60 protein-coding genes (2 of these 60 cut by a window edge) are annotated in these 55839 nt (G+C 61.3%); 36 read left to right on the top strand and 24 right to left on the bottom strand.

Going from position 1 to position 55839, the window contains the following annotated elements; genetic code table 11:
• Together trpB and HTT03_RS07045 are read right to left on the bottom strand one after the other, a co-directional pair.
• Positions 1–206 carry the 5' portion of a tryptophan synthase subunit beta gene (trpB, locus tag HTT03_RS07050; protein WP_174859174.1) on the bottom strand. Its footprint begins 1027 nt before the window's first position, so the window shows 206 of its 1233 coding nt (coding positions 1–206); its start codon is at positions 204–206; its stop codon lies beyond the left edge, outside the window.
• A 96-nt stretch (positions 207–302) separates the two neighbouring features.
• Complete coding sequence (locus HTT03_RS07045) at positions 303–2237, bottom strand: AsmA family protein (RefSeq protein ID WP_174859173.1); 1935 nt, start codon at positions 2235–2237, stop codon at positions 303–305.
• Positions 2238–2298: 61 nt separating this feature from the next.
• On the opposite strand from HTT03_RS07045, the gene rimO reads away from it, so the two are divergent.
• From rimO to trhA, 3 genes are all read left to right on the top strand, one after another.
• Positions 2299–3672, top strand: a complete 1374-nt coding sequence (gene rimO, locus HTT03_RS07040; RefSeq protein WP_174859172.1) for a 30S ribosomal protein S12 methylthiotransferase RimO — start codon at positions 2299–2301, stop codon at positions 3670–3672.
• A gap of 337 nt (positions 3673–4009) precedes the next feature.
• Positions 4010–4393 (top strand): hypothetical protein, encoded by a 384-nt coding sequence (locus tag HTT03_RS07035; protein ID WP_174859171.1) that lies wholly within the window; start codon positions 4010–4012, stop codon positions 4391–4393.
• Between the two features lie 71 nt (positions 4394–4464).
• On the top strand, positions 4465–5085 hold the full coding sequence (gene trhA / locus HTT03_RS07030; protein WP_174859170.1) for a PAQR family membrane homeostasis protein TrhA: 621 nt from the start codon (positions 4465–4467) through the stop codon (positions 5083–5085).
• Here trhA and HTT03_RS07025 read toward each other — a convergent pair.
• Both HTT03_RS07025 and HTT03_RS07020 read right to left on the bottom strand, forming a co-directional pair.
• Positions 5082–5438 (bottom strand): YigZ family protein, encoded by a 357-nt coding sequence (locus tag HTT03_RS07025; protein WP_174859169.1) that lies wholly within the window; start codon positions 5436–5438, stop codon positions 5082–5084. The genes trhA and HTT03_RS07025 overlap by 4 nt on opposite strands.
• A gap of 4 nt (positions 5439–5442) precedes the next feature.
• Positions 5443–6162 (bottom strand): M48 family metalloprotease, encoded by a 720-nt coding sequence (locus HTT03_RS07020; protein ID WP_174859168.1) that lies wholly within the window; start codon positions 6160–6162, stop codon positions 5443–5445.
• Positions 6163–6307: 145 nt separating this feature from the next.
• On the opposite strand from HTT03_RS07020, the gene HTT03_RS07015 reads away from it, so the two are divergent.
• From HTT03_RS07015 to HTT03_RS07005, 3 genes are all read left to right on the top strand, one after another.
• Positions 6308–6538 carry a hypothetical protein gene (locus tag HTT03_RS07015; RefSeq protein ID WP_174859167.1) on the top strand — a complete coding sequence of 77 codons (231 nt, stop codon included), beginning with the start codon at positions 6308–6310 and terminating at the stop codon, positions 6536–6538.
• 11 nt (positions 6539–6549) lie between these two features.
• Positions 6550–7428, top strand: coding sequence for a branched-chain amino acid aminotransferase (locus HTT03_RS07010; protein ID WP_174859166.1), 879 nt, complete (start codon positions 6550–6552; stop codon positions 7426–7428).
• Positions 7429–7524: 96 nt separating this feature from the next.
• A complete protein-coding gene (locus HTT03_RS07005) occupies positions 7525–7983 on the top strand; it encodes a universal stress protein (RefSeq protein ID WP_174859165.1) in 459 nt (152 codons plus the stop codon).
• A 6-nt stretch (positions 7984–7989) separates the two neighbouring features.
• Here HTT03_RS07005 and HTT03_RS07000 read toward each other — a convergent pair whose 3' ends face one another.
• On the bottom strand, positions 7990–10044 hold the full coding sequence (locus HTT03_RS07000; protein WP_174859164.1) for a Hint domain-containing protein: 2055 nt from the start codon (positions 10042–10044) through the stop codon (positions 7990–7992).
• A gap of 207 nt (positions 10045–10251) precedes the next feature.
• Between HTT03_RS07000 and HTT03_RS06995 the strand changes: the two genes are divergently transcribed.
• From HTT03_RS06995 to HTT03_RS06950, 10 genes are all read left to right on the top strand, one after another.
• Positions 10252–10812, top strand: a complete 561-nt coding sequence (locus tag HTT03_RS06995; protein WP_174859163.1) for a NifU family protein — start codon at positions 10252–10254, stop codon at positions 10810–10812.
• Positions 10805–11428 carry a tRNA (adenosine(37)-N6)-threonylcarbamoyltransferase complex dimerization subunit type 1 TsaB gene (gene tsaB, locus HTT03_RS06990; RefSeq protein WP_174859162.1) on the top strand — a complete coding sequence of 208 codons (624 nt, stop codon included), beginning with the start codon at positions 10805–10807 and terminating at the stop codon, positions 11426–11428. The genes HTT03_RS06995 and tsaB overlap by 8 nt, the downstream gene beginning before the upstream one ends.
• Positions 11425–11853, top strand: a complete 429-nt coding sequence (locus tag HTT03_RS06985) for a GNAT family N-acetyltransferase (protein ID WP_174859161.1) — start codon at positions 11425–11427, stop codon at positions 11851–11853. Before tsaB ends, HTT03_RS06985 begins: the two co-directional genes overlap by 4 nt.
• 134 nt (positions 11854–11987) lie before the next feature.
• A complete protein-coding gene (locus HTT03_RS06980; RefSeq protein WP_174859160.1) occupies positions 11988–12989 on the top strand; it encodes a BMP family lipoprotein in 1002 nt (333 codons plus the stop codon).
• Between the two features lie 75 nt (positions 12990–13064).
• Positions 13065–13361: a hypothetical protein gene (locus tag HTT03_RS06975; RefSeq protein WP_174859159.1), complete on the top strand. Its 297-nt coding sequence runs from the start codon at positions 13065–13067 to the stop codon at positions 13359–13361.
• 1 nt (position 13362) lies between these two features.
• Positions 13363–14964 (top strand): ABC transporter ATP-binding protein, encoded by a 1602-nt coding sequence (locus tag HTT03_RS06970; protein ID WP_174859158.1) that lies wholly within the window; start codon positions 13363–13365, stop codon positions 14962–14964.
• 1 nt (position 14965) lies between these two features.
• Positions 14966–16126, top strand: a complete 1161-nt coding sequence (locus HTT03_RS06965) for an ABC transporter permease (protein ID WP_174859157.1) — start codon at positions 14966–14968, stop codon at positions 16124–16126.
• 35 nt (positions 16127–16161) lie between these two features.
• Positions 16162–17130 carry an ABC transporter permease gene (locus HTT03_RS06960; RefSeq protein ID WP_174859156.1) on the top strand — a complete coding sequence of 323 codons (969 nt, stop codon included), beginning with the start codon at positions 16162–16164 and terminating at the stop codon, positions 17128–17130.
• Between the two features lie 113 nt (positions 17131–17243).
• Positions 17244–18155 (top strand): sulfite exporter TauE/SafE family protein, encoded by a 912-nt coding sequence (locus tag HTT03_RS06955; protein WP_174859155.1) that lies wholly within the window; start codon positions 17244–17246, stop codon positions 18153–18155.
• Complete coding sequence (locus HTT03_RS06950) at positions 18155–18919, top strand: TIGR02186 family protein (protein WP_174859154.1); 765 nt, start codon at positions 18155–18157, stop codon at positions 18917–18919. Before HTT03_RS06955 ends, HTT03_RS06950 begins: the two co-directional genes overlap by 1 nt.
• Here the strand turns inward: HTT03_RS06950 and HTT03_RS06945 are convergent.
• The 6 genes from HTT03_RS06945 to HTT03_RS06920 form a co-directional block, all read right to left on the bottom strand.
• Positions 18916–19611 (bottom strand): SDR family oxidoreductase, encoded by a 696-nt coding sequence (locus tag HTT03_RS06945; protein ID WP_174859153.1) that lies wholly within the window; start codon positions 19609–19611, stop codon positions 18916–18918. The two genes, HTT03_RS06950 and HTT03_RS06945, sit on opposite strands and share 4 nt — an antisense overlap.
• Complete coding sequence (locus tag HTT03_RS06940) at positions 19608–21143, bottom strand: ATP-dependent DNA helicase (RefSeq protein ID WP_174859152.1); 1536 nt, start codon at positions 21141–21143, stop codon at positions 19608–19610. Before HTT03_RS06940 ends, HTT03_RS06945 begins: the two co-directional genes overlap by 4 nt.
• A gap of 123 nt (positions 21144–21266) precedes the next feature.
• Entirely contained in the window at positions 21267–21986 is a 720-nt protein-coding gene (locus tag HTT03_RS06935; protein ID WP_174859151.1) for a helix-turn-helix transcriptional regulator, read from the bottom strand.
• A complete protein-coding gene (locus tag HTT03_RS06930) occupies positions 21934–22137 on the bottom strand; it encodes a hypothetical protein (protein WP_174859150.1) in 204 nt (67 codons plus the stop codon). The genes HTT03_RS06935 and HTT03_RS06930 overlap by 53 nt, the downstream gene beginning before the upstream one ends.
• Positions 22138–22337: 200 nt before the next feature.
• The gene (gene ccrA, locus HTT03_RS06925) at positions 22338–23618 is read right to left on the bottom strand and encodes a crotonyl-CoA carboxylase/reductase (RefSeq protein ID WP_174859149.1); all 1281 of its coding nucleotides are present in this window, start codon (positions 23616–23618) and stop codon (positions 22338–22340) included.
• 124 nt (positions 23619–23742) lie between these two features.
• Positions 23743–25140, bottom strand: a complete 1398-nt coding sequence (locus tag HTT03_RS06920; RefSeq protein WP_174859148.1) for a 1-acyl-sn-glycerol-3-phosphate acyltransferase — start codon at positions 25138–25140, stop codon at positions 23743–23745.
• Between the two features lie 152 nt (positions 25141–25292).
• On the opposite strand from HTT03_RS06920, the gene HTT03_RS06915 reads away from it, so the two are divergent.
• From HTT03_RS06915 to HTT03_RS18885, 4 genes are all read left to right on the top strand, one after another.
• Complete coding sequence (locus HTT03_RS06915) at positions 25293–27278, top strand: methylmalonyl-CoA mutase family protein (RefSeq protein ID WP_343035727.1); 1986 nt, start codon at positions 25293–25295, stop codon at positions 27276–27278.
• 82 nt (positions 27279–27360) lie between these two features.
• Positions 27361–27705, top strand: a complete 345-nt coding sequence (locus HTT03_RS06910; RefSeq protein WP_174859146.1) for an H-NS histone family protein — start codon at positions 27361–27363, stop codon at positions 27703–27705.
• 221 nt (positions 27706–27926) lie between these two features.
• Positions 27927–28631, top strand: a complete 705-nt coding sequence (gene deoD / locus HTT03_RS06905) for a purine-nucleoside phosphorylase (RefSeq protein ID WP_174859145.1) — start codon at positions 27927–27929, stop codon at positions 28629–28631.
• A 221-nt stretch (positions 28632–28852) separates the two neighbouring features.
• On the top strand, positions 28853–29179 hold the full coding sequence (locus HTT03_RS18885) for an SH3 domain-containing protein (RefSeq protein WP_174859144.1): 327 nt from the start codon (positions 28853–28855) through the stop codon (positions 29177–29179).
• Positions 29180–29243: 64 nt separating this feature from the next.
• Here the strand turns inward: HTT03_RS18885 and HTT03_RS06895 are convergent, their stop codons facing one another.
• The 9 genes from HTT03_RS06895 to HTT03_RS06855 all read right to left on the bottom strand — a co-directional run bounded on the left by HTT03_RS06895 (position 29244) and on the right by HTT03_RS06855 (position 36216).
• Positions 29244–29459: a hypothetical protein gene (locus HTT03_RS06895; protein WP_174859143.1), complete on the bottom strand. Its 216-nt coding sequence runs from the start codon at positions 29457–29459 to the stop codon at positions 29244–29246.
• A gap of 42 nt (positions 29460–29501) precedes the next feature.
• Positions 29502–30281, bottom strand: coding sequence for a succinate dehydrogenase iron-sulfur subunit (locus HTT03_RS06890; RefSeq protein ID WP_174859142.1), 780 nt, complete (start codon positions 30279–30281; stop codon positions 29502–29504).
• Between the two features lie 10 nt (positions 30282–30291).
• On the bottom strand, positions 30292–30627 hold the full coding sequence (locus HTT03_RS06885) for a hypothetical protein (RefSeq protein WP_174859141.1): 336 nt from the start codon (positions 30625–30627) through the stop codon (positions 30292–30294).
• A complete protein-coding gene (gene sdhA / locus HTT03_RS06880; protein ID WP_174859140.1) occupies positions 30627–32432 on the bottom strand; it encodes a succinate dehydrogenase flavoprotein subunit in 1806 nt (601 codons plus the stop codon). Before sdhA ends, HTT03_RS06885 begins: the two co-directional genes overlap by 1 nt.
• 29 nt (positions 32433–32461) lie before the next feature.
• The gene (gene sdhD, locus HTT03_RS06875; RefSeq protein WP_174859139.1) at positions 32462–32833 is read right to left on the bottom strand and encodes a succinate dehydrogenase, hydrophobic membrane anchor protein; all 372 of its coding nucleotides are present in this window, start codon (positions 32831–32833) and stop codon (positions 32462–32464) included.
• 11 nt (positions 32834–32844) lie between these two features.
• On the bottom strand, positions 32845–33228 hold the full coding sequence (sdhC, locus tag HTT03_RS06870; RefSeq protein ID WP_174859138.1) for a succinate dehydrogenase, cytochrome b556 subunit: 384 nt from the start codon (positions 33226–33228) through the stop codon (positions 32845–32847).
• A 241-nt stretch (positions 33229–33469) separates the two neighbouring features.
• Positions 33470–34432, bottom strand: coding sequence for a malate dehydrogenase (mdh, locus tag HTT03_RS06865; protein WP_174859137.1), 963 nt, complete (start codon positions 34430–34432; stop codon positions 33470–33472).
• 154 nt (positions 34433–34586) lie between these two features.
• The gene (locus HTT03_RS06860) at positions 34587–35681 is read right to left on the bottom strand and encodes a PRC-barrel domain-containing protein (protein WP_174859136.1); all 1095 of its coding nucleotides are present in this window, start codon (positions 35679–35681) and stop codon (positions 34587–34589) included.
• A 202-nt stretch (positions 35682–35883) separates the two neighbouring features.
• Positions 35884–36216 carry a hypothetical protein gene (locus tag HTT03_RS06855; protein WP_174859135.1) on the bottom strand — a complete coding sequence of 111 codons (333 nt, stop codon included), beginning with the start codon at positions 36214–36216 and terminating at the stop codon, positions 35884–35886.
• A gap of 284 nt (positions 36217–36500) precedes the next feature.
• Between HTT03_RS06855 and HTT03_RS06850 the strand changes: the two genes are divergently transcribed.
• The 15 genes from HTT03_RS06850 to lpdA all read left to right on the top strand — a co-directional run bounded on the left by HTT03_RS06850 (position 36501) and on the right by lpdA (position 50513).
• On the top strand, positions 36501–37367 hold the full coding sequence (locus tag HTT03_RS06850) for an HpcH/HpaI aldolase/citrate lyase family protein (RefSeq protein WP_174859134.1): 867 nt from the start codon (positions 36501–36503) through the stop codon (positions 37365–37367).
• Complete coding sequence (locus HTT03_RS06845) at positions 37364–37921, top strand: NnrU family protein (protein ID WP_174859133.1); 558 nt, start codon at positions 37364–37366, stop codon at positions 37919–37921. Before HTT03_RS06850 ends, HTT03_RS06845 begins: the two co-directional genes overlap by 4 nt.
• 13 nt (positions 37922–37934) lie before the next feature.
• Positions 37935–38138, top strand: a complete 204-nt coding sequence (locus tag HTT03_RS06840; RefSeq protein WP_174859132.1) for a DUF1737 domain-containing protein — start codon at positions 37935–37937, stop codon at positions 38136–38138.
• Positions 38138–39169: a MaoC family dehydratase gene (locus HTT03_RS06835; RefSeq protein ID WP_174859131.1), complete on the top strand. Its 1032-nt coding sequence runs from the start codon at positions 38138–38140 to the stop codon at positions 39167–39169. The genes HTT03_RS06840 and HTT03_RS06835 overlap by 1 nt, the downstream gene beginning before the upstream one ends.
• A 224-nt stretch (positions 39170–39393) precedes the next feature.
• Positions 39394–40587 (top strand): ADP-forming succinate--CoA ligase subunit beta, encoded by a 1194-nt coding sequence (gene sucC / locus HTT03_RS06830; RefSeq protein WP_174859130.1) that lies wholly within the window; start codon positions 39394–39396, stop codon positions 40585–40587.
• A 114-nt stretch (positions 40588–40701) separates the two neighbouring features.
• The gene (locus HTT03_RS06825) at positions 40702–40995 is read left to right on the top strand and encodes a hypothetical protein (RefSeq protein ID WP_174859129.1); all 294 of its coding nucleotides are present in this window, start codon (positions 40702–40704) and stop codon (positions 40993–40995) included.
• Positions 40996–41062: 67 nt separating this feature from the next.
• A complete protein-coding gene (locus HTT03_RS06820) occupies positions 41063–41749 on the top strand; it encodes a hypothetical protein (protein ID WP_174859128.1) in 687 nt (228 codons plus the stop codon).
• Between the two features lie 51 nt (positions 41750–41800).
• Positions 41801–42688, top strand: a complete 888-nt coding sequence (gene sucD / locus HTT03_RS06815; RefSeq protein ID WP_093743293.1) for a succinate--CoA ligase subunit alpha — start codon at positions 41801–41803, stop codon at positions 42686–42688.
• Positions 42689–42799: 111 nt separating this feature from the next.
• On the top strand, positions 42800–43285 hold the full coding sequence (locus HTT03_RS06810) for a DUF805 domain-containing protein (RefSeq protein ID WP_174859127.1): 486 nt from the start codon (positions 42800–42802) through the stop codon (positions 43283–43285).
• A gap of 60 nt (positions 43286–43345) precedes the next feature.
• On the top strand, positions 43346–46306 hold the full coding sequence (locus HTT03_RS06805) for a 2-oxoglutarate dehydrogenase E1 component (RefSeq protein ID WP_174859126.1): 2961 nt from the start codon (positions 43346–43348) through the stop codon (positions 46304–46306).
• A 3-nt stretch (positions 46307–46309) separates the two neighbouring features.
• Entirely contained in the window at positions 46310–47899 is a 1590-nt protein-coding gene (gene odhB / locus HTT03_RS06800; protein ID WP_174859125.1) for a 2-oxoglutarate dehydrogenase complex dihydrolipoyllysine-residue succinyltransferase, read from the top strand.
• An 80-nt stretch (positions 47900–47979) separates the two neighbouring features.
• Positions 47980–48363, top strand: coding sequence for an MAPEG family protein (locus HTT03_RS06795; RefSeq protein WP_174859124.1), 384 nt, complete (start codon positions 47980–47982; stop codon positions 48361–48363).
• Between the two features lie 11 nt (positions 48364–48374).
• A complete protein-coding gene (locus tag HTT03_RS06790) occupies positions 48375–48638 on the top strand; it encodes a hypothetical protein (protein WP_174859123.1) in 264 nt (87 codons plus the stop codon).
• The gene (locus tag HTT03_RS06785; RefSeq protein ID WP_174859122.1) at positions 48635–49030 is read left to right on the top strand and encodes an MAPEG family protein; all 396 of its coding nucleotides are present in this window, start codon (positions 48635–48637) and stop codon (positions 49028–49030) included. The genes HTT03_RS06790 and HTT03_RS06785 overlap by 4 nt, the downstream gene beginning before the upstream one ends.
• Before the next feature lie 94 nt (positions 49031–49124).
• The gene (gene lpdA / locus HTT03_RS06780; RefSeq protein WP_174859121.1) at positions 49125–50513 is read left to right on the top strand and encodes a dihydrolipoyl dehydrogenase; all 1389 of its coding nucleotides are present in this window, start codon (positions 49125–49127) and stop codon (positions 50511–50513) included.
• Between the two features lie 396 nt (positions 50514–50909).
• On the opposite strand, the gene HTT03_RS06775 is transcribed toward lpdA, so the two are convergent.
• Genes HTT03_RS06775 through HTT03_RS06765 form a run of 3 tightly spaced genes read right to left on the bottom strand, consistent with a single transcriptional unit; the run spans position 50910 to position 53238 of the window.
• On the bottom strand, positions 50910–51659 hold the full coding sequence (locus tag HTT03_RS06775; protein ID WP_174859120.1) for a lysophospholipid acyltransferase family protein: 750 nt from the start codon (positions 51657–51659) through the stop codon (positions 50910–50912).
• A complete protein-coding gene (locus HTT03_RS06770; protein ID WP_174859119.1) occupies positions 51656–52564 on the bottom strand; it encodes an FtsX-like permease family protein in 909 nt (302 codons plus the stop codon). Before HTT03_RS06770 ends, HTT03_RS06775 begins: the two co-directional genes overlap by 4 nt.
• A complete protein-coding gene (locus HTT03_RS06765) occupies positions 52561–53238 on the bottom strand; it encodes an ATP-binding cassette domain-containing protein (protein ID WP_174859118.1) in 678 nt (225 codons plus the stop codon). Before HTT03_RS06765 ends, HTT03_RS06770 begins: the two co-directional genes overlap by 4 nt.
• Before the next feature lie 177 nt (positions 53239–53415).
• On the opposite strand from HTT03_RS06765, the gene HTT03_RS06760 reads away from it, so the two are divergent.
• Positions 53416–54372 carry a zinc-ribbon domain-containing protein gene (locus HTT03_RS06760; protein WP_174859117.1) on the top strand — a complete coding sequence of 319 codons (957 nt, stop codon included), beginning with the start codon at positions 53416–53418 and terminating at the stop codon, positions 54370–54372.
• 6 nt (positions 54373–54378) lie between these two features.
• On the opposite strand, the gene HTT03_RS06755 is transcribed toward HTT03_RS06760, so the two are convergent.
• Positions 54379–55839 carry the 3' portion of a DUF4175 domain-containing protein gene (locus tag HTT03_RS06755; RefSeq protein WP_174859116.1) on the bottom strand. The gene runs 1086 nt beyond the window's last position, so the window shows 1461 of its 2547 coding nt (coding positions 1087–2547); its start codon lies off the right edge, out of view; the stop codon is at positions 54379–54381.

The raw sequence follows: 55839 nt of genomic DNA, 5'->3' as shown, positions 1-55839 counted from the left end.
AGCGGACTGGGGCGGCCCACGTAATGGGTCCAGAGGTCGTGCATCTCGGCCCAGAAACTGTCGTCGGTCTTGGCCTTCTCATATTGTTCTTCCAACTCAAGAATGAGCGGCATCAGCGTTTCCGAGACAAAGCGCCCGCCGAAATCACCGAAACGGCCCTGCTCGTCGGGGCCGGTCATGAAGCTGTTGAAAAGATCGTTGGCCATTGCGCCTCTCCTAGAATGTCGCGTCAGCCTTAGCGCAGCCTGCCCGTCTGCGCCACCAAGAGTTTCAGCCACGGGCAGACGGGCGGCGCATCGCCCTTAATCAAACAATTTGAACAACTCGCGCTTCAAGGCGTTCTCCAACTCGTCTTTCACAAGGTCTTCAAGATCGCGGGTGTCGTCAGGCGCGATATCCAACTCTTCTTGCACCTTGCGCCGCACCACATCCTCGGCGCGTTGCTTTTCCTCGCGGAAGTTCAGGTCAATCGCGGCTCTCAGATCGGCTTTGATCTCAGGATCAGCCCAAGGCCCCCTGATCCGTACCGGCACCGCCAGCCCCCCGCGCGACGCATTGACCCGCAGCGCCTTAGGGGTGACGGTGTAATCAATGGTCCGCGCTCCAAGATCGACCTGCCCCTCCCCGGTCGCGTTAAAGTTGGGAAGGAGCATCAGCAGATCGTCATTGTGCAACACACCACCTGCGATGTCGAAACTGGCCTGAACGGAATCAAACACAGTGCTGCCCCCCTTGGCATCGACCGACCCCAGCAGCGCGTCCAGATCGATCCCCGCAATCGTGCCGCGCCCCATGGACAAAGTCCCGTCGCCGCTTAAGGACTGCATGATTGCCGCCACCGATTGCCCGCTACCCAAAAACGACAGTTGCGCATCGCCTTCGCCGGTGAAACGCGTCACCTCGGCTGCGTCCTCCAACAGATTGCGCATCTGCACGCCCTGTGCGTTCAACTTGCCCCCTACTGACAGACCGTTGCGGTTGTTCATCACGAACTCCCCTGCGATCTTGCCGCCATAGGCTGCCATGTCCTGCAGATCGAACACCATTCGTGCGCGATCGTTGCGCAGCACCATGCGGGTGGGGCCCGCTTTGAGTTGGCTAAGATTGATTTCTTCTGCGCTGAGCGCAATGTCACCATCGAAGGCCGCCAACCAATCAGCGTCGATTTCTTGGCGCGACCAGCCCGCAACTGTGGCTTTCGACCCTGCCCCGGTCTCCGCTGCGTCCTCCGCATCGGACAGACCCGACAAGTCCAAGGCACCGGCGCGTAGATTGCCTCTGATCCGGGGCGTGCCGTTCAATGCCAAGTCCGCTTGGCCTGTCAGGCGATTGCCACCCAAATCCGCCGCGATATTGCGCAGCGCCAACTGTCTGTCGGGCGAAAGCGTCAGCCCGCTGCGCAGATCGACCGAGCGGCCCAACCCGCGCGGGAACTCCACCGCTCCTGCGCCGAGAGCGGCGAGAAAAGCACCCGTATCCGCGCTTTCAATCTGCACATCTCCCGCCAAGGCCCCTTTCAGCGAGCCGCGCCCGACGAAAGAAGCCGACCCGTCGCGTGCCTTTAACGCCGCACGCAGAGGCTGCACCTCTCCGTTCAGAAACGCGGCAAACCCTTCGATCCGCGCGGTCAGGTTCACTGGCGGGCCAGAAGGTGCCATGCTGGCGACGATATCCGCCGCGCCAGCTTGCTCCGGCCAATCGAGCGTCAGATCGACACCTTCATAGGTCACCAGATCGGCGCCTTCGGCATCATAGATCAGCGTGGCATTCTCAACCGTGAGCTTTTGAATGCTCAGCGGCCGCTTGCGCTGCGATGGTGCTGCCTCCGTCTCAATCCGGGCGCCGCTGACACTGTCTGTGAACTGCCAACTCGCGCGGCCATCGCGGCGCTGCTCCAGCCGGATCATTGGGCTTCGCGCTGCAATATGGGTGATGCGAATCTCGCCGCGCAGCAGGGCTCCTGCATCCACACCAATCGCCGCATTGGCCGCCGTCAGCATCGCGCCCTTGTCCGTCCAATCGGCGTTGCCAACTTCGATTCCGCCAGCGGTCACGCCCAACACCGGCCAAAAGGTCACATCAACATCTCCGGTGATTGTGACGTCACGCCCGGTCATCCGGCTCAGTTGATCACTGGCGATCCGCGCGATCGGCTCTCCGGGCATCAACAGCAAGGCCCCCACAATGATCACCGCAATAAGCAACAGCGCGCCGATGCCGCGTATAATCCATCTCATGGCTCTTTCCTCCTGCCCGGCGGCTCTTTCCCCGCTCACGTGCTTGCCTTATAGCCACCCCATGAGCACAAACCCACCTAATCTGCGCCCTGACCTCGCCCCATCGGCCAAGATCAGCGACCCCGCCCGCCCCGGCCAGCCCACCATCGGCATGGTCAGCCTCGGCTGCCCCAAAGCGCTGGTGGATTCTGAACGCATCCTTACGCGCCTGCGGGCCGAAGGCTACGGCGTCTCGCCTGACTACGCGGGCGCAGATGCGGTGATCGTGAACACCTGCGGCTTCCTCGACAGCGCCAAGGCCGAAAGCCTCGATGCCATCGGCGAAGCATTGACGGAAAACGGCAAGGTGATCGTCACCGGCTGCCTTGGGGCCGAGCCGGACTATATCCGCGAACACCACCCCAAGATCCTCGCCGTGACCGGCCCGCATCAATATGAACAGGTGCTCGACGCGGTGCATGGCGCGGTGCCGCCCAGCCCCGATCCCTTTATCGACCTTCTGCCCGCGCAGCAGGTCTCGCTCACCCCGCGCCACTACAGCTACCTCAAGATTTCCGAGGGCTGTAACCACAAGTGCAAATTCTGCATCATCCCCGACATGCGCGGACGGCTGCAAAGCCGCCCGGCCCACGCAGTGATGCGCGAAGCCGAGCGGCTGGTCGATAAGGGCGTCAAAGAACTCTTGGTCATCAGTCAAGACACTTCTGCCTACGGGGTCGACATCAAACACGCCGAAGACCGTGGCCACCGCGCCCATATCACCGATCTGGCGCGTGACCTCGGCTCCCTTGGCGCATGGGTGCGGCTGCACTACGTCTACCCCTACCCACATGTGCGCAAACTGATCCCGCTGATGGCCGAAGGTCTGGTGCTGCCCTACCTCGACATCCCGTTCCAGCACGCGCACCCCGATGTGTTGAAACGCATGGCTCGCCCGGCAGCGGCCTCTAAAACCCTCGACGAAATCGCCGCATGGCGCGACACCTGCCCCGACATCACCCTGCGCTCGACCTTCATCGTCGGCTACCCGGGCGAGACCGAGGCAGAGTTCCAAACCCTGCTCGACTGGCTGGACGAGGCGCAACTCGACCGCGTCGGCTGCTTTCAATATGAAAACGTCGAAGGCGCGCGCTCCAACATGCTGCCCGACCATGTGCCAGCAGAGGTCAAACAAGACCGCTGGGACCGCTTTATGGAAAAGGCACAGGCGATTTCCGAAGCCAAGCTCGCCGCGAAGGTCGGCAAGCGCATGGATGTGATTGTCGACGAAATCGATGCAGAGGCCGCCACCTGCCGCACCAAAGCCGACGCGCCAGAGATCGACGGGAATCTTTTCATCGACGAGGATTTCCAAAACCTTAAAGTCGGTGACATCGTCACGGTCGAAGTCGAAGAAGCAGGCGAATACGACCTCTGGGGACGTCAGATCGCCTGACACGCCGCTCTTTTTGAACGAAGCATATTATGGAAAACCGGGGGCGATGTCCCCCGGCGACCCGCTCCAAATATCTCCTCCAAAGCAAAATCGCCTCGCAATAGCGGCGCCCAAGCTCACCCCCGTCCGGGCGTCAGAGCGCCCCGATGCGTGGAACAATGCCCCGCATCGCATGTTTATTCCTTACAAAGCGCAAAGGGCCAGTCACCGCAACATATAGCGAAACCAACATTTGAAGACACTATATAAACCCGCTGTAGGGAGCACCCGATCGGCAAAACTTGAAAATGTTCTTCGTATGTTCTATATATGGAAAACAGCAGCAAAGGAATGACAGATGTCTTTTCAGCCTCAGTTTCCCGGTATCTTTGACCCTGATAAGGGTGCACGCCCCGCGCGGGGCAGTGACAGCGCTCAACCCCGCCAAGCAGACCGCCGCATGCCCGCGACGGAAAAACAGATGAACTATGCCCGTATCCTTGCCCGAAAAACCGGGGCCGATCTGCCCAAGGGCATTGAGAACGACCGCACCGCCCTATCCGATTGGATCGATTCACATAAAGCGCCGGTGCATGACGGGCCATTCGCCGCCTACCCTTCAGCGAAACAGGTGGCCTTTGCCGAACGTATCGCACGGCTAAAACGCCGTGATGTGCCGGAGGAGTGTTTTCGCGACAAGACCCTAATGTCGCGTTGGATCGACGGCAACAAACCACGATAAAGCGCCATAGGTTTATCGGTTAACGTAGGGTCAGCCATGGAAGGGCGCGGCGCGACCGCTACTTTAGGTGCATGGCTTATCCGACCTCAAAAGCAGAAACTCTTGCAGATGGCACCGTACATGCGCTGAGCCTTTGCTTTGCCATTCCCGCCAGTATTTTACTGCTCATGCACGCGGCGGGTCAGGAAAAAGCGCTTTTGGCCATTGCGATCTATTCAGCCTGTATTCTCGTTTCTTTCACCGTATCAGCGATTTACCACCTGCTGCCCTTTGACCGCAGCCGCACCTTTCTTGCCCGCCTCGATCACGCCGCGATCTATTTCAAAATCGCTGGCACCTACACCCCGCTGGTGATGGTGATCGGCTCGGGCTTTGCCTATGGCATTTTGGGCATTGTCTGGGCGCTGGCGGTCATTGGCGCTGTGGCCAAACTGTGGTTTTGGCGGACCGATGCGCGCGGGTCGCTGGCGCTTTATCTTGGCATGGGCTGGTTGTCAGTGCTGTTGATCTATCCGATGTGGCACAACCTTCCCGGCGCCGCGTTGGCTTTGGTGGCTGCCGGGGGCTTAACCTATTCGGCGGGAACGATGATCTATGCCCACCCCGGCATGCGCTATCAAAACGCGATCTGGCATGTGTTTGTTTTGGTTGCGACCGCCTGTTTCTTTGCGGCCATCGCGCTTAGCGTTTAAGTGCCAAGCGCATCAAGATAGGCGCGCACACAGGTCTGCACGTGCCGAAAGCGGTCACCGCCGAGATGTTTGCCGCCGTACCAGCGTGTGACCACGATAAGATGATCTTCCAACCCTTCGCGCTCTAACATGCGCAAGATCACCATTCCTGCGCCAGCTTCGCCATCGTCGCCCTTGAGCGGGCCGCCGTCTGACAGCAGCACCGCCCAGGTGTTATGCGTGGCCTTGGCATAGGCCTTGTCCCGTTTGAGCGCCTTTAGCGCGGCATCGACCTCTGCCCGGCTGCGCGCCGGGCAGCCAGAGACCGCGTATTTCGAGCCGCGGTCGTTTAATATCTGGCCCAGCCTATGCAAGCCGTCAAAGCCCTGCCGCCGTACGCCGCACCGTATCCAGTCGGGCCGCGTTTGGCGGATGCGTGCCAAGGAAACGGTCGCCGGGATCGGGGATGCGGGCAAAGAACTCGGCGCCGCGCAGGGGGTTATACCCGGCCCGTGCGGTGATGATCGTACCCAAGGCATCTGCCTCAAGCTCAAAATCTTTCGAGTAACGCCGCGCGCCCACTTCAGCGCCCAACTCCTGCGCCGTGCGCACCGCATTGGCGTCCCCGCCGCTCAGCGTCGCGATCCCCGCAAAGATCACCGCGCCCGCCATAGCGTTCTGTTGCTGGCGTCCAATATGGCCCGCGATGTGATGCGCAGCTTCGTGACCCAGCACAAAGGCCAGTTCATCCTCGTTGCGCGCATCCGCGATCAGCGCCAGCGTAAAGCCGACAATCGGGCGGCCCTGTTTGTCGAGCGTCTGAAAGGCGTTGGCAGGCTGGCCGGGGCGGTCATCAACAACGATGTTATAGTCGCAATTCACCCCAGTTGTGCGCGCGCGGCATTCGCGCTCCGCAATCGGTTCCACCCGGCGCACAACCTGAACAAAACTACGCGCCGCGCTATCCGCAGAAAGACGGGGTTGGCTGGTCTGGGTTGGGCTGGCAGGGGGCAAAGGGCCGTTCTGCACCGGCACGACTTCGCAGGCTGCCAGCAGGACGAGGGCGCCAAATGCGCCGAGAGCATTTTTTAATTTCACAACTGATCCTTCGGTGGGATTACGGTCAGGCGTCGTTCGGGCTTCGCAGGTCTTTGTGTATCACGACGCCCCGCTGCTGCCACCCCCGTTCCTGCAGCTTTGAAGGCGGCCTTGCGCTTATCCGCACAAAGCCTAATGTGCGCTCATGTTTACCATCGAGCACGAATTTGACGCCACCGTCATCACCCTGATCGACGAATCCGACGCCCCCCTGCGCGAGGACGTCACCGTCTCTGCCTTTGCCGGGCAGATCACGATTGAACAGTGGGATTCGCGCACAGACCGTGTGGTCAAGATCACCCTGTCGCCCGCGCAGCTCAGCGATCTTACGGCGGCGCTGAATCTGCCCGAAGGCATCTACCGAAGCAACTCTTAAGGACCCGCGACATGGCCACCGGCACCGATATTAAAACCTATTTCAACGGCACGTGGCACGATGGCGATCTGCCGACGATCAAAGCCGCCGACCATGGCGCATGGCTCGGCACGACCGTCTTTGACGGGGCGCGGCTTTTTGATGGGCTGGTCCCCGATCTCGAAGCTCATTGCGCCCGGGTTAACCGCTCGGCCAAGGCGCTGATGATCACGCCCACGATGGAAACCGACGCCATGGTCGAGGCGGTGCGCGAGGGGATCAAAAGCTATGGCCGCGATCAGGCTGTCTATATCCGCCCCATGTATTGGGCGCTGGCGGGCGATGAATTGGGCATCGTCCCACGCGAAGGCGCCACGGGTTTCGCGATCAGTCTTGAGGCGATCCCCATGGCCCCGCCCGAGGCTGCCACAACCCTCACCCGCACCCGTTTCCGCCGCCCGGTGCTGGAGGACAACGTGGTTAACGCCAAAGCGGGCTGTCTTTATCCCAACAACGCCCGCATGATGGTCGAAGCGCGGTCCAAAGGGTTCGGCAACGCGCTCGTGGCTGACGCCATGGGCAATGTCGCCGAAAGCGCCAGCGCCAATGTCTTTATGGTCAAGGATGGTGAGGTGTTCACCCCCATTCCCAACGGCACGTTCCTCGCCGGGATTACCCGCGCGCGCCATATGTCGAACATGCGCGAAGCGGGCATGAAGGTGCATGAAACCGTGCTCAGCTTTGACGATTTTCATGCCGCGGACGAAGTGTTCCTGTCTGGCAATATGATGAAGGTCACCCCCGTCAGCGCCTTTGACAACACGCAATATGGCACCGGGGACAATCAAAACCCGGTGACGCGCCGGGTGCGTGAAATGTATTGGGACTGGGCGGGCAGCCAGCGCAGCTAAGGCTGTGGATTGCGGCGGCGCGCAAAAGCATTTGCCAGCGCCGCCCGCCCGCGCCATGATCGCCGCGCGCTCTGCAACGGCGTAAAGAGAGGTTTGATGCGGAAATTCCTTGTGGTGCTGGATGATAGCACCGAATGCCTCAACGCGATGCGTTTCGCAGCCCTGCGTGCGGCCCGCACCGGCGGCGGCGTGACCGTCCTGTCGGTGATCCCGCCGGAGGAGTTCAATCACTGGATCGGCGTTGGCGATCTGATGCGCGAAGAAGCCCGTGAGCGGATCGAAGTGCATTTCGAGGTTTTCGCCAAATGGATGCGCGACAAACAGGGCGTTGACCCTGAGTTGGTCATTCGCGAAGGTGAACCCAACGAAGAGATCATCCAACAACTGTCTGACGATCCTGAGATCGGCGTGCTGGTACTGGGTGCCAGCGGTGACCGCAAACAGGGCCCCGGCCCGCTGGTCACACAGCTGACACGCGCTGCCGGGTCGCTGCCCGTGCCAATCACCATCGTGCCGGGTGATCTGAGCAAAGAGCAGTTGGAAGCGATCACCTAACGCGCCCTACCCCCAAGCGGGACGCAGATCATTCAGCCGTTCCGGCAGGTCTGGCAATGCTGACAGCGCATGGACCTGCGGCCCATATTGCCCGCGCACTAGCCCCCGGCCCAGCCCCGGCAGCGCGCGCGCAATACCACTCAGGGCTCTCATCCCCATCATCCGCAGCCCCCAAGGGCCGGGGTAGAAACTCTCCGCCGGGGTGCCATTGGCGAAAACAACCTCGTGCCGCTCCAACATGATATGCACATAGGTCACCTCCCGCACACCTTGGGCCACCCGGATGCCGCCGCCTTCGATCCGTGCCGCCCGGCCCGCCCGCAGCAGGCTCGCCCCCCTGCCCGGCAGGTCAACAGCCACCGCATGTTGCGGCGACAGCCGCAGTGGGCGATTGTTGCCCAAAGCCCCCGGCGCGAAATGGATGGGACGCAGCCCCGGTGCTGCTGTTAGCGCGGCCGGACCAAGATGGCGCTGCCCCGCCCAGATCACCGGTTGGGAACCATTGTCGCGCGTCTGCACCAGATCACCCGACCGCAAAGTCTCTACCGGCGTTTCACCCTGCGGCGTGCGGATCATCGTGCCTGCGGTGAAACAGGGCACCCCTGCGGCGCGGATCTGTGCGGTGTTGGACATCTGCGCGGGTGTCACGCCCTGCATCACCACGGTCTCCCCTGCGGGGAAGGTGAGCAAAGCGTTGCCAAAACCATCATCGCTCACCACCACATCCCAGACCCGCACCGGGTTGCCGTCCAATGTGCGCAGGTTGGAGACGTCGAGTTGATCGTTGTAGTTCCCGTCGAGGTCTCGGTCGCCGGTGTCGAAATCCGTGACGGTGTTGGTGCTTGTCACGCCGAGCAGATAGGTATCATCCCCGGCCCCGCCGGTCATGGTGTTGTCACCGCTGCCGCCGCTTAGCGTGTCTCGGCCCTCGCCCCCCGAAAGCAGATCGTCGCCCGCCTCCCCGGCCAGCAGATCATCCCCCGCGCCACCGTGCAGCGTGTCATGGTCCGCGCCGCCATAAAGGCTGTCGTTGCCTGCGCCGCCGCTTATGGAATCGTTGCCCGCCTCGCCGTGGACCGTATCCGCTCCGGCGTCCCCGGACAGGCTGTCACCCCCCTCACTCCCGATGATCTGGTCATCACCCTCACCACCGTGGATCGTATCCGAGCCGCCGCCGCCAGAGAGTACATCATTGCCAGACCCGCCGGAGATCGAATCTCGCCCATCGCCGCCATAGATCGTGTCATCACCCGCGCCGCCATCGATCGTATCATCGCCGCTTTCGGCAGAAATCCAATCGTTGTCCGCACCGCCAAAAACGGAATCATTGCCAGCACCACTGTAGATTGTGTCGTTGCCCGCATCGCCATAGAGCGTATCATCAAAGTTGTCGCCGTTCTGGCCCGCGACATCGTCGATCAGATCATTCCCGTCGCCGCCGCGCACGGAATCCGCGCCGGTCCCGTAATAGATCGTGTCATTGCCCGTTCCACCATCGAGCGTGTCGTTCCCAGCACCGCCGCTGATCCTGTCATCCCCCGCACCGCCCGCGACGCGATCGGCTTCAGCCCCCGCGCGGATGTCATCGTTATAGGCTCCGCCCCTATAGGAATTGGCATCGTCAGGGTCATCGGTTGGCGCCACTAGACTGGTGTAGGCTGGTGCATTGCCGCTATCGACCTGAAACGGCCCGGTATAGGTATAGGCCACCCCCGGCGTGATCGGCCCATCTGCGACCCAACCGTTGGGAACCCCGCTGCTTTCCACCTGATAAACGTTGACGACATTGCCATTGCCATCCTCCAGCCGATAGCTGCCTTCAAGATAGGTCTGGCCCTGACCAACAAGGGTGCCATTGGCGTCGTATTGATAGGCGTATTGCGTGCTGTCGTTGCCGATCTCGTCGTTCGTGCTGTCGCCGTTATAGACGTTGCTCTGGTCTTCGATGTCATAGCGCATCGCGTCGGTGCTGGCGTCGAAATCCGGGCGCAGCCATATATGCCCTGTCGAGGTGATCTGAAAAGCATCGGTGTTGTAGCTTCCAACGGAAAAAATTGGCATGACGGCCCCCTCATAATAGCTCAGGGGTTGTCGCGCAGAGCCGCGAAGAAAGGGTTAAACCGACAGTTTGACACAAAGCCCCAAGTACTTAGCAGCAGTCATGACTTGCCAAAGAGGCATCGGCGGGCAATTTAGAATCGTTCCAAACCTTGACTTGCTACGCCTTGAGGCGCATATCAGTCTCACGCCGAAAGCGAGGTAAACGCCATGTTCATCCAGACCGAATCCACCCCGAACCCCGCAACGCTTAAGTTCCTGCCGGGTCAGACCGTGCTGGAGATGGGCACCGCCGATTTCCCCACCCCCGAGGCGGGCGCGACATCGCCGCTGGCCCAACGACTCTTTGCTGTTGAGGGTGTGACCGGCGTTTTCTTCGGCACCGATTTTGTGACCGTGACCAAGGCCGATGGCGTTGAATGGGACCATGTGAAGCCTGCTCTGCTGGGCGCGATCATGGAGCATTTCCAGTCCGGTGAGCCGGTGATGGCCTCCGACCACCAGCCCGGCTCCGGCCATGCCGCCCATGACGGCGAAGACGGTGAAATCGTCGGTCAGATCAAAGAGTTGCTCGACAGCCGCGTGCGTCCTGCCGTGGCCCAAGATGGGGGTGACATCACCTTCCACGGCTTCGAGCGCGGTGTTGTCTATCTGCACATGCAAGGCGCCTGCGCAGGCTGCCCCTCGTCCACGCTGACGTTGAAGATGGGCATCGAAAACCTCCTGCGCCACTATATCCCCGAGGTGACCGAGGTGCGCCCGGTTGCCTGAGCATAGCGCAAGCGGGCCGCTGATTCTGGCCTTCGACACATCGGCCGCGCATTGCGCGGCCGCTTTGCTGTCGGGCCGCCGGGTTCTGGCGAGCCGGGTCGAGCCGATGACTAAGGGCCAAGCCGAACGGCTATTGGTGCTCTGCGCGGAGGTGTTGGAAGAGACGGGGGTCAGCTATGACGACCTCAGTGCGCTCGGCGTCGGCATTGGTCCGGGCAATTTCACCGGCATCCGCATCGCCGTGTCCGCCGCACGCGGTCTCGCGCTTGGCCTTGGCATTCCGGCGGTTGGCGTCGACGCCTTTGACGCGCTGCGCGAAGGCCATGTCGGCCCCTGCGCCTGCGCTGTTGATGCCCGCCGCGATCAAGTTTTCCTCCAAGGCTTTGACAACCCCGCCATCGCGGCCCCTGCGCTTTACGATGCTGCCGATCTGCCTGCCTTTGACGGCCCGCTGATCGGCGCTGGCGGCCAGTCGCCCGCCCTGCCGGTGGCCGAAGCCATTGCCCGCATTGCCGCAAGACGCTTCGCGGCCAAGCCGCCACGCCCGGCCCCGCTCTACTTGCGCCCGGCAGATGCAGCGCCCGCGCGGGACGCAGCCCCCCAGCTTTTGCCGTGACACCGACAGAGCTGGCCGCCCTTCACGCTGCCGCCTTCACCCGCGACCGACCTTGGGGCGTGGATGAATTCGCCAGCTTGCGCGACAGCCCCTTTGTTGAATTATACACCCGTCCGGGCGGTTTCGCCCTGACCCGCACCATCGCGGGAGAGTCGGAGCTTTTGACCCTCGCTGTCGATCCCGCCCAGCAGCGGCAGGGCCTTGGCCGCGGCTTGGTGCAAGACTGGATCACCGCCCTGCCGCCAGATACGACCCATGCCTTCCTCGAAGTGGCAGCCGACAACGCCCCGGCGCGCGCACTCTATCTCTCGATGGGCTTTGCGCAGGTCGCCACGCGGCGCGCCTATTACGCGCGCGCCAGCGGCCCTGCGGTCGATGCCTGCATCATGCGCCGTGACTTGACCTACGGTCACACTGGCATTTAGCAGACAAGCTGCGCAAAAAGCGGTTGACCCCACCCCCTGCCTACACCCTAAATTGCAGCTGATCACCAGATCCAAGTAACGCTAGGATGGCAGGCCAGTCCAAACCGTCCGGCACCACACCACGGGAGACGTACATGACCCTCACCACCAAATTCCTCGGCGCTGTTGCCGGCCTTGCCCTGACATCGGGCGCCGCACTGGCCGAACCTGCGCTGATCTTTGACCTTGGCGGCAAGTTCGACAAGAGCTTCAACGAAGCGGCGTTCAATGGCGCAACCCGTTGGGCCGAAGAAACCGGCGGCAAATTTGCCGAGATCGAAATGCAGTCCGAAGCACAGCGCGAGCAGGCTCTGCGCCGCTTTGCCGAATCCGGTGCCAACCCGATCATCACCATGGGTTTCGCCATGGCCGATCCGCTGGCCACCGTGGCGCCCGACTATCCGGACACCAAATTCGCCGTGGTTGACGTGAACTGGCTTGACCTGCCCAACGTGCGTCAGATCAGCTTTGCCGAGCATGAAGGCTCCTACCTCGTGGGCGTCATGGCTGCGATGGCCTCTGAAACCGGCACCGTTGGCTTTGTTGGCGGCATGGACGTGCCGCTGATCCGCCACTTCGGTTGCGGTTATGCCCAAGGCGTTATGGCCACCAACCCCGATGCCAAGATCATCGCCAATATGACCGGCACCACCCCGGCGGCTTGGAACGACCCGGTGAAGGGGTCGGAAATCACCAAGGCGCAGATCAACCAAGGCGCTGACGTGGTCTATGCCGCTGCAGGCGGCACCGGCGTTGGCGTGCTGCAAACCGCCGCCGACGAGGGCATCCTGTCGATCGGAGTGGACAGCAACCAAAACCACCTGCACCCGGGCAAGGTTCTGACTTCCATGCTCAAGCGCGTCGATGTGGCTGTCTATGACGCGATGATGGCGGGCGAAGACCTCGAGGTTGGCGAAGTTGTGACCCTTGGTCTTGCCGAAGAAGGTGTCGGCGTTGCGATTGACGAGCACAACAAAGATTTGGTCACCGACGAGATGAAGAAGGCCGTAGAAGAAGCGCGCCAGAAGATCATCGACGGTGAGATCGAAGTGGTTTCCTACTACGAGAACGACAGCTGCCCGGCGCTGGACTTCTGAACCTAGGATAACCTAAACTTACCCTCTGGGCCGCGTCGTATCATCGGCGCGGCCTTTTCCGAACCGGAGGTTGCAATGATCTGGAAAACCTTGATCGGCTTGGCGTTCTGCGCCTGCGCTGCCTCTGCGTCGGCCGAAACCCTTCAGTTTGAAACCGACACGGGTGTCGTAATCGTCCGAAGCTACGACCAGTATGGCACGGCAGTTGTGGAATTTATCGGAGCGGCCGGTGCGATGTACCAGTGTGTCGCCATGAATGCCTCCGGCACCCCCATCGCGACGGCCTCCGCAATGGCCGATATGGGACAAATCCTTATTCAAGGCGTTAACGCTCAAGACATCGACGCCATCAAATGCCGCAGGACCTTTTGACATGACCGACACCGCTCCCGCGATCGAACTCAAGGGCATTTCCAAGGCCTTCGGCCCGGTACAGGCCAACAAAGACATCTCGATCCGCGTCATGCCCGGCACGATTCACGGCATCATCGGCGAAAACGGCGCGGGCAAATCAACGCTGATGTCGATCCTCTATGGGTTCTACAAAGCCGACGCAGGTGAAATTTTTATCGCTGGCCGCAAAACCGACATCCCCGACAGCCAAGCCGCCATTGCGGCGGGCATCGGCATGGTGTTCCAGCACTTCAAGCTGGTCGAGAACTTCACCGTGCTGGAGAACATCATCCTCGGCGCCGAAGATGGCCGCCTGCTAAAGCCCTCGCTGTCGAAAGCCCGTAAATCGCTGATTAGCCTGTCCGAAGACTACGGCCTCAACGTCGATCCCGATGCGCTGATCCAAGACATCGGCGTGGGCATGCAGCAGCGCGTGGAGATCCTCAAGGCGCTCTACCGTCAGGCCGATATCCTGATCCTTGACGAGCCCACCGGCGTGCTGACCCCTGCCGAGGCCGATCAACTTTTCCGCATCCTCGGGCGTCTGCGCTCGGAAGGCAAAACCATCATCCTGATCACACACAAGCTGCGCGAGATCATGGAGATCACCGACACCGTGTCGGTCATGCGCCGGGGCCAGATGACCGCCACCGTGAAAACCGCCGAGACCTCGCCCCAGGAACTGGCCGAGCTGATGGTCGGGCGTAAGGTCTTGCTGCGCGTCAATAAAGAGCCCGCCACGCCGGGCGATGTAATCCTCGATGTCAGAGGCCTCCGTGTCGTCGACGACAAGGGCGTCGAGCGGCTGCGCGGGATCGACCTGCAGATTCGGGCAGGCGAAGTGCTGGGCCTCGCGGGTGTCGCCGGCAACGGCCAGTCGGAACTGCTCGAAGTGCTGGGCGGCTATGCCGACGGCACCGGCAGCGTCATGCTGAACGGCACGCCCTTGGACCTTTCGGGCAAGAAATCCGACGGCCAATCACGCCGTGCGCGTGGCGTCGCCCATGTGCCCGAAGACCGCCAGCGCGAAGGTCTGATCATGGATTTTCAGGCGTGGGAGAACAACGTCTTCGGCTACCACCACGACGACCGCTTCAACAGCGGCCTATTGATGGACCACGCCGCGATCCGCGCCGATGCCGAGGACAAAATGGCCCGTTTCGACGTGCGCCCGCCCGATCCGACGCTGGCGGCCAAGAATTTCTCGGGCGGCAACCAGCAGAAGATCGTTCTGGCCCGCGAGATCGAGCGCAACCCCGACCTGCTGCTGATCGGCCAGCCCACGCGCGGCGTCGACATCGGTGCAATCGAGTTCATCCACGAGCAGATCATCGCCCTGCGCGATCAGGGCAAAGCGATCCTGTTGGTCTCGGTGGAACTGGAAGAAATTCTCGCCCTGTCGGACCGCATCGCGGTGATGTTCGACGGGCAGATCATGGGCGAACGCGCCGCTGATCAGACCGACGAAAAGGAGCTTGGGCTGCTCATGGCAGGCATCACCGACACCGAGAACGAACATAGCGTGGCCGAGGTCGAGGCCAATCTCGCCCGCGCCGGCGGCGACGCGCGCAAGGAGGTCTGAGATGGACGTGATGCCAAAATGGGCCGAGGTGATCCTCGTACCGCTGATCTCACTGTTGCTGGCCGCCATCCTCTCTGCGCTGGTGATCCTGTCGATCGGGGAAGACCCGATTGCCGCTGTGAACCTCATGGTCAAGGGCGCACTCGGCTCGACCTATGGCTGGGGCTACACGCTTTACTACGCCACCAACTTCATCTTCACCGGCCTTGCCGTCGCCGTGGCCTTCCACGCAAGGCTGTTCAACATCGGCGGCGAGGGTCAGGCGATGCTGGGCGGTTTGGGCGTGGCCTTGGCTGCACTCTACATCCCATGGCCGCACTGGACGCTGGCGCTGATCGGTGCAGGCACCATGGCCGCGCTCTTCGGCGCGGTCTGGGCCGCGATCCCCGGTTGGCTACAGGCCAAACGCGGCTCCCACGTCGTGATCACGACGATCATGTTCAACTTCATCGCCGCGGCGCTGCTGAACTACGTCCTCGTCAACGTCATGCGCCCGCCGGGCAGCATGGACCCGGCAAGCGCCCGCTTCCCCGAAGCCGTACACCTGCCGACGCTGCATGAACTCCTTGCCCCCCTCGGCATCGCTTTCTCCAAATCCGCGCCTGCGAACGTCTCGCTTTTGGTCGCGGTTGCGGCTTGCGTCGTGGTTTGGCTCCTGATCTGGCGCACCCGTCTGGGCTATGAAATCCGCGCCTATGGTCATTCGCAACCCGCCGCCAAATACGCCGGCATCTCGCCGGTGCGCATCACCATGGTCACCATGATCATCTCCGGCGCGCTTGCGGGCCTGATGGCGATCAACAACGTCATGGGCGAAAGCGAACGGCTCGTGCTGAACGCGACCGAAGGCGCGGGCTTCATCGGTATTGCCGTGGCGCTGATGGGCCGCTCGCACCCCGTCGGTGTCTTCTTTGCCGCACTCCTCTTCGGCTTCCTCTACCAAGGCGGCGCGGAACTGGCGCTCTGGACCTCGATCCCCCGCGAATTGATCGTCGTGATCCAAGCCTTAGTGATCCTCTTCACCGGCGCGCTCGACAACATGGTGCGGATGCCGCTGGAACGCCTGTTCCTAATGTTCCGCCGCCCCGGTCCGCCCTCGCCAACGCCCGAGACCGAGCCCAAACCCGGCCCCCGCAGCGCCCAGTCGGAGAGCGCGGAATGAGCCCCTTTACCCCCCTGAGAAAGCGGGTCTGACCTATGGACTATATCACGCTCATCCAATTGCTCGACAGCACCGTGCGGCTGGCCACGCCCCTGCTTCTGGCCTGTCTTGCCGGTCTTTTCTCCGAACGCGCGGGGGTCTTTGACATCGGGCTTGAGGGCAAGATGCTGGCCGCTGCCTTCTTCTCCGCCGCTCTCGCCTCGCTCACCGGCTCTGTCTGGCTGGGCCTTGCAGCAGGTATCGGCGCGTCCATGGTGCTTAGCGCCGTGCATGGTCTCGCCTCCATCACCTTTCGCGGCAACCAGTTGATCTCCGGCGTGGCGATCAACTTCCTCGCCGCTGGCATGACCGTGCTGATCGCGCAGGACTGGTTCGCCCAAGGAGGCCGCACCCCCTCGCTCTTTGGCGGCGCACGGTTCGAGCCGATCACCCTGCCCTTCGCCGAGGCGATGGAGAACGCGCCCATCATCGGCCCGCTCTACGAAGAGCTGATCTCCGGCCATTCGATCCTCGTCTATGCCGCCTTCCTCGCCGTGCCGCTGACATGGTGGATCCTGTTCCGCACCCGTTTCGGCCTGCGCCTGCGCGCGGTGGGTGAGAACCCCGCTGCGGTGGACACCGCTGGCGTCTCGGTCGTCGGTCTGCGCTATGCGGCTGTCGGCATCGCCGGTCTGCTCTGCGGCGTGGCGGGGGCCTACTTGAGCACCGCGCTGCAAGCGGGTTTCGTCAAGGATATGTCGGCAGGCCGTGGCTTTATCGCGCTGGCCGCGCTGATCTTTGCCAAGTGGCGGCCTTGGTACGCGCTCTGGGCAACCCTGCTCTTTGGCCTTTTCGGCGCGTTGGAAACTCGGCCTGATGTGATCCAAGCGGTCATTGGCATCAAGGTGCAGGGCCAGCTTCTCGGCGCCCTGCCCTATCTGATGACCGTGGTGATCCTTGCTGGTTTTGTGGGCAAGGCGATCCCGCCCCGCGCGGGCGGCGAGCCCTACGTCAAAGAACGCTAACGCCTGATCGGCTCTTGCGCCCAAGGGCCGGTCAGACACAGCCTTTTCCGGTAGGCGGTATTTAGCGGCGAAGCTATGTTGCAACCGGCAACCGTTCGGGGCTAGGAAACGTCATGCAAATCTACCTGCCCATTGCCGAAGTGTCGGTTAACGCTTTTCTCCTTTTGGGGCTGGGCGGGATCGTGGGCATTTTATCGGGCATGTTTGGCGTCGGCGGCGGGTTTCTCATCACGCCGCTGTTGTTCTTTGTCGGCATCCCGCCTGCGGTGGCCGTGGCCACCTCCACCAACCAGATCGTCGCTTCGTCTTTTTCCGCCTTGCTTGCGCATCTCAAACGCAAGACGGTGGATTTCCGAATGGGCTACGTGTTGCTGGGCGGCGGGCTGATCGGCTCGGGCCTTGGCATGATCGTGTTCAACTACTTAAAATCGCTCGGTCAAGTCGATCTGCTGGTGACGCTCTGCTACGTCATATTCCTCGGCATCATCGGCGGGCTGATGTTCTTTGAATCGCTGCGGGCCATCCGCCGCACCCGCAAGGGCGGCCGGGTAAAACGCAAGAAACACTACTGGGTCCACGGTCTGCCGCTAAAAATGCGCTTCCGGGTTTCGGGCCTTTATATCTCCGTCATTCCTCCGATCCTCGTTGGCGCTTCGGTCGGCGTTCTGTCAGCGATCATGGGCGTGGGCGGCGGCTTCATCATGGTCCCGGCGATGATCTATTTGCTGGGTATGCCGACCAAAGTGGTGATCGGCACCTCGCTGTTGCAGATCATTTTTGTCACCGCCTTTACCACCATGCTGCACGCCACCACTAACCAGACCGTCGACATCGTGCTCGCCGTGCTGCTGCTGGTGGGCGGGGTGCTGGGCGCGCAGGTTGGCACCCGGATCGGCGTGCGTATGCAGGCCGAGCAGCTGCGCATCCTGCTGGCCCTGCTGGTGCTGGCGGTCTGCGGCAAACTGGCGCTTGATCTGCTGCTGCAGCCGGCAGAGCTCTACTCGCTCGGCCCGGTGACAGACTGATGCGGCTCTTTTCTGCACTCACCGGCCTGTTGCTCATGGCCCTGCCCGCCACGGCGGAGGAAGAGATCGTGCTGGGCCTTAGCCAAGCCGAAGTCTCCATCACCACCAATTTCGACGGCTCAGAAATCCTCGTCTATGGCGCCGTGAAACGCGAAACTCCGATCCCCGAAGGCGCTCCGCTCGAAGTTGTTGTCACTGTTTCCGGTCCCTCAACACCGGTGATGGTGCGGCGCAAGGAGCGGCGCTTTGGAATTTGGGTCAACACCGACGCTGTTGAGGTGGACCGTGCGCCCAGCTTTTATGCTGTCGTCACCTCAGGCCCGCTGTCGGAGGTGCTCAAACGCACCGAAGACCTGCGCCACCGCATTTCGATCCCCCGTGCAATCCGGTCTGTTGGCGCGCCGATGGACATTGAAAACCCGGCAGAGTTTACCGAAGCGCTGATCCGTGTGCGCAGCAAGTCGAACCTCTATCAGGTGATCGAAGACGGTGTGAAGGTGGACGAACAAACCCTCTTCCGCGCGGCCATCGCCCTGCCTGCGGCACTGACCGAAGGCGCCTATGACACGCGCATCTTCCTGACCCGCAGCGGAGATGTGGTGGCACAGTATGAAACTGTGATCGACGTGCGCAAAGTGGGGTTGGAACGGTGGCTTTTTAACCTCGCCCATCAGCAAGCCTTTATTTACGGGTTGCTGTCGCTGTTCATCGCCATCGCTGCCGGTTGGGGTGCCTCGGCGGTCTTTGGGCTGCTGCGCCGTTAACCACGCCCAATATAGGGCATCTGCGTCGCCATCACGGTCATGAACTGCACATTCGCATCCAGCGGCAGCTCTGCCATATGCAGCACCGACCGCGCCGCATGGGCCACATCCATTGCCGCCATGCCGGGGTTTTGATCCTTCAGCATAGAGACCATCGGCGTCTCAGCATTGCCAATGTCGATCTGGCCGCAAGCGATATTGAGATCGCGCCCATCCAGCGAAAGCGACTTTGTCAGCCCCGTCACCGCATGTTTTGTAGTCGTGTAACACACCGACCCTGGCCGCGGCACATGGGCCGAGAGCGAGCCGTTGTTGATAATCCGCCCGCCCCCCTGCGCCCGCATCGCGGCAAAGGCCAGACGCGCGGTGATAAACATGCCGTTCAGATTGACCGCCAACACCTGCGCCCAATCCTCAAGCGGCACCTCATCGATGGGAGCCGAGGGGCCAAAGACCCCGGCGTTGTTGAACAACACATCAATATGCCCGAACTGGTCAAAGACCGCCTGCATCGCATCCGCGTCTGTCACATCCGCAGGCAAGGCAACGGCGTTGTCATGCCCCTGTGCCAGCTTGTCGAGCATATCGCCGCGCCGCGCCACAAGGCCGACCCGCCAACCTGCGTCGAGAAACACCTCCGCCGTGGCCCGTCCGATGCCGGAACTGGCACCCGTGATTAAAATGGATTTCATGCCCCCTCCTCTGTCGCTTCCAAGGTCAGCGTCGCTGCCGGAGCGGCCTTCAGATCATCCACCCTGAGCGGCCCCGAAGGCTTGCTCAACCGGTTGCGCACCACCCAGATTAGCCGCTCCTGCGCGCGGGTGATCGCGACATAGGCAAGCCGCTTCCACAATGGCTGCCCCGCCTCCGAGCGCCCCATCCGCGCAGCGGCATAAAGGTCCGGTGCAAAGACCTGCACATTCTCCCACTGGCTGCCCTGCGCCTTGTGGATGGTCACCGCCGCCCCATGCAGGAACGTCGCCCCCATCCGTGCGGCAAAGGGGATAAAGGGTTCTTCCTCATCCGGCTTTTCGATCTTCACAATCGACGCCGCACTCACTTGCGGGTCTTCGGCCCCGATCACATGCAACCGGCTAAACCCCGGCTTGCGCCCTTCGCCCAGATAGACCACTTGGGCGCCCTTGATCAGCCCCCGCGCCTCCAGATCAAGGCGCTTTTTACGGTGTTTAAGCGGCAGTTCAATCCCGTCGCAGATCAGCGGTTCCCCCGCCAGCAGCGCATCTTCGGGCGCGCCATGTACGCTACGAAAGGCATTGATCAAACGGATGCGCGTGGCATTGCGCCAGACCAACACCGGGCTGCGCGCCATCAGATCGACCTCAACCCGCTGGCCCCAGACCACCCGTTCGTCGCGCTTTGATGCGTCTTCGATCATCTGCTCGAAATCGTGAAACTCCAACTGCGGGTCGGCCAGCGCATGGGCAATATCGAGGATCGGGTTGTCGGCTTCTTGCCTGTGGATCCGGTTGAGGTTCAGCACGCGTTTTTCAGGTAGTTTTTCAAACACCATCGTGCCGGACTGCCCCACAGGGGCAAGCTGCGCAGGGTCGCCAAAGAGCAGCAGCGTCGGGAAAATCTCTTTCAAATCCTCGAACTGCTTGTCATCCAGCATCGAGCTTTCATCGACAAAGCCGATGTCCAGCGGCTCTTCGCGCCGTTTCCAGCCGGTGATGAAATCACTGCCCCTGAGCCCCGCCGCCGCCAGCGCCCCCGGCACCGATTTGTTATTGGCAAAAAACGCCGCCGCGCGGTCCAGCGCCACCTCGCTCAGGCCATCAATCTCAGGCTTCTCGCCATTGCCGGTCAACCATTCGGCGATGCGTTCATACTCGGGATGATAAACCGGCGTATAAAGAATCCGGTGGATCGTCGTGGCCGGCACCCCGCGCAGCCGCAAGACACTGGCCGCCTTATTCGTTGGCGCAAGGATCGCCAGCGTGCGTTTTTCGCGTTTCTTGCGCGACTCGTAGTCGCCCGAAACGATCTCGACCCCGGCGCCTTCGAGCGCGCGGTAAAGCTCGGCCAGCAACAAGGTCTTGCCCGATCCCGCCTTGCCGGTCACCGCCATCACCTGATCCGGCCCGCCCGCAGGCGGCATCAGCAAGCTGTCGTCCAGATCAATGCCTGCTGAGCGCAGCATCTCGGCCACCCGGTCATGGGCAGCCGCTTGGTCTTCGGAATAGGTGAGCGCATTCGATGTCATTCCGCGACCCTAATTGACCCCCGCGCCGGGGACCAGATGGGCTGTGGCTCCCTTGCTCTTTTTGATCGAAAATACTTGGAAGAGCGGCTCGGTCCCCCGGTCCGAACTCGCTGATCTTCAGCCTCAAACGACGATCAAGCCTCGGCTTAAGGCGCGCGCCACCGCATGGGTCGTGTTTGACGCACCCAATTTGAACCGCGCACTTTCGACATAGACACGCAGCGTATGTTCCGAGATCGACAGCCGATCAGCCACCTGCGCCCGGCTTAGACCGACAGCCAATAGGGTCATGGTATCAACCTCGCGTGGCGACAGCGCTTGAACCGCATCAGGCGCACGCGCAGGGGCCAGATGCAGTGCCTTTTCATTGAAGCAATGCGCCGCCCAGACCAGATCGCGCCGGTGGCTGACGGTGAAGTCGGCCCAGAGCGCATCTTCGCAACTGTGGTTGGCGGTAAAGAGCGCGAATTGCCCGTGTGGTCCGCGAATGGGGACCGAAAACCCTTGGTTGCCAACCCCATGGGCCAAAGCATCTCGGCGGAATGCCCGCGCCGCGCGGGAAGACCAATCCAACTCCTTCCAATCGACCGGTTGAAAGCGCCGATAGCAGCCGCTCACCACAGGATCGATGCGCAGATAGCCCTGTTCGTGATAGCGCTCAGCCCAGTTGGTCGCATAGGTCCCGCAGCCGTATTGCGTGCCAGCGGTATCGACCCAGTGATAAGCGATATGGGCAATCGCATAGTAGTCGCGCAGCGCTTCGGTGGCGCGCTGCATCGCGGCCAATCCATCAGCCTGTTCCAGTCCTTCCCATATCTGTTCCAGATGCGGCAGTATTCCCATGGGTCTGGCCGATCCCTTCGCCTTGTGCAGACATCTCGGCCAGAGCGATAAGCGCTGCGTCGTCCAACTGCTCCGCCGTGCGGGGCAACCGGTTCGCCGCGGCGAATGCTTTCAGGTCGGCCAATACGTCCAAGATCCAATCATCATGCATGAAGGGTTGCCTATGTTTGGTTAATGCCTGATTAATACAACCATAGCATGTGGATTACGCCCCAAATACCCACGCTTTTGCCTTCCCCAGAAATAGCGGGGTGCGTTTGCGCAACTTGCTGATTAGGCTGCCTGCAATGAAAAAACCCCCACGGCGCAGGGCCGCAGGGGTCAGTCTTGGGGAGGTTCCGTAATCGCTTTTTAATCGGCCGCTGACAGCGCGTCTTCTAAGGTGCGCAGCCCGGTGCGCGGCGCTTGGACCAGCACCGACATATTGCCCGGCTTATGCTCATTGCGCATCATTTTCATATGCGCCTCAGGCAGATCGGCCCAGCTAAAGACTTCGGACATGCAAGGATCAAGGCGGCGTTCCATCATCAACTTGTTCGCGGCGCTCGCCTGTTTCAGATGGGCAAAGTGGCTGCCCTGCAAACGCTTTTGGTGCATCCACATATAGCGCACGTCAAAGGTCAGGTTGAAGCCGGAGGTGCCGGCGCAGATCACCACCATGCCGCCCTTTTTGACCACGAAGGTCGAGACCGGGAATGTCGCTTCGCCGGGATGTTCGAACACCATGTCGACGTTCACACCCTTGCCGGTAATGTCCCAGATCGCTTTGCCGAACTTGCGGGCCTCTTTGAACCACTCGTTGTATTCCGGCGTGTTCACCGTGGGCAATTGGCCCCAGCAGTTAAAATCCTTGCGGTTCAGCACGCCCTTGGCACCCAAATCCATCACGAACTGGCGCTTGCTCTCGTCCGAGATCACGCCGATCGCATTGGCGCCTGCGGTGTTGATGAGCTGGATCGCGTAGGAGCCAAGGCCACCCGACGCGCCCCAGACCAGCACGTTCTGGCCGGGTTTCAGGTCATGCGGCTCATGGCCGAAAAGCATCCGGTAAGCGGTGGCCAGCGTCAGCGTGTAGCAGGCGCTCTCTTCCCACGTCAGGTGCTTGGGACGTGGCATAAGCTGCTGGCTCTGCACGCGGGTGAACTGCGCAAAGGAGCCGTCTGGCGTCTCATAGCCCCAGATCCGCTGGCTGGGGGAATACATCGGGTCGCCGCCGTTACATTCCTCGTCGTCGCCATCGTCTTGGTTGCAGTGGATCACCACTTCGTCGCCGACTTTCCAACGCGTGACCTTGTCGCCCACGGCCCAAACGATGCCCGAGGCATCGGAGCCTGCAATGTGATAGGGCTCACCATGGCCGTCAAAGGGGCTGATCGGCACGCCACGCGCGGCCCAGACACCGTTGTAGTTGATGCCTGCCGCCATGACCAAAACCAGCACGTCTTGGCTGTCGAGTTCTGGCACATCGACGACCTCTTGCAGCATGGCGCTGTCCGGATCGCCGTGACGTTCGCGGCGAATGGCCCAAGCATACATCTGTTTCGGGACATGCCCCATCGGGGGCATTTCGCCCACTTCATAGAGGTCCTTTTGCGGGGCGTCGTATTCGGCGTGTTTCGTATCCAGTGCCATTTGGGCCTCCTGCCGGTAGTGGTCTCAACAAGGTCGGTGCCGCAATGCAGAATCGCGGCGGCTCCCCGTTGGAATATGACCCTGCACGCAACATTGCAACCCCTACAGGGCGGTGTTTGTAATTTTATGACCCAGCAGTTGCAGCAATTTCCGCCGCAGGTGCAGCATCGTCTGAGCCGAAATGCGCAATAGAATTGGCGTAGAAGGCCAGAACCGGCTCTTGGTCTGCAACAATCTGCCAGCCTGCGTCGGTCAAAGAAATGACGCCACGTTTTTCCAATCTTGCAGTCGCCCGCGCGACCCGGTCGGGCAGGACCTCCGGCAGCGGCACGCGGTTGCGCGCGGGCATCTGCGCCAGCGTTTCTGCCACTTTGCCGAGCAGGTCATCAGGCTGCAACGGCGTGCCCTCGCGCAGCATCACCCGCGCGATCAGCGGCACCACCAGCACCGGCATGGCCTGTGCAATCCGGTCCATCAACATATTTGACAGGTCTCCTACTGGCACATCCGTTCCAGTCCGGCGCAAGGACAGCGGATCGCCAAAGGTCACCGCCGCCGTGCCAAAGCGCGTGTCATGCCCGCGCAACCGTCGATACATTTTGCGCAGCACAAAGCCCACCACCACAGTGATCCGCGCGGCAAAGCGCCGGTCGCCCCGTTGGCCCGCCGCGATCAACACGCGATCCTCAAGCACCCGGTCATAGTTGATTGCCACAGGCACAAAAATAATGTCGCGCTCCCCGTCCGGGTCGAACCCTTCGACCACATAGGACAGCAACCCCACCTTTGGCGGCTGCAAGGCGCCGGTCAGGCTCAGCCCGCCCTCGGGATAGAACGCCTGTGTGACCCCGCCCGCCGTAGCCAGTTGCACATAGCGGGCCAAAACCTTGCGATAGAGCGCCCCGCGCGAGCGACGGCGGATGAAATAAGCGCCCATCGAGCGGATGAGCGTGCTCAGCGGCCAGACCCGCGCCCATTCGCCGACGGCGTAGCTAAGCGCCGATGACCGCGCAGCTAGATAGGTGACCAGCATGTAGTCCATATTGGAACGGTGGTTCATCACAAAGACAACAGTGGCATCCCGCGGCAGCGCGGCAAAGGTGGTGTCATTGCTCGCGGCTGTTTCGATGCGGTACACCGAATTGGCCAAGAGCCGCGCCAGACGGATGCCAAAGCTGAAATAGGCAAAGGTCGAAAACCGAGGCACGATCTCACGCGCGTAGTCCCGCGCCTTTTGAAAGGCGACGTTTTCCGGCACACCGTGGCTGCGGGCGTAGTTGACGATCTCTTGGCTGACCTCAGGATCATAGATCAGCCGCTGGATCATGTCATGGCGGCGGGCCAGTTTGAAAGGTTCAATAGGCCGGGTCAGCCGTTTGTTCAGCCGCTCCACCGCCCGTTCCAACCGCCGACGAAAGAACCAGCGCACCGATGGCAGCAGGAAATGGCTGAGCGCCGTAACGGCAGCAAAAACCATGATGAGGATGAACAGCCAAAGAGGCAATTGCACAGTCTGCGTCATGCGCTCACCCTTACAGCGCCTAGGGGGGAGGACAATATTTATCTGCCGCTGCGTCAGCAGGTCAGCCCGCCAGTGATGCCGCAATGCAGCGAATTGACAGCGGCACATTATTTCCCCTATCAACGGCGTAACGCAACTTTATTGCCAACCCGATTCAAAGAGGCCATCCGATGACCCACCCGCAGAAAGACCGCCCTTGGCTCATCCGCACCTATGCGGGCCACTCCACCGCTGCTGCTTCCAACGCGCTTTACCGTTCCAATCTTGAGCGTGGGCAGACCGGGCTTTCCGTGGCCTTCGACCTGCCCACGCAGACCGGCTACGACAGCGACCATGTGCTGAGCCGGGGCGAAGTGGGCAAGGTTGGCGTGCCGGTGGGCCACTTGGGCGACATGCGTGCGCTCTTTGACGGCATCCCGCTGGAGCAGATGAACACGTCGATGACGATCAATGCGACAGCCCCTTGGCTGCTGGCGCTCTATATCGCGGTGGCCGAGGAACAGGGTGCGGATGTATCCAAACTCCAGGGCACGGTGCAAAACGATCTGATCAAAGAATACCTCAGCCGCGGCACCTATATCTGCCCGCCTGCGCCCTCGCTTAAAATGATCGCGGATGTGGCCGAATATTGCTATACGAATGTGCCGAAATGGAACCCGATGAACGTCTGTTCCTACCACCTGCAAGAGGCCGGTGCGACGCCGGAACAGGAATTGGCCTTCGCGTTGGCCACCGCCACCGCCGTGCTCGACGCGCTGAAACCGCGCGTTCCAGCCGAGGATTTTCCGAAATTGGTCGGGCGGATCTCATTCTTCGTTAACGCAGGCATCCGTTTCGTCACGGAGATGTGCAAAATGCGCGCCTTTGTCGATCTGTGGGACGAGATCTGCCGTGATCGCTATGGCGTAGAGGACCCGAAATTCCGCCGTTTCCGCTATGGCGTGCAGGTCAATTCGCTGGGCCTGACCGAACAACAGCCCGAGAATAACGTCTACCGCATTCTCATCGAAATGCTGGCGGTGACGCTCTCGAAAAAAGCCCGCGCCCGTGCCGTGCAATTGCCCGCGTGGAACGAAGCGCTCGGCCTGCCCCGCCCATGGGACCAGCAATGGTCGATGCGGATGCAGCAGATCATGGCTCATGAAACGGACCTTCTGGAATTTGACGATCTATTCGACGGCAACCCGGCGGTCGACGCTAAGGTTGAATTGCTCAAAGAAGGCGCACGTGCGGAACTAGCGAACCTCGATGGAATGGGCGGTGCCATTTCCGCAATCGATTATATGAAAAGCCGTTTGGTCGAAAGCAACGCCGACCGCCTGCGCCGGATTGAAAGCGGCGAGACTGTGGTGGTGGGCGTCAACAAATGGCAGCAAGGCGCCCCCTCCCCCCTGATGACCGGCGCGGGCGATATCATGCAATCAGACCCCGGTGCCGAGGCCGATCAACTCGCCCGCCTTGAAGCATGGCGCGAAGCGCGCGACGCGCAGGCGGTCAAGGACGCATTGGCCAATCTGCGCCTTGCTGCGGAAAAGGGCGAGAACATCATGCCGGCCTCCATCGCGGCTGCCAAAGCAGGTGTCACCACCGGCGAATGGGCCGCACAGATGCGCGCCGTGCATGGCGAATACCGTGGCCCCACAGGGGTTTCCGCAGGCCAGTCGAACAAGACTGAAGGGCTGGACGACCTGCGCGATGCGGTTGATGTGGTCAGCGACCGACTGGGGCGCCGGCTTAAATTCTTGGTGGGCAAACCGGGGCTTGATGGCCACTCTAACGGGGCCGAACAAATCGCTGTTCGCGCGCGGGACTGCGGCATGGATATTTCCTACGAAGGCATCCGCCTGACCCCTGCTGAAATCGTCGAAGCGGCCCAAAGTGAAGGTGCGCATGTGGTTGGCCTGTCGATCCTGTCGGGCTCGCATGTGCCGCTGGTCGAAGACTTGATGGAGCGTATGCGCGACGCTGGGCTGGATCATCTGCCGGTCGTCGTAGGCGGCATCATCCCCGAGACAGACGCCATTCGCCTGCGGGCCGCCGGTGTGGCACAGGTCTATACGCCAAAAGACTTCGAATTAAATATGATCATGCGCGATATTATTACTCTCGCCGACCCCGAAGCCGTAGCGGCGGAATAGGCTGACACAAAATATTACGTGCAATTAATCAGTTGACACTGTAATCAACCTGACCAGATAAGCTGGAAAGGAATAATCAGTTATGGAAATAGACCTGAAGTCCATGAGCCGCAAGGATCTGGAAAAACTTCTGTCGGATGTCAAAAAAGCATTGCAGGCCGCGCAATCGCGCGAACGTCGTGCAGCGCGCAAAGCAGCCCAGAAGGCCGCGGCAGAATATGGCTTTTCCCTCAATGACTTGGCCGAAGAAGCCCCGGCGCCGAAAAAGCAGAAGAAACCACGCAAGACGGCTACAGGTCCAAAGTCCAAACCCCAGTTCGCCAATCCCGATGACGAAAAACAGACTTGGACCGGAAAAGGCCGCCAGCCGAATTGGTTTCGTGCGCAGGTTGAAAAAGGCACCGATCCAGAAACGATGCGAATCTAAGTTAGCTGCGATAAAATACGATCGGGCGCCCGGGAATACACCATTCCCGCGGCGCCTTTTCCGTTTCAAGGCTACGTCATTACAATGCAAGCAAATTGAACTGTTTGGGGAAGATAAACAATTTGTGAATAGGGTCTCATCCCAGCGACCAACTGAGTAGAACGGCCCTTGTTGTTCTCAGATCAGACAGGCAAAATGCGCGCAATAGCAGGAGAGACCTAATGACCGTCCATATTGGCGCAAAACCCGGCGATATCGCTGAAACCGTATTGATGCCCGGCGACCCCTACCGTGCCAAATGGGCGGCGGAGACCTTTCTTGAAGGGGCCGAACTGGTCAACGAGGTGCGCGGCATGCTGGGCTTTACCGGCACATGGCGCGGCAATCGGGTGACGATCCAAGGCTCGGGCATGGGGATGCCGTCCCTGTCGATCTATGCCAATGAGTTAATGATGGAATACGGCGCGCAGACCCTGATCCGCATCGGCTCCTGTGGCGGCATGCAGAGCCATGTCGGCATCCGCGACGTGATCATCGCCATGACCGCCAGCACCATCACCTCGCCCTCGTCTGGCATCTTCCGCGAGTTTAATTACGCGCCTTGTGCCGACTGGAGCCTGCTGCACGCCGCCGTGGCTGCATCCGAGAAGTTGGACGCCAAGACCCATGTGGGCGGGATCTATTCGTCGGATGTGTTTTATGCAGAGCGGCCCGATCTGGATGAACAAATGGTGCGCCACGGTATTTTGGGCGTCGAGATGGAAGCGGCTGAGCTTTACACGCTGGCGGCGCGTCACAAGCGTCGTGCTTTGGCTGTATTGACCGTCAGCGACCATTTGCAGACCGGCGAGGCCCTGCCCGCCGAAGACCGTGAGAAGAGCTTTGGCGATATGGTGGAGATTGCGCTGGAAGCGGCTTTTGCGTGACGCCTGCGCCCGTTGAGAGGGCGGACGGTATTTGAAAAAAGGATGAAGGGGGGCGGTGTGGCGTTCCGTTTGGCATAGTGCGCATGCCAGGCCGTTTGGTGCCTCTGGAAACGCCAGCATTTGGTCAAAACGCATCTTGGCCAGTGCCGGCTGACAGCGTTGCTATAGGGTAATTGGCTGGAAATGTAGTATACTGTAAATCTCAACCGGAGGATATTGAGATGATGAGGTATGCTGCCGCCGCGTTAATTCTTTTATCTTGTACGCCCGTTTCAGCGCAACAATTGGATATGGACTTCCCGATTACGGAGGATGATCAAGCTGCCGGGTGTCTGGGCGCCATGGTGCAAGGCCTTGATCCGAACGGAGACGGCTTTTTGGCTGTTCGCACGGGTCCGGGGACGAATTACCGTAAGATTGATGAGTTGCATAACGGCGACCGCGTCCGCCCCTGTGCTCAGCGCGGCAAATGGTGGGGCGTGTATTATGGCAATCCCCGCCGCAAGGGCTGGGTCCATGGAAATTGGCTTGGAGGGTGGGCTGGGTAGCCTGTTGCCTGTAATCGTAGAAACCAAGCGGATGGGGTCGGCGTTCTCTTTGCTGTTTCGGCTGTTAGAGACGCGGTGTGTCTAGGCCTCTAAGGCAGCGGTCCGGAGGGCCATCGGCGCGGTAGGCTTCGGCGCCGCAGGCGACGCAGTTGTACTTGCGCAGACTTCCTTTATCGCCGGTGCGGTCCTCGCGCCAGCGGCAGTCGCGGGTGGGCGCGTTGCGGCGGGCGTAGATCAGCACGATCACAAAGACAACGACAAGGATGATGGGAAGGATCATGGGCGAAACCAAAGGCCCGGCACTTGGCCGGGCCTTGTTTTGTCAGACGGTCCGTTCGACCATCAGTTTCTTGATATTGGCGATCGCCTCTGCGGGGTTCAGACCTTTGGGGCAGGTCTTGGCGCAGTTCATGATCGTGTGGCAGCGGTAGAGCTTGAACGGGTCCTCGAGGTCGTCCAACCGCTCGCCTGTCGCCTCATCCCGGCTGTCGATGATCCAGCGGTAGGCGTGCAGCAGAGCGGCTGGCCCGAGGTAGCGGTCGCCGTTCCACCAGTAGCTGGGGCAAGATGTCGAGCAGCAGGCGCACATGATGCACTCGTAAAGACCGTCGAGCTTTGCGCGGTCGTCAATGGACTGTTTCCACTCTTTGCGCGGCTCGGGCGTGTCGGTTTCCAGCCAGGGCTGGATGCTCGCGTGCTGGGCGTAGAAATGCGTGAGGTCGGGGATCAGGTCTTTGATCACCGGCATATGCGGCAGCGGGTAGATTTTGACGACGCCGTTGATCTCTTCCATCCCGTAAGTACAGGCCAGCGTGTTGACCCCGTCAATGTTCATAGCACAAGAGCCGCAGATCCCTTCGCGGCAGGAGCGGCGGAAGGTCAGCGTCGGGTCGATCTCGTTTTTGATCTTGATCAGCGCGTCGAGGATCATCGGACCGCAGTCATCCATGTCGACAAAATAGGTGTCGAGCGCCGGGTTCTTCCCGTCATCGGGGTTCCAGCGGTAGATGTGGAACTCGCGCAGGTTGGTCGCCCCTTCGGGCTTGGGCCATGTCTTGCCGCTGGTCATGCGGGAGTTCTTGGGAAGCGTCAGTTGAACCATTATGCGTCTCCTAAAGCGTCATGCCAGCTGCGGGCGCGGCGGCCAGCAGGCAGGTGCGGGTCTCAGGGCGCGACAGGATCGTGCGCACGGTACCCGTTGTTGTATCGTCCACGCCGACGACAGCGGCGCGCGCCAGTTCGCGCAGCTCCAGCGCGTCGGCATTGTCGATAATGCAGTCGGTGAAGGGGGTGATCAGCTCCTTTGGCACCTGCGGAAAGCGGGTGGCCAAGATTTCCGTCACCACGCCTTTGGAGCCTTGGCGGGCGGTGTCGTCCACCGCCTGCTGCACTTCAACACAGGCCGAGAGCGCCGTGAGGCTGGCTGCAATGAGGACGGTGCGCAGCATCAATACACCCGTGCCTTGGGGGCGATCTTTTTCATGTCGATCCCGCCTTCGGACTCTTCTGTCAGCGGGTCGAGATGCACGGCACGGTAGGTCAGCTTTGCATTGTTGCCGTCGAACCATGCCAGCGAATGCTTGCGCCATTCGTCGTCGTTCCGGTCCGGGTAGTCCTCATGCGCATGTGCGCCACGGCTTTCCTTGCGCGCGGCGGCGGCGGTGATGGTGGCGGTGGCGTTGGGCATCAGGTTGGTCAGCTCCAACGTCTCCATCAGGTCGGAGTTCCACACGAGGCTGCGGTCGGTGACATGCAGATCGTTCAGCTTGTCGGCCACCTCGATCATTTTTACACGGCCCTCTTCCAGCGTCTTGTCGGTGCGGAAGACAGCAGCGTCGGCCTGCATGGTCTTTTGCATCTCAAGCCGCAGTTCCGAGGTCGGCGTGCCGCCGTTCGCGTGGCGCAGGCCGTCGAAACGGTCGAACGCCTTCTCAACCGAGGCCATGTTCGGCGTCGGCACGGCGGTCTCGGGGTCGACGATCTTGGCGGCCCGGATCGCGGCGGCGCGGCCAAAGACCACGAGGTCGATGAGCGAGTTGGAGCCCAGACGGTTCGCGCCATGCACAGAGGCACAGCCCGCCTCGCCCACAGCCATCAGGCCGGGTGCGATGGCGTCGGGGTTGTCGGCTGTGGGGTTCAGCACTTCGCCCCAATAGTTCGTGGGGATGCCGCCCATGTTGTAGTGCACCGTCGGCAGCACCGGGATCGGCTCTTTCGTCAGGTCCACACCAGCGAAGATACGCGCGGATTCTGAGATGCCCGGGAGGCGCAGGTCCAGCGTTTCAGGCGGCAGGTGGTTCAGGTGTAAGTGGATGTGGTCTTTGTTCTCGCCCACACCACGGCCTTCGCGGATTTCCATGGTCATGCAGCGCGAGACAACGTCACGCGAGGCGAGGTCTTTGTAGGTCGGCGCGTAGCGTTCCATGAAACGCTCGCCTTCGGAGTTGGTGAGGTACCCGCCCTCGCCCCGTGCGCCTTCGGTGATGAGGCAGCCGGCGCCGTAGATGCCGGTGGGGTGGAACTGCACGAATTCCATGTCTTGCAGCGGCAGGCCCGCACGGGCAGCCATGCCGCCGCCGTCGCCGGTGCAGGTATGCGCCGAGGTGGCGGAGAAATAGGCACGGCCATAGCCGCCGGTCGCCAGCACCACCATCTTGGCGCTGAAAAGATGCATGGTGCCGTCGTCCAGCTTCCAGCACAGCACACCTTGGCAGACGCCATCGTCGGACATGATCAGGTCGATGGCGAAGTATTCGATGAAGAACTCGGCCTTCTGCTTCAGCGACTGACCATAGAGCGTGTGCAGGATCGCGTGGCCGGTCCGGTCAGCGGCGGCACAGGTGCGCTGCACGGGCGGGCCTTCACCAAACTCAGTCGTGTGGCCGCCAAAGGGGCGCTGGTAAATCTTGCCTTCTTCGGTGCGCGAAAACGGCACGCCGTAGTGCTCAAGCTCGTAAACCGCCTTGGGCGCTTCGCGGGCGAGGTATTCCATCGCATCGGTGTCGCCCAGCCAGTCCGAACCCTTGACCGTGTCATACATATGCCACTGCCAATTGTCGGGGCCCATGTTCGACAGCGAGGCGGCAATACCGCCCTGCGCCGCTACGGTGTGCGAGCGGGTTGGGAAAACCTTGGAGATACAGGCCGTGCGCAGCCCCTGCTCCGCCATGCCCAATGTTGCACGCAGGCCAGCACCGCCTGCCCCCACCACGACAACGTCATATTCGTGGGTTTCATATTCATATGCTGCCATTTAATCGGTCTCCCGTTTGGGCGTATTGGTTACAGGGCGAGCTTGGCGATGGCGAAGACGCCAACCGCTGCTGCGCCGTAGCTGATGATGGTCATCACGATGATGGCGACTTTATTGGCAAGGCCGTGTACGTAATCCTCGATCAGCACCTGCACACCGTCGTTGAAATGTTTGAAGCCCACGATCAGCGTCAGCGCCGCCACGATGGCCGGGAAAGGCCGCGCGTAATAGGCAAGGATTTCCTCATAGGTGCCGCCGAGTGCGCTGCCGAAGGTAAAGACGAACAGCGGGATCAGCACCAGCAGCGCCAGCGAGGAGACTTTCATCGCCCAGAAATGCGCGGTGCCGGTTTTGGCCGAGCCGAGGCCGAGGGCGCGTTTGCGGTCTGTCATATAACCCATGGTGTCGCTCCTCAAACGATGATGATGGTCAGAATGGTTAGCACGACCGACCCGATCAGCGCGGTCCAGCCCAGCTTCTCAGCCGTGGGAATGTCGAGCATACGGCCCGTGTCCCAGATCAGGTGCCGGATGCCCGCCAGCGTGTGATACCACAGGCCCAGAACCGAGAGCGTCAGAACCAGATCGCCGAACCAGCTGGTCAGCACGCCGTTCACGGTATCGAAATACTCAGCCGAGGTCGCCGCCGCGAGGAACCACCAGACGATCAGCAACGCGGTGATCAGCAGTGCGTTGCCAGTGATCCGTGTCAGGATCGAGGTCATGGAGGTCAATTGCGGGCGGTAAATCGTCAAATGCGGAGAAAGCGGGCGGTTGCCCCGGTTCACATCGGCCATAGCGCGGTCCTTTGTCCTGTGCTTTGCATCTTGATAGCGGTTTTTACAGGACTGTCACGGGGGCGCGGCATGAATCTGCGCGTGACAGGGGGTGATTTTGCGTAAAAATGACGGACTCTCGCTAAAGCTGTGATTTTTGTGATCACACGCCATCGTGCTGTGATCACAACACGCGAGCCAGCTTGCAAACAAAAAAAGCGCGCCCCGAAGGACGCGCTTTCGATCTCACTATCGGCGGTGTTTACGCCAGCGAGTCATCAATGCCCTTGCAGGCCTCAACCAGACCTTTGACCGCGTTAACGGAATTGTCGAACATCGCCTGCTCGTCTTTGTTCATCGAAATCTCGACAACACGCTCAACACCGCCCGCGCCGATCACTGTGGGCACGCCAACGTAGAAACCGTCGAGGCCGTAGGCACCGTCCACATAGGCAGCACAGGGCAGCACGCGCTTTTGGTCTTTCAAATAGCTTTCCGCCATTTCAATCGCGGAGGTCGCGGGCGCGTAGAAGGCCGAGCCAGTCTTTAGCAGGCCAACAATCTCGGCCCCGCCATCACGGGTGCGCTGCACGATGGCGTCCAGCTTGTCCTGCGTGGTCCAACCCATTTTCACCAGATCAGGGAGCGGGATGCCTGCGACGGTGGAATAACGCACCAGCGGCACCATCGTGTCGCCATGGCCACCCAGAACGAAGGCGGTGACGTCTTTCATGGAGACGTTGAACTCAGTCGCGAGGAAGTGACGGAAGCGCGCGGAATCGAGCACACCCGCCATGCCACAGACTTTCTCATGCGGCAGGCCGGAGAATTCGCGCAGCGCCCAAACCATCGCGTCGAGCGGGTTGGTGATGCAGATAACGAACGCGTCGGGGGCGTGTTTGGCGATGCCCTCGCCCACGGATTTCATAACCTTCAGGTTGATGCCCAAAAGGTCATCACGGCTCATGCCCGGCTTGCGCGCAACGCCGGCGGTCACGATGCAAACGTCTGCGCCTGCGATGTCGGCATAGTCCTGCGTGCCGGACATTGTGGCGTCGAACTTGCCCGAGGGGCCGGAAGAGGCGATGTCGAGCGCTTTGCCCTCAGGTGTGCCCTCGGCAATGTCGAACAGGACAACGTCGCCCAGTTCTTTCAATGCTGCGAGATGGGCGAGAGTGCCGCCGATTTGCCCCGCGCCGATAAGCGCGATCTTGGGTCTGGCCATGGTCATGTCTCCGAGAGAGGTTTCATTTGCGCCGGAGATACCGAAATGCGCAGCCCCGTGCAAGTTGCGCGAGATACTGTGACCTAAACCTCAGTGCGCAAACGAAAAAGGCCGCCCCGAGGGGCGACCAATTGCTTAGACTTGAAGCGACGTATTAGTCGCCTTGGTACTCTGGCTGCGATTCCAGACGCTCTTCGGTGCTGTCGATGTAGATACGCACATCGTCACCTTCGACGTTTTTCAGAACCTGAAGTTCGTCAAATGTCACGGCCACCGGTTTTTCGCCCAGACCAAGGAAGCCACCGACGTTGATCACAACACGGTCAATCTTGCCGTTGTCGCCGATCAGCAGGCTGTCGATTTCGCCCACGGTCTCATCGTTGGCGCCATAAACATAGGAGCCTTCAAGGTCTTCGGCACTCATCTGTTCGATCATGCCAGCTTCCGCAGCTTGATAGCCTTCGCGCTCAACTTCGGGACGTGGGAGCAGTTCACGCTCTTCTGTCGCGTCGCCGGTGATGACGGTAGTGTTCTCGCCGTCCACGGCCTGCTCTGTCTCAGCTTCGGCGTTTTCCGCCATCTGCTCAGCTTCGTTCGCCATTTCCTCAGATTCGGCCTCTACTTCATTGGCCATCTCTTCGGTTTCGGCTTCGACTTCGTTTGCCATTTCCTTGGTCTCGGCTTCAGCTTCCTGAGCCATTTCCTCGGTCTCGGCTTCGATGTTCTCGGATGTGTCGGTATTACCAGTCACAACGGTGACGTTCTTGTCATCCGCATTCGCCATTTTCTCTTCGTCGGTCATGTTCTGCGCTTCGGCGTCGTCGTTCATGCGACGTTCAAACTCTGGCGACTGTTCCAACATCTCTTTCGATGTGTTCACAACGAGGAAGCGGTCACCGCCTTCGTCGTTCAGGATGCGGATTTTGTCCATGGAGATGGAAACATCGCGCTCACCCATGCCGAGGAAGCCGCCAATGCCCAAGATCACCGCAGTGACTTCGCCGTCTTTCGAGACAATAATGTCATTAATTTCGCCAATGTCGTCCCATTCCTGCTCGGCACCTTCCGCGATCGTCGCGTCGTTCTCTACTTCCGCTTCGGAGTTGTAGATCCGCATGCCAATCAAATCGGAGGCGAGGAAGTCTGTCTCTTCAACAGCGACACTCCCGAACCCTTCGGTATGCGCGTCGGCAAAGGCCGCACCGGTCATGGTCAATACGATAGCTGTCGTGCTCAGAAAGCGTTTCATTGTAAATTCTCCTTCCAGATGGCGAGCGTCGTCCGCTCTTCTGGAACCACAACCCCAATCCCCCCTTCCGGTTCCGTTGGTCCGGAAAAAAGCCGCCAAATATTTTTACGCGATCAGCCCTTTACAAAACGGCCAAGCGCCTCAGGGCAAACGAAAAAGGCGACCAATGGCCGCCTTTCGCTTTCCGGGTTATGCGATCCTTTCAGGCATCGCTGCCTTTGGCGGGCAAGGCTTCGGCCAGTTCTTCAAACCCTTCGCCCGAGGCAACCATACAGGTAATGCCATTGGTGCCGGTCACAGTGATCGTCCAACTGCCGGTTTCATCCGAGGCAAAAACCTCCACCATCGCGTTGTTACCGCCCAACCCCATAGACTGCCGTGTCTCGCCATAGCCATCGGCCAGCCGAGTCACCACCGCCGCACGCGGCCCGCAATTGCGCGGCGTGTTAGTGCCTGCGTCGGTCGTCTTGGCCAGCATCAAGGCGGCTGCACTGGTCAGCATGGCGAGGTGAATGATCTTTGTGATGCGTGTCATAGCGTTTGCCTTCGTTTCGAAAGACGTGGCCCTCTGATCCGCTTCTCCGGGGTTTTCCCGTTCAGACCCGGGGCCGCCCCGGTTGAGATGCATCCGCCTGAGCAACGCGCAGGGTCGGATGTGATGCGATCAAACTGCGGCGAACCGCTGAATTAATGGTTAATCCGCCGCACGGATGCGCATTGCATTTGACCTTTGCTGCATCGCGGCATGTTTGGGCTTGAAGTTATCGCTTAAAAATGCCCCTCTGCGCGCAACAATGTTATCCAGTCAAGGAGCCTGTCATGACAGCCACCACACGCCCGCTGCGGTCCGTTCTCTATATCCCCGCCTCCAAACCCCGTGCGCTCGACAAGGCGCGGGGGCTGGCCTGCGATGCGATCATCTTTGACCTTGAGGATGCGGTGTCTCCTGACGAAAAAATCGCTGCACGTGAAACATTGGCCGAAGCGCTGGCGGCGGGCGGCTATGGCGCGCGGATGCGCGTGGTTCGGATCAACGGATTGGATACCGAATGGGGTGCCGAAGATGCCCGCGCCGCTGCTGCCATGAAACCCGATGCGATCCTGCTGCCCAAAGTCGGCTCTCCTGCCGATCTCGAAGCGCTGACGGATATCGTGGGCGATCTGCCGCTGTGGGCGATGATGGAAACCCCCGGCGCGATGCTGAACGCAGCCGCCATCGCCGGGCATCGCCAGTTGCAAGCGATGGTCATGGGCACCAATGATCTGGCGAAAGACCTGCAAACCCGCTTCCGCCCTGACCGCCTGCCGCTGATTACCGGCCTTAGCCTGTGCCTCCTGGCCGCCAAGGCACATGGCGTGGCGATCGTAGACGGTGTTTATAACGCGTTCAAAGACGACAACGGTCTGCGTGCTGAATGTGAACAGGGCCGCGACATGGGCTTTGACGGCAAGACCCTGATCCACCCCGCGCAACTCGACATCGCCAACGCCGCCTTCACCCCGTCTGACGAAGAAGCCGCCCTCGCCCGTCGCCAGATCGACGCCTATGAGGAAGCCCAAGCCGCAGGCCAAGGTGTCGCCGTGGTCGACGGCAAGATCGTGGAAAATCTTCATGTTGCCACCGCCCGCGAAACACTGGCAAAACTGGAGGCTATTGCAGCCCTGAGCCCGGAGCCTTCACCATGACCTTCCTTATCCTCGGCCTGATCCTTTGGATCGGCGCCCATCTGTTTAAACGTCTGATGCCAGCGCAACGCGCCCAGATGGGCAACGCGGGCCGAGGCGTCGTGGCATTGGTTCTTGTCGTGGCGCTCGCCCTCATCATCTGGGGCTACCGCAGCGCCGAGTTCATCCCCGTTTGGAACCCGCCTAGTTTCTTGACCCATATCAACAACCTGTTGATGCTGCTGGCCTTTTGGGTATTCGGCTCCAGCGCCGCCAAGGGGGCGAAAGCCTGGCCTGCTTATAAAACTCGCCATCCGCAACTGCTCGCGGTCAAAATCTGGGCCACCGCGCACCTGCTGGTGAACGGTGATCTCGCCTCCATCCTGCTCTTCGGCACCATGCTGGGCTGGGCGGTGAGCGAAGTGATCCTGATCAACCGGGCCGAGCCAAACTGGACCCCGCCGCCCCACGCAGGCCGCGCCACCTATATCCGCTTGATCGTCATCTCCGCGATCCTCTTCCTTCTTGTCGCGGCCATTCACATGTGGCTGGGCGTCACCCCTTTCCCTCATTGACCCGGAGCTTGTTATGAAAGTTTACCGTTTCCTGTCCGAAGAGGACACTTCCGCCTTTTGCCACAAGGTCACCGACGCGCTGAACAAGGGCTGGGAGCTTTACGGCACCCCGACCCAGACATGGGACCACAAGGCCGGCGTTATGCGCTGCGGCCAAGCCGTCGTGAAAGACGCGCCCGGCACCTATACGCCGGACATCAAATTGGGCGAACAGTGATGAGCAAGACCAACCAAGGCCGCTTTTTCGAGGACTACCGGCTGGGCGACAAGCTGCAACACGCCGTCCCGCGCACCGTCGGCGCAGGCGAACGCGCTCTCTACCATGCGCTCTACCCAACCCGCCACGCGCTCTATTCCTCGGACAGTTTCGCCCAGTCCTGTGGGCTGAGCGCCAGCCCGCTCGACGATCTGATCGCCTTTCACATCGTCTTTGGCAAAACCGTGCCGGATGTCTCGCTGAACGCAGTGGCCAACCTCGGCTATGCCCAAGGCCGCTGGCTTGCCCCGGTCTGGCCGGGCGACACGTTGCGGGCGGAAAGCGAAGTGATCGGCCTTAAGCAGAACTCCAACGGCAAAACCGGCGTCGTCTGGGTCCGCACCACTGGGCTAAATCAGGATGACACGCCGGTTCTGGACTATGTTCGCTGGGTCATGGTGCGCAAAGGCGACGTGGACGCCCCTGCCCCCGAGACCACCGTCCCAGACCTGCCTGCTGCTCTCAGTGCCGATCAGTTGCACATCCCCCAAGGCTTGAACTTCACCAACTACGACTTCACCCTCGCCGGGGAGCCGCACCGTTGGGGCGATTACGACGTCGGGGAAAAGATCGACCATGTCGACGGCGTCACCATCGAAGAAGCCGAGCACATGATGGCCACCCGCCTGTGGCAGAACACAGCCAAAGTGCATTTCGACACCGCCGCCCGCCCCGATGGCACGCGGCTGATCTACGGCGGTCATGTCATCTCTATGGCCCGCGCCCTGTCGTTCAACGGGCTGGCCAATGCACAGATGATCGCGGGCCTGAACGGCGGCGCTCACGCCAATCCCTGTTTGGCAGGCGACACGATCCGCGCATGGTCCGAAGTGCTCGACAAGGCCGACACCGCCGCCCCCGGTGTGGGTGCCATTCGGCTGCGCTTGGTGGCAACCAAAGGCGGCGCACCCTTTGAGCTGCGCGATGAGGCCGGAAAATACCGTCCCGAGGTTTTGCTTGACCTCGACTACTGGGCGCTCATGCCACGCTAAGGCGCCGGTCCGGCACCCCCGCCGGGCCGCGCATCCTCCCAATTTTAAGCAAAAATCAGCCGATTCGGTATTGTTTCGTTAATATGTGATCACACGCTTTCAACGTGTGATCACAAAAGCCATTTTTAGCTGGCCAAAGCTGACTTTCTTCGCAAAAACCCTTACAGGAACGAGAGTCACCCCCATACTACGGGGCAACTGGAACAGAAACGGGACCGTTTTTCATGAACATCCACGAATATCAGGCGAAAGCCCTCCTGCGCAGCTATGGCGCCCCTGTCTCCGACGGCCGTGTCGTGCTCAAAGCCGAAGACGCCAAGAACGCAGCGGGCGAAATGGACGGCCCGCTTTGGGTGGTCAAAGCCCAGATCCACGCAGGTGGTCGCGGCAAAGGCAGCTTCAAAGAGGCCGGCGCGGGCGAAAAGGGCGGCGTACGCCTCGCCAAATCCGTGGAAGAAGCCGCTGAAGAAGCGAAAAAAATGCTGGGCAAGACACTGGTCACACACCAGACCGGCCCAGCCGGCAAACAGGTCAACCGCATCTACATCGAAGACGGCTCCGACATTGAGCGTGAGTTGTACCTCGCCCTGCTCGTTGACCGCCAGACCAGCCGCATCTCCTTTGTCTGCTCCACCGAAGGCGGCATGGACATCGAAGAGGTCGCGGAAGCGACACCTGAAAAGATCCTAAGCTTCTCCGTCGATCCGGCCACCGGCTACCAGCCCTACCACGGCCGCCGCGTTGCCTTCTCGCTGGGGCTCGAAGGCGCTGCGGTCAAGCAGTGCGTCAAGTTGATGGGTCAGCTCTATAAAGCCTTCGTCGAGAAGGACATGGAGATGCTGGAGATCAACCCGCTGATCGTCATGCCCGGCAATGAGTTGAAGGTGCTGGATGCCAAAGTCGGCTTCGACGGCAACGCCATGTACCGCCAGCCCGACATCGCCGAGCTGCGCGACGAGACCGAGGAAGACTCCAAGGAACTCGAAGCCTCCAAATACGACCTGAACTACATCGCGCTCGACGGTGAGATCGGCTGTATGGTGAACGGCGCGGGCCTTGCTATGGCAACGATGGACATCATCAAGCTCTACGGGGCCGAGCCTGCCAACTTCCTCGACGTGGGCGGCGGTGCGACCAAAGAGAAAGTGACCGAAGCCTTCAAAATCATCACCTCCGATGAGAACGTCAAAGGCATCTTGGTCAACATCTTCGGCGGCATCATGCGTTGCGACGTCATCGCCGAAGGCGTTGTCGCCGCGGTGAAAGAAGTCGGTCTGAAAGTGCCGCTGGTTGTGCGCCTTGAAGGCACCAACGTCGAAGAAGGCAAAGCGATCATCAACAACTCCGGTTTGGATGTGATTGCCGCAGACGACCTGAAAGATGGCGCGCAGAAAATCGTGAAAGCGGTGAAGGGATAAGCCCCTCCCCGGCCACTTCCGACCCACGTCGGGGGTGGCCTGCCACCGTCTTTGCCGCCTTGCGGCAGGGGCAAAAGCGACGCTGCAGCAAGCCAAGGATGCAACGAGGTCAGCATGGATCAATCTCCCAAATCCTCTCCCGTTCTCGCGGGGATCGCCCTTCTGGGCGCGGGGCTGTTGATCCGCCAATGGCAGCCGGACGCTCTGCGTCTGCCCGAGCCCGAAAACAAGCACCGCCGGGACCGTGGCCTACGCCGCGCGGCACGCAAATCGCGGGACGGGTTGGCGATGCTGCTGCCCTCGAACCTCACCGGTTCCATCGGGCGCAGCCTGATGATCATGGGCGGCGGTCTGCTCGCCCTGCGGCTTTTGGACCTGCTGGTCGATCAGGACGAGGCGCTCTACTGATGTCCCGCCTCTCGCTCCATACCACCCCAGCGGCCAAGCGCGACAGCGCCCCGCGAAAGGGGGGCCTATGACGCGGGTCTTCGCTTCTCGGCGCATGGGCTGGGCGCTGCTTCTGGGTTTGCTCGCCTTCTTCGCAGTGCAGATGGGAATCGTGAACGCCCTGCCCGCTGCCACGCAGACCACTCTGCTGGCCGAAGGCGGCTTTTACGAAAGTCTCTCGGTTCTGGGCTACCTGCTGTGCATCGCAGCACTGGTGTGGACTCTGCGCAGTGCCATCTTGCGGGTCTGGTATCTACTGTTGGTGCTGGCTGTGATGGCGGGGCGTGAGTTGGACCTTGATAAGTCCCTCTTTACCCGTGGCCTGTTCAAGGCGCGGCAATATACCGGCGATAATGTCCCGCTGGGCGAACGGCTGATCGCGGGGCTGATCCTTGCGCTGATCGTTACCGCGATCCTGCTCATGCTTTGGCGTCACACCCGGCCCTTCATGACCGCACTTTTACGCGGGCGGGCTTGGGCCGGGGCGGTCCTGCTCGGGATCGGCTTCACCGTCGCTTACAAACTGCTCGACGGCATCGCGCGCAAACTCGCGCCCCTCGGGGTCGAGATTTCCGCTGATGCCGAACGCACTGCTTTCGTCGTCGAGGAGATCGGGGAGCTTGGCATCCCGGTCATGTTCCTCGCCGCCATCCTGCTGTGGCCCGGCGCGCCGCCGGACGCAGCGCATCCTACCAACCGGGCGCAACGCGCCTGACGCCCCCGGGGCCAAACCCGGGATCAAATATCACCGACCAAGGAAGAAATCATGGCCGTACTAGTCAACGAAAACACCAAAGTCATCTGTCAGGGTCTGACCGGCTCGCAGGGGACGTTCCACACCGAACAGGCCATTGCCTATGGCACCAAGATGGTCGGCGGCGTAACCCCCGGCAAAGGCGGTCAGACGCATCTGGACCTGCCGGTGTTCAACTCCGTCCACGAAGCCAAACATGTGACCGAGGCGAACGCGTCGGTGATCTACGTGCCGCCCCCCTTCGCGGCAGATTCGATCCTTGAGGCGATCGACGCCGAGATGGAACTGATCGTCTGCATCACCGAAGGCATCCCGGTGCTCGACATGGCCCGCGTTGCCCGCGCGCTCGAAGGCTCCAAATCGCGCCTGATCGGCCCGAACTGCCCCGGCGTCATCACGCCCGACGCCTGCAAAATCGGCATCATGCCGGGCCACATCCACCGTCGCGGCTCCGTCGGCGTTGTGTCCCGCTCCGGCACGCTGACCTATGAGGCGGTCAAGCAGACCACCGACATGGGCCTTGGCCAGTCCTCCGCTGTCGGCATCGGTGGCGACCCGATCAAAGGGACCGAGCACATTGACGTTTTGGAAATGTTCCTAGCCGATGACGAGACACAGTCCATCATCATGATCGGTGAAATCGGCGGATCCGCCGAAGAGGAAGCGGCGCAGTTCCTCGCCGATGAGAAGAAGAAAGGCCGCTGGAAGCCCACCGCTGGCTTCATCGCTGGTCGCACGGCCCCTCCTGGCCGCCGCATGGGCCATGCAGGCGCGATTGTCGCCGGTGGCAAAGGCGACGCGGAGAGCAAGATCGAAGCGATGAAAGCCGCCGGGATCGTTGTGGCCGACAGCCCCGCGACACTGGGCGAAGCGGTCAAAGAAGCGATCGACAAGGGTTAAGCCCTTGGGGTTGGCCCCGCGCCTGCCCCTTTGAAATTTGCCGCGGAGGGCTATCCTCCGCGGTAGACGACCACAGATGACGCGGCAGATCAGCCGACCAAGGAGGGCACGATGGATTTTCAAACTTCGATCAAAACCTGCCTGACAGAGAAATACGCCCGCTTTCAAGGCCGCGCCTCGCGCTCTGAATATTGGTGGTTTTTTCTGGCCGTAGTGATCGGCGGCATTGTGACTTCGCTGATCTGGTGGCCGCTGAACCTTGTCTTTACCCTTGCCGTGATCGTGCCGATGGTCGCCGCCGGTGCGCGCCGCTTGCAAGACACTGGCAGGCCCGGCTGGTATATTGTCATTCCCGCAGCCCTTAGCCTGTTGATGGGCTTTTTCACCCCCGCCATGCCCGATCCTGACGCGATGATGGGCAGCGACCCTACGGCCCAGATGGAGAACATGGATGCGATGATGGGGAACATGGGCGGCATGGCGTTTTTTGCCGTTCTTGGCCTGATCCAACTCGTTGTTTCGCTGGTCTTCCTTTGGTGGCTGACCCGCCCCTCTGACCCCGCGCCCAATGCCTATGGCCCTCCGCCTGCGGCCTGACTATAGACCTATCCTGATTCTGACGCCGACCCGTCTGCCCCGCCGAACAAAGGTGCCCAAATGACCGACCATCCCGCCAACGACCAGTTCCACGCGTCCTCCTTTATGGAAGGCGATAACGCGGAATATCTTGAGGCCATGTATGCCCGTTATGCCCAAGACCCCAATGCGGTCGACGCGGCGTGGCAGGACTTCTTTGCAGCGATGGGCGATGACGCCGAGACCGCGCAGGCTGAGGCCGCTGGCCCCTCTTGGGCGCGCCCTGACTGGCCCCCCGCCCCCGCGAGTGATGTGATGGGCGCGCTGACCGGCGTCTGGCCCGAACCGGCCGAGGCCGCAGCGGCAGGCGACAAGATCAAGAAGAAAGCCGAAGAGAAAGGCGTGCCGGTCTCCGACGATCAAATCCGCGCCGCCGTGCTCGACAGTATCCGTGCGCTGATGCTGATCCGCGCCTACCGTATCCGGGGCCATCTGGCCGCGCATCTCGACCCGTTGGGCATGCGCGACATGGGCGAACAACCTGAGCTTGACCCCAAGTCCTACGGTTTCACCGACGCCGACATGGACCGCCCGATCTTCATCGACAATGTGCTCGGCCTCGAAGTGGCCACCATGAAGCAGATCGTCGACATCGTGCGCTCCACCTACTGCGGCACTTTCGCACTGCAATACATGCATATTTCTGACCCCAAGCAGTCGGCTTGGTTGAAGGAGCGCATTGAGGGCTATGGCAAAGAAATCGCCTTTACCAAGGAAGGCCGCAAGGCGATCCTGAGCAAGCTGGTCGAGGCCGAGGGCTTTGAGAAGTTCTTGCACGTCAAATACATGGGCACCAAGCGGTTTGGTCTTGATGGTGGCGAAAGCCTTGTTCCCGCGATGGAGCAGATCATCAAGCGCGGCGGCCAGTTGGGCGTGAAAGACATCGTGATCGGCATGCCCCACCGGGGCCGCCTGTCGGTGCTCGCCAATGTAATGCAAAAGCCCTACCGGGCAATCTTTAACGAATTCCAAGGCGGCAGCTTTAAGCCTGATGACGTGGATGGCTCTGGCGATGTGAAATACCACCTCGGCGCGTCGTCCGACCGTGAGTTCGATGGCAATGAGGTACACCTGTCGCTGACCGCCAACCCCAGCCACCTCGAAGCGGTCAACCCGGTGGTGCTGGGCAAGGTCCGCGCAAAGCAGGACCAGCTTAACGACACCGATCGCACCGCCGTGATGCCGATCCTGCTGCACGGCGATGCCGCCTTTGCGGGCCAAGGCGTTGTGGCCGAATGTTTCGCGCTGTCGGGGCTTAAGGGTCACAAGACCGGGGGCACCATGCATATCGTGGTGAACAACCAGATCGGCTTCACCACCGCGCCGCATTTCTCGCGCTCTTCGCCCTATCCCACCGACAACGCGCTGGTTGTCGAGGCGCCGATCTTCCACGTCAATGGTGATGACCCTGAGGCCGTGGTTCATGCCGCCCGCGTCGCGACCGAATTCCGCCAGAAGTTCCACAAGGATGTGGTGATCGACATCTTCTGCTACCGCCGCTTTGGTCACAACGAAGGCGACGAGCCGATGTTCACCAACCCGGTGATGTACAAGAGCATCAAGAAGCAAAAAACCACGCTCAGCCTCTACACCGAACGTTTGGTCAAAGATGGCCTGATCCCCGAGGGCGAGATCGAGGACATGAAGGCCGCCTTCCAAAAGCATTTGAACGATGAGTTTGAGGCGGGCAAAGAATACCGCCCCAACAAGGCCGACTGGTTGGATGGCAAATGGTCCGGCATGGACAAGAAGAACAAGTCCTACCAGCGCGGCAAAACCGCCATTGCCCCGGAAACCATGGCTGAAATCGGCCGAGCGCTCACCACCGCGCCCGAGGGGTTCCCGCTGCACAAGACCATCGGCCGTCTGCTGGAAGCCAAGAAACAGATGTTCGACAGCGGTGAGGGCTTTGACTGGGCCACCGCCGAGGCGCTGGCCTTTGGCTCACTCCAGACCGAGGGTTACAAGGTTCGCCTGTCGGGCCAAGACAGCACGCGCGGCACCTTCAGCCAGCGGCATTCGGCCTTCATCAACCAAGAGAACGAAGAGCGCTACTATCCGCTGAACCACATCCGCGAGGGTCAGGCGGAGTATGAAGTCATCGACTCCATGCTCAGCGAATATGCGGTGCTGGGGTTTGAATACGGCTACTCTCTGGCCGAGCCCAATGCGCTTACGCTTTGGGAAGCGCAGTTCGGTGACTTCGCCAACGGTGCGCAGATCATGTTTGACCAGTTCATCTCGTCGGGCGAAAGCAAGTGGCTGCGCATGTCGGGCCTCGTTTGCCTGATGCCGCACGGCTATGAGGGACAGGGGCCGGAGCACTCCTCTGCCCGTCTGGAGCGGTTCCTCACCATGTGTGGCGGCGACAACTGGATCGTGGCGAACTGCACCACGCCCGCGAACTATTTCCACATCCTGCGCCGCCAGCTGCACCGCAGCTACCGCAAGCCCCTGATGCTGATGACCCCGAAGTCGCTGTTGCGTCACAAGCTCGCGGTGAACAAGGCCGAGGACTTCACCACCGGTTCCAGCTTCCACCGGGTGCTCTGGGATGACGCGCAAAAGGGCAATTCGGACACCAAACTGGTGGCCGATGACAAGATCAAACGCGTGGTGATGTGTTCGGGCAAAGTTTATTACGACCTGCTCGAAGAGCGCGACGCCCGCGGCATCGACGACATCTACCTCCTGCGGTTTGAGCAGTTCTACCCCTTCCCCGCGCAGTCCGCCGTGAAGGAATTGGAACGCTTCAAAGGGGCCGAGATGATCTGGTGCCAAGAAGAACCCAAAAACCAAGGGGCTTGGTCCTTTATCGAGCCCAACATCGAATGGGTCTTGGGCCGGATCGACGCCAAACATGGCCGCCCGACCTATGTCGGCCGCTCCACCTCTGCCTCGCCTGCCACAGGTCTGGCCAGCCAGCACAAAGCACAACAAGCCGCCCTCGTTGACGAGGCGCTGACCATCAAAGGAAAGTAAACCATGACAAGCGAAGTACGCGTCCCAACGCTGGGCGAATCTGTCACCGAAGCCACCGTTGCCACATGGTTCAAAAAGCCGGGTGATACCGTCGCGGTGGATGAAATGCTCTGCGAGTTGGAGACCGATAAGGTCACTGTCGAAGTGCCCTCCCCTGTTGCGGGCACCCTGAGCGAGATCGTCGCGCAAGAAGGCGAAACCGTCGGCGTTGACGCGCTGCTGGCCAATGTCAGCGAAGGCGACAGCGGCAATGATGCGGCCCCCAAAGCCAAAGAAGCCGCCGAAGATGAGTCCGCCGTGTCCCAATCTGACCGGGGCGGCGATGCGCCCAAGTCGATCGACGCAGGCTCCGCCGATGTGGCCGCCCGTACGGGTGAAACCACAGAGGTCAAAGTGCCTACCTTGGGTGAATCCGTGACCGAAGCGACCGTGAGCACATGGTTCAAAAAAGTCGGTGACACCGTTGAAGCTGACGAGATGCTCTGTGAGTTGGAGACTGACAAGGTCAGCGTCGAGGTCCCCGCGCCGTCCGCTGGCGTGCTGGCCGAAATCCTCGCCGAGGAAGGCAGCACAGTCGAAGCCTCCGCCACACTGGCCGTTCTGACCTCCGGGTCTGGCGCCGCCGCCCCTAAAGGCGAAGACGCCAAATCCGGTGCAGGTGCCGCGCCTGAAACCAAAGCCGCAGACACCTCTGGCAAAGACGTTGAAGACGCGCCTTCCGCCAAGAAAGCCATGGCCGAAGCAGGCATCAGCCGCGATCAGGTCACAGGTTCCGGCCGTGACGGTCGCGTGATGAAGGAAGACGTGGCCAAGGCCGTGGCCGCTGGCACCTCAGCCCCCAAAACGGAGGCCAAACCCGCCGCCCCTCGTGCTGCCTCTGCCCCTGATGACGCCTCCCGCGAAGAGCGCGTCAAGATGACCCGTCTGAAGCAGACCATGGCGCGCCGTTTGAAAGAGGCCCAAAACACCGCCGCGATCCTGACCACCTTTAATGAGGTGGACATGACTGAGATCATGGCGCTGCGGAACGCCTATAAGTCTGATTTTGAAAAGAAACACGGCGTCCGCATGGGCTTCATGTCCTTCTTTACCAAAGCCTGCTGCCACGCGCTGAAAGAGATCCCCGAGGTCAACGCCGAGATCGACGGCACCGACATCATCTACAAGAACTACGTTCACATGGGTGTCGCCGCTGGCACGCCCACGGGCCTTGTGGTGCCAGTGATCAAAGACGCAGATTCGATGTCCTTTGCCGAGATCGAGAAGGCCGTGAACACCATGGGCAAAAAGGCCCGTGACGGCAAACTGACCATGGCCGACATGACCGGCGGCACCTTCACCATCTCCAACGGCGGCGTCTACGGCTCGCTGATGACCGCGCCGATCCTGAACCCGCCGCAGTCCGGCATCCTCGGCATGGCGAAAATTCAGGACCGTCCAATGGCGATCAATGGCGAAGTCGTCATCCGTCCGATGATGTATATCTCGCTCAGCTATGACCACCGGATCATCGACGGTAAGGGGGCGGTAACGTTCCTTGTGCGCGTCAAAGAGATGCTCGAAGATCCGCGTCGTTTGTTGATGGATCTGTGATAAGATGGGCGGGGGGCAACCCCCGCCCTATCTACCTGCTAAGCGATGGGGCATTTTCCCCACAGTGAAAGGGCCAGATCATGTCAGAAACAACCCTCCTCGCCGCCTATGGCCTCTTGGTCATGCTGACGATCCTGTTGCAAGTGCTGGGCGCGACCCGGCAGCTCTCGATGGGCTACCTCATGTCCTCGCGCGATGAGACGCGCACGACCACCGGGATGACCGCCCGTCTGGGCCGCGCGCTCGATAACTCCGTGGTTGCATTGGCGCTCTTCGCGCCCGCCGTGTTGCTGATCGAACTGCTGGGCCGCAACAACAGCGCCACGCTCTTGGCCGCGCAGGTCTTCCTGCTGGCACGGATCATTTACCTCATCGTCTATGCGCTCGGCGTGCCGACGATCCGCACAGTGGCGTGGCTCGCAGGCTATGCCGCCACCGCCGTTCTCTATTTCCACGCGCTCTGAAAGGCATTCCCATGCAGATGATCTGCCACTTCGACGTCACCGACTTCACCGCTTGGAAAGACGCATTCGACGCCGATGCCGAGGCTCGGCGCAACGCGGGGCTTTCGGTGCTGCAAATTTGGAAACACGCTGACAGCGACACTAAAGCCTCCGTTCTGCTCGACGTCAACGACCGCAAAAAGGCGGACGAATGGCTGACCCGCTCCGATGCGCTCAGCAGCGATGACAAGGGCACCGTGACCCGTTCCACCGCCTATTTCGTGAAATCCGCATGAGCGCTGAACTCACCGTCCTGACACTCGCCGCGCTGTTGCAAGGGCTGCAATTCGTGATCTACGCCGTGCCGGCCAACCGCGAGCTTGGCCCCGGCTATACCATGTCCGCCCGCGACCGTGAGCCGAGCCGTGGCCTATCGGACCGCACCGCCCGTCTGGGCCGCGCGTTGGACAACCATTTCGAAGGGCTGATCCTGTTCGGTATCGCCGTGGGCGTGGTGCAGATGTCGGCTCAGAACACCGCGTTCACCGCCGCCTGCGCTTGGGTCTATCTCATCGCCCGCATCCTTTATGTTCCCGCCTATGCGATGGGCCTGCGCCCGCATCGCTCGCTCATTTGGATCGTCGGTTTTGCCGCGACCATGCTGATGCTGCTGGCGGCCCTCGTTTAACCCTTTCCCCCAACACCCGCAGGCAGCGGCGCTTGCACCTCAAACCCGCGCCGCCTACCTTGCCTGCACCACCCGACTGCTAAGGAGACCCCCCATGTCGAGCTATGATGTCATCGTGATCGGCTCCGGCCCCGGCGGCTATGTTGCCGCCATCCGTTGCGCGCAACTGGGCCTGAAAACCGCCTGTGTGGAGGGCCGCGAGACATTGGGCGGCACCTGCCTCAACGTCGGCTGTATCCCCTCCAAAGCACTGCTGCATGCGACGCATATGCTGCATGAAGCCGAGCATAACTTTGGCGAGATGGGTTTGAAGGGAAAAAGCCCGTCGGTCGACTGGAAACAGATGCTGACCTATAAGGACAAGACCATCGAGACCAACACCAAGGGCATCGAATTCCTGTTCAAAAAGAACAAGATCGACTGGCTCAAGGGCTGGGGGTCGATCCCGGAAGCGGGCAAGGTGAAGGTCGGCGATGAGGTCCATGAGGCCAAGAATATCATCATTGCCAGCGGCTCCGAACCTGCCGCCCTCCCCGGCGTTGAGGTTGATGAGAAGGTGGTGGTGACCTCCACCGGTGCGCTGGAACTGGGCAAGATCCCGAAAAAGATGGTCGTGATCGGCGCAGGTGTCATCGGCTTGGAACTGGGCAGCGTTTACGCGCGTCTGGGGACCGAGATCACCGTGGTCGAATACCTCGACAAGATCACCCCCGGCATGGACCCTGAGGTGCAAAAGACCTTCCAGCGGATGCTGAAAAAGCAGGGGTTCAACTTCATCATGGGCGCTGCGGTGCAAAAGACTGAGGTGAACAATCAAAAGGCCAAGGTTGCGTACAAGCTGCGCAAGGACGACAGCGAGCATGAATTGGACGCCGATGTCGTGCTGGTCTCCACAGGCCGCAAGCCGGTGGTCAACGGGCTGGGGCTCGACAGCCTTGGCGTGAAACTGACCGAACGCGGCCAGATCGCCGTGAACGAGCAGTGGGAAACCTCTGTCAAAGGCGTCTACGCCATCGGTGACGTGATCGAAGGTCCGATGCTGGCGCATAAGGCCGAGGATGAAGGCATGGCCGCCGCCGAGGTGATCGCGGGCAAGCATGGCCATGTGAACTACGGCGTGATCCCCGGCGTAATCTACACCCACCCGGAGGTTGCCAGCGTAGGCGAGACCGAGGCGACGCTTAAGGAAGCGGGCCGGGAATATAAGGTCGGCAAGTTTTCCTTCATGGGCAACGCGCGGGCCAAGGCGGTCTTTGCCGGGGACGGTTTCGTCAAACTGATCGCTGACAAGGAAACCGACCGTATCCTCGGCTGTCACATCATCGGCCCCGGCGCGGGCGACCTGATCCACGAAGTCTGCGTCGCGATGGAATTCGGCGCCTCGGCGCAGGATCTCGCCATGACCTGCCACGCGCACCCGACCTATTCCGAAGCCGTGCGCGAAGCCGCACTGGCCTGCGGCGACGGTGCGATCCATATGTAAGCGATGCGGGGCGGGCCAAAGGTCCGCCCCTTTCGCGTTGCGCATGCTGCGTACGTTTGGGTCAGGGGGTTTTAAGACCCCCGTCCTACAACCTCCCCCGTCGCGACATTCACGGAAGACGAGGCCCTTCAGGGGTCATGTCGATACGTAGAGACATGCAGGGTGACGCCTGTCTTTTCCACCACCCTACGGCGGCGCCGCCACATTAGCAGCTTCCCAGATACGTAATTTTTTGATCCGCGGAGCAATGGCTTCAGCGGTCAACTGCCGTGCCGATAGAACGCGCGGGGCAGCGCCGGCTCGCGGGGTGGTGCTGAAAGGCGGCGCCCAGGGGGGGGCGGGTCATCCCGAAGGCATGCCATTGGCATGACGCTGCTCGGCCTGCGGCCGCGCGGACTACAGTGAGCTGTCCAACGCCTTCTCAGGTCGCCACCCGGCCTCACGCAGCAGCGCGTCGGAACGGCTCTCCACCTCTTCCTCCAACCGCGCCATGAACGTCCGCTTCTCCAATCCCGGCTCAATCGGCATCAAAAACTCCACCACCGCCAAACCCGGACGACGGTACAGCCCCCGACGCGGCCAGAAATGGCCCGCATTGGTCGCCGCTGGTACACAAACCTGCCCCAACTGGTCATAGAGCACCGCCGTGCCGACCTTATAGGGCGCGCTCAGGCCGGGTGCCACGCGGGTGCCTTGGGAGTAGATCACGATCTGCCCCGGCTCGCGCTGGCCGGATTGCACATCGGCCATCATCTTGGTGATCGCCTGCCCGCGTTTGCCCCGGTTGACGGCGATCATGCCCATGCGTTTGGCGTATTGCCCGATAACCGGGGTCCACAACACTTCGCGTTTCATAATGAACTTAGCCCGCGGCAGGGCATGAAAGATCATCAGAATATCGAGAAACGACTGGTGTTTCGCCGCCACCAAAACCTCGCCCTGCGGCACCTTTCCACGCACTTCGCAGCGCAGTCCGATCAGCCAACGCGCAGACCACATCGCCCAAGCGGCATAGGTCTTGCAGGCCCGATAGGCCCCGCGTTTGGAGAACATCGCCCAAGGCGCGAAGACCAGACCGATCAGCGGCATGGCGATGGTCACCTGCACGATGTAGATGATCGACCGGACCCATTGCAGCAGCTTCATGTCAATTCCCTCAAGGTACGCCGCGCGGCGGCCCCGGTGGCGATAAAGGCAACGGCCCCGATCAGCACAGGCACCAGCAGAGGCACCAGCCAATCTGCTCCGGCAAAGCCCAACCCCGTCAAAAAGCCGCCCGCCTCACCCGCGTCGGGCAAAAGGATCACTGCCGTCATGCCCAAAACCGTCCCAACAGCAGAGCCGAGCAAGGCCCGCAGCGTAAAGCGACGAATGAAAGCGCGCGCGATATAGTCGTCTTTCGCGCCGACCAGACGCAGCACCGCGATCACCTGCGCATTGGCCGCCAGAGCCGCCTGTGCTGCCAGTGTCACCATCGCGCCCACGGCAGTGGCGATCAGCAGCGTGGACAGCCAGCCAAGCAAGCGCAACCGGCTCGCGGCAGCGACCAGCGGCGCACGCCAACGGCTGTGGTCGTCCAGCACGGCCCCCGGCACCTCGGCCGAAAGGCGCAAGCGCAGGCCTACCGGGTCCAGCCCCGCGCCTTCTTCGACCACTTCAATCAAGCGTGGCACGGGCAGGCTGTCGATCGCCAGTTCCGGACCGAACCACGGCGCCAAAAGCGCCTCTTGCTCTGCGTCCGTCAGAGCGCGGGCCGAGGCCACGCCTTTGGTCGTTTCCAACACCTTCAGCGCCGCTTCGGTCTGTGCCGCACGCTGGTCCAAGGGTGCCACGATGCGCACCGTGGCGGATTGCGCCAACTCCTGCCCCCAGACCTTAGCCAACCGGCCCGAGGCCAGCGACAGCGCCAAAGCAAAGACCGCCAGAAAGGCCATTGCCCCGGCCGCAAAAAGCGTGAGTTGCGCGGTAAAACCCGAAGGTGGCACGACACGGTCAGCCTGCCTGTCGCCTTTGAAAATCGCGCGCAGAATACCTAGATCAAACCGCTTCACAGATCTGCCCCCGCCAATTGAATGCGCCGATTGGCAATGCGCAGCACCCGCGCCTGCACATGCGCTTTGGTGGCGCGGATCAGGCCCAGATCATGGGTGGCGATCAAGACGGTCTTGCCCATGCGGTTCAACTCTATCAGCAAGTGCAGCAGACGCTGAGACATCTCCCAATCGATATTGCCCGTCGGCTCGTCCGCCAAGATGACATCGGGCGACATGATGACGGCCCGCGCCAAGGCAGCCCGCTGCCGCTCCCCGCCCGAAAGCTCAGGCGGCAGCGCACCTGCCCTGTGGGTCAGCCCGACCCAAGACATTAACTCTTCGAGGTCAGTGCCAGCCGCTTCCGCATGACGGCCTGCCACGCTCAACGGCAGGGCGACATTCTCAGTCAGCGGCAGATGGTCGAGGAATTTGACATCCTGATGCACCACGCCGACGCGCCGCCGCACCATGGCAATGTCATCGCGGCCCATTTCGCGCACATCGGTGTTGAACAGGCGCACATGCCCCGCCGTGGGCAAAAGCGCCCCATAGCAAAGCTTCATCAAGGTGGTCTTGCCCGCGCCCGAAGGGCCGGTCAGAAAATGAAACGAACCGGGGGCGAGTTTCAGCGTGATGTCCGACAGCAATTCGCCCCCGCCATAGCTGTAAGCCACATTTTCGAGCTCTATCACGCCACCATCCTAAACACTTCGACCTGTTGTGCCTCAGCACCGGGAAGGATTCAATCACCCAGAACCCGGCACCCCGCCCAGATATCACTTTTCCTACGTAATTCTAGGACATATGCTGCTTGTTGACGATCCAGAAGCCCTGAATACTGTCAGGCTCGAACAACCCTAGGAAGTACCATGCGGCTGATCTGCCCGAACTGCGACGCGCAATACGAAGTCCCCGATGAGGTGATGCCAAAGAGCGGTCGCGATGTGCAATGTTCAAATTGCGGGCAAACGTGGTTTCAGCACCATCCCGACACCGCCCCCGAAGAGGACGACGCAGAGGAGCGAGCGGCTTTTGAGGCCAGTTTGGGCAGCCGCGATGAGGATGAGTTTGAAGATGACGAGCCGGAAGATGTCGTTGCAGGCGTAAACGAGGATGTGTCTTCTGAGCACCCCTTCCCCAATCTGAAGGCCGAGGCCGACGCCCCTGCCACACCGCCCCCCGCGCGGCGCCAGTTGGACCCTGCCGTGGCTGAGATCCTGCGCCAAGAGGCCGCCGCCGAGCAAGAAGCACGCCGCCGCCAGTCCGCCCCCTTGGAAAGCCAGCCTGAACTTGGCCTAGATGATGGCCTATCAGAGCCAGCGCCGCAACAGGCCACGCCCGATGAGGTAGAGCAGCCACAGGCTGAGGACACCGCAACCGCCGACACGGAGGCCGAGCGCCGCGCCCATGAAGCCCGCGTGCGAATGGCCCGGATGCGCGGTGAACCTGAGCCCGCAGGCCCGGAAGCCGCAGCCCCCGCCGCCTCCCGCCGGGCGTTGCTGCCTGATGTCGAAGAGATCAATTCAACCCTGCGCCATGACCGTGGCCAGAACGCAGGACCAACGCCCACCGCAGCGCTCGACACCCCACAGAAGGAGCGTAGCTCTGGGGGGTTCATGCGCGGCTTTGTCCTGATGCTAGCATTGGCGGCTGTCTTGTCGCTGATCTATGTCTATGCGCCGCAGATTGCGCAGTCTTTGCCGCAGGCCGATCCCTATCTGTCGTCCTATGTCGCCATGATGGATGACGCTCGGCTTTGGCTGGACGGTCAGTTGCAGGATTTGCTGGTCTGGCTCGACACGGTGGCCACCCAGTCTCAGGGCTGATCGCAGTTAAAACCGATCCAACAACCGGTTGAGGTAATCGCGCTCTAATTCGGGGCGCCCTGCCTCGCCCGAACGGCGGCGGATCTCATCGAGCAAGCGCCGTGCGCGGCCCTGATCGTCTGGTCCTTGGGCCAAGGGTGCATCGCTGCTATTAGCGCCATTCCCGCCCTGCTCGCGCCCCAGAGGATCACGCGCTTCTGCCCGCCGGTCACCTTGGGCGGTGCCTTGGCCCGGCTGGCCTTCACGTTGTTCCTGTTCCATCGCCTCGCCCAAGGAGCGCATTCCTTCGCGCAGTGCTTCCATCGCTTGGGCCTGATTGTCGATCGCCTCAGCCAATTCATCACGCCGCAGCGCCTCTCCGGCCCGGTCCATCGCCGCGCCCGCACGCCCCAAAGCATCGCGGGCAGCCTCGCCTTCGGGCGTGCCCTGCCCCGGCAAGCGGCTCTCTTGGCGGCGCAGCTCATCGCGCAGGGCTTGCTGACGCTCCGCCAATCCCTGCGGCGCAGGTTCCTCGCCCGGCGCGTCGCCTGCACCCGACTGGCCCTCATGCCGCTCACCACGGCCCTGACCGCCATCGCGGCCCTCATTGCCCTCATTCTCACCCGCATTCGCGCCGGGGTTGTACTGTTCCTGAAGATCGCGAAACGCTTGATCGCTCAACCCCTGCTGTTCGCGCAGCGTGTCTGACAGCCCCTCCATCGCCTGATCGCCCGGTGAGCCTTCGCCCTCGCCCGGCTGACCTTGGCTGACGCGCATGTTTTCCATCAATTCTTGAAGCTCGCGCAGCGCCTGTTCCGCCTCGGCCATGCGGCCCTGTTCCATCAGTTCCTGAATACGGTCCATCATGCGCTGCAGGTCATCCTGCGTCATCTGCATGGACTCGCCCTGCGGCTGCTGGCCTTCGCCCTCGCCTTCTTGCGCCTGCTGGCGCTGCAACTGCTTAAGGTACTCTTCGGTGGCGCGGCGGAGTTCTTCCATCAGCTCGGCAATCTCCGCATCCGACGCGCCGTTCTTCATCGCCTCGTTCAGCCGATCCTGCGCCCGGCGCATCCGCGCCAAAGCATCGGCCAAGACGCCCTCTTCCAGTTCAATCGCCAGCCCCCACATATCCTCGGCTATGTCGTCCTGCACCTCCGCATCCAGCCCATAGCGGGCGCGCAGTTCCAACCGCCGGATCAATTGCCGCAGCCGCAGTTGCATGACTTCCGAGCGCAGGTCCTCTCCCGGCGCATAGGTCACCGCCCGCAGCACCTGCGCAATGCGCGGCGCATTGCTACGCGACCACAGCAGATCGCGCCGCATTTCAATCACCGCAGCCGCTGCCGGGTCGAAAAACCGTCGCCCCGGCAGAGTCAGTTGGCTGACTTCGGTCACGCCCTGCTGTTCCGCCGCATCCAGCACCGAGAGTTGCAGCGACACCGGCAGGTTGGCCCAAGGGTGTTTGGAGAAATTCTCGATCAAGGCTTC

The organism is Sulfitobacter maritimus (genome assembly GCF_013346665.1).
Classification (GTDB): Bacteria; Pseudomonadota; Alphaproteobacteria; order Rhodobacterales; family Rhodobacteraceae; genus Sulfitobacter; species Sulfitobacter maritimus.
This window is presented reverse-complemented; position numbering and strand designations above follow the sequence as displayed.

Coding starts and splice junctions, on each gene's coding strand:
- HTT03_RS06940 (WP_174859152.1), bottom strand. CDS start 21,143: ATGACATCGAATGCGCTCACCTATTCCGAAGACCAAGCGGCTGCCCAT.
- sdhC (WP_174859138.1), bottom strand. CDS start 33,228: ATGGCCGATGTGAACCGGGGCAACCGCCCGCTTTCTCCGCATTTGACG.
- HTT03_RS06945 (WP_174859153.1), bottom strand. CDS start 19,611: ATGAAATCCATTTTAATCACGGGTGCCAGTTCCGGCATCGGACGGGCC.
- sdhD (WP_174859139.1), bottom strand. CDS start 32,833: ATGGGTTATATGACAGACCGCAAACGCGCCCTCGGCCTCGGCTCGGCC.
- rimO (WP_174859172.1), top strand. CDS start 2,299: ATGAGCACAAACCCACCTAATCTGCGCCCTGACCTCGCCCCATCGGCC.
- ccrA (WP_174859149.1), bottom strand. CDS start 23,618: ATGGCACTGGATACGAAACACGCCGAATACGACGCCCCGCAAAAGGAC.
- HTT03_RS06950 (WP_174859154.1), top strand. CDS start 18,155: ATGCGGCTCTTTTCTGCACTCACCGGCCTGTTGCTCATGGCCCTGCCC.
- mdh (WP_174859137.1), bottom strand. CDS start 34,432: ATGGCCAGACCCAAGATCGCGCTTATCGGCGCGGGGCAAATCGGCGGC.
- odhB (WP_174859125.1), top strand. CDS start 46,310: ATGACAAGCGAAGTACGCGTCCCAACGCTGGGCGAATCTGTCACCGAA.
- HTT03_RS06970 (WP_174859158.1), top strand. CDS start 13,363: ATGACCGACACCGCTCCCGCGATCGAACTCAAGGGCATTTCCAAGGCC.
- sucD (WP_093743293.1), top strand. CDS start 41,801: ATGGCCGTACTAGTCAACGAAAACACCAAAGTCATCTGTCAGGGTCTG.
- deoD (WP_174859145.1), top strand. CDS start 27,927: ATGACCGTCCATATTGGCGCAAAACCCGGCGATATCGCTGAAACCGTA.
- lpdA (WP_174859121.1), top strand. CDS start 49,125: ATGTCGAGCTATGATGTCATCGTGATCGGCTCCGGCCCCGGCGGCTAT.
- HTT03_RS07005 (WP_174859165.1), top strand. CDS start 7,525: ATGCGGAAATTCCTTGTGGTGCTGGATGATAGCACCGAATGCCTCAAC.
- HTT03_RS06785 (WP_174859122.1), top strand. CDS start 48,635: ATGAGCGCTGAACTCACCGTCCTGACACTCGCCGCGCTGTTGCAAGGG.
- HTT03_RS06885 (WP_174859141.1), bottom strand. CDS start 30,627: ATGCTGCGCACCGTCCTCATTGCAGCCAGCCTCACGGCGCTCTCGGCC.
- HTT03_RS06975 (WP_174859159.1), top strand. CDS start 13,065: ATGATCTGGAAAACCTTGATCGGCTTGGCGTTCTGCGCCTGCGCTGCC.
- sucC (WP_174859130.1), top strand. CDS start 39,394: ATGAACATCCACGAATATCAGGCGAAAGCCCTCCTGCGCAGCTATGGC.
- HTT03_RS06795 (WP_174859124.1), top strand. CDS start 47,980: ATGTCAGAAACAACCCTCCTCGCCGCCTATGGCCTCTTGGTCATGCTG.
- HTT03_RS06850 (WP_174859134.1), top strand. CDS start 36,501: ATGACAGCCACCACACGCCCGCTGCGGTCCGTTCTCTATATCCCCGCC.
- HTT03_RS06855 (WP_174859135.1), bottom strand. CDS start 36,216: ATGACACGCATCACAAAGATCATTCACCTCGCCATGCTGACCAGTGCA.
- HTT03_RS06965 (WP_174859157.1), top strand. CDS start 14,966: ATGGACGTGATGCCAAAATGGGCCGAGGTGATCCTCGTACCGCTGATC.
- HTT03_RS06960 (WP_174859156.1), top strand. CDS start 16,162: ATGGACTATATCACGCTCATCCAATTGCTCGACAGCACCGTGCGGCTG.
- HTT03_RS06825 (WP_174859129.1), top strand. CDS start 40,702: ATGGATCAATCTCCCAAATCCTCTCCCGTTCTCGCGGGGATCGCCCTT.
- HTT03_RS06955 (WP_174859155.1), top strand. CDS start 17,244: ATGCAAATCTACCTGCCCATTGCCGAAGTGTCGGTTAACGCTTTTCTC.
- HTT03_RS06805 (WP_174859126.1), top strand. CDS start 43,346: ATGACCGACCATCCCGCCAACGACCAGTTCCACGCGTCCTCCTTTATG.
- trhA (WP_174859170.1), top strand. CDS start 4,465: ATGGCTTATCCGACCTCAAAAGCAGAAACTCTTGCAGATGGCACCGTA.
- HTT03_RS07015 (WP_174859167.1), top strand. CDS start 6,308: ATGTTTACCATCGAGCACGAATTTGACGCCACCGTCATCACCCTGATC.
- HTT03_RS06895 (WP_174859143.1), bottom strand. CDS start 29,459: ATGATCCTTCCCATCATCCTTGTCGTTGTCTTTGTGATCGTGCTGATC.
- HTT03_RS06890 (WP_174859142.1), bottom strand. CDS start 30,281: ATGGTTCAACTGACGCTTCCCAAGAACTCCCGCATGACCAGCGGCAAG.
- HTT03_RS06995 (WP_174859163.1), top strand. CDS start 10,252: ATGTTCATCCAGACCGAATCCACCCCGAACCCCGCAACGCTTAAGTTC.
- HTT03_RS06920 (WP_174859148.1), bottom strand. CDS start 25,140: ATGACGCAGACTGTGCAATTGCCTCTTTGGCTGTTCATCCTCATCATG.
- HTT03_RS06860 (WP_174859136.1), bottom strand. CDS start 35,681: ATGAAACGCTTTCTGAGCACGACAGCTATCGTATTGACCATGACCGGT.
- HTT03_RS06840 (WP_174859132.1), top strand. CDS start 37,935: ATGAAAGTTTACCGTTTCCTGTCCGAAGAGGACACTTCCGCCTTTTGC.
- HTT03_RS06820 (WP_174859128.1), top strand. CDS start 41,063: ATGACGCGGGTCTTCGCTTCTCGGCGCATGGGCTGGGCGCTGCTTCTG.
- HTT03_RS06760 (WP_174859117.1), top strand. CDS start 53,416: ATGCGGCTGATCTGCCCGAACTGCGACGCGCAATACGAAGTCCCCGAT.
- sdhA (WP_174859140.1), bottom strand. CDS start 32,432: ATGGCAGCATATGAATATGAAACCCACGAATATGACGTTGTCGTGGTG.
- HTT03_RS06835 (WP_174859131.1), top strand. CDS start 38,138: ATGAGCAAGACCAACCAAGGCCGCTTTTTCGAGGACTACCGGCTGGGC.
- HTT03_RS06935 (WP_174859151.1), bottom strand. CDS start 21,986: ATGGGAATACTGCCGCATCTGGAACAGATATGGGAAGGACTGGAACAG.
- HTT03_RS07045 (WP_174859173.1), bottom strand. CDS start 2,237: ATGAGATGGATTATACGCGGCATCGGCGCGCTGTTGCTTATTGCGGTG.
- HTT03_RS07000 (WP_174859164.1), bottom strand. CDS start 10,044: ATGCCAATTTTTTCCGTTGGAAGCTACAACACCGATGCTTTTCAGATC.
- HTT03_RS06910 (WP_174859146.1), top strand. CDS start 27,361: ATGGAAATAGACCTGAAGTCCATGAGCCGCAAGGATCTGGAAAAACTT.
- HTT03_RS06980 (WP_174859160.1), top strand. CDS start 11,988: ATGACCCTCACCACCAAATTCCTCGGCGCTGTTGCCGGCCTTGCCCTG.
- HTT03_RS07010 (WP_174859166.1), top strand. CDS start 6,550: ATGGCCACCGGCACCGATATTAAAACCTATTTCAACGGCACGTGGCAC.
- HTT03_RS06845 (WP_174859133.1), top strand. CDS start 37,364: ATGACCTTCCTTATCCTCGGCCTGATCCTTTGGATCGGCGCCCATCTG.
- HTT03_RS18885 (WP_174859144.1), top strand. CDS start 28,853: ATGATGAGGTATGCTGCCGCCGCGTTAATTCTTTTATCTTGTACGCCC.
- HTT03_RS06790 (WP_174859123.1), top strand. CDS start 48,375: ATGCAGATGATCTGCCACTTCGACGTCACCGACTTCACCGCTTGGAAA.
- HTT03_RS06810 (WP_174859127.1), top strand. CDS start 42,800: ATGGATTTTCAAACTTCGATCAAAACCTGCCTGACAGAGAAATACGCC.
- HTT03_RS07035 (WP_174859171.1), top strand. CDS start 4,010: ATGTCTTTTCAGCCTCAGTTTCCCGGTATCTTTGACCCTGATAAGGGT.
- HTT03_RS06930 (WP_174859150.1), bottom strand. CDS start 22,137: ATGCATGATGATTGGATCTTGGACGTATTGGCCGACCTGAAAGCATTC.
- HTT03_RS06775 (WP_174859120.1), bottom strand. CDS start 51,659: ATGAAGCTGCTGCAATGGGTCCGGTCGATCATCTACATCGTGCAGGTG.